We start from the raw sequence: 57,671 nt of genomic DNA, 5'->3' as shown, positions 1-57,671 counted from the left end.
ATTTTGTTGAGGCTAAAGGTACTCGTAAGAAACTATCAAACATGCCTAAACAAGCAGGCGAAATAAGAATAGTTTCTATGGATATAGCGTTAATGGGTTCTAACAAATCTGTTAAAAATGATACAACTGCATTCACTCTTATGAGACTACTACCAGAAGGTGACGAGTTTAGAAGAGATGTAGTTTATATGGAAAGCTTATCTGGACAGCACTCAGAATTACAGGCTATTCGCTTAAAGCAACTATACTATGATTTCGAAGGTGACTATGTAGCTATGGATACCAACGGAAATGGTATAGCAGTCTTTGATTCTTGTACAAAAATTCTCTACGACAAAGCTAGAGATGTAGAGTATCCTGCTTGGACAGTTATCAATGATGAGACTATGGATGATAGGAAAATGGATAAGAATGCTATTCCTCTAATCTACTCAATCAAAGCTAACTCAGAAATTAACCACAAGGTTGCTACTGGTCTAAAAAGCGCATTCGAGAAACAAAAAATCAGACTTCTTATGAATGATATTGAAGCAAAAGAAGATTTGATTGAATCAAAAGGCTATCTGAAAAAATCAGAAGAAGAAAAGGTTTACTTGCTTAAACCATATGTACAGGCTACTGCATTAACCAACGAACTCGTAAACCTTATTTACAGAGTTGTTAGTGGATATATCAAAATCGAAGAAGTGGGAACAACCACTAAAGATAGATATTCATCCATTGGATATGGTAACTATGTAGCTACATTATTGGAGCAAGACATTCTTCGTACAAACATGCATGATGACGAGATGTTGGGATTCTGCTTATTCTAAGACAAGGCGGTGAAGTAAGGTAGTGGCGAAACAAAAGAAACATCGTAATAGAAATAGCGATGTAAACAATGACTATGCATATAGAAACTTTGCATCAGCATCAGCTACAGTAAGTGGCTCTGGTTCTAGTGGAAACATTAGGGGTATTAACGAATCTCGTTTAAAACAGATGCTTCAAGACCCTGCCAAGAGTGCATCGCAGGTTGCAGGCTTGTCAAGTGGAATGAAGCAGGTCAATGGTATGTATAAGCGTATCATTAAGTATTTAAGTTCAATCTTAACATACGACCATCTCGTTTATCCTGTTATGGAAAACCCTATTGCATTTGCAGAAGACCCACAGGCTATGCAGATGGCATTCGCACAAACAGCTATCTATATGGACAGGCTGAATCCTAAATTCAACCTTCCTTTATTTACAGAGAAGATGTTCACAAAGGGAATCACATTCCAATACAAGTTGGAAGATTCAAAAGGTGTCGCTTATCAAGAGATGCCTATTAACCTGTGTCGAATTGCTTATATCGAGGATGGCGTTCATCGCTTCCAAATGGATATAACGAAAATTTCAGATACCGCAATTTTAACCTATCCAAAAGAAATACAGTCAGCACACGCATCTTACAAGAACGGTGGTTCTGACAAGTTAATTGATGGTAAATGGTATCAAGTATCTGACAAAGGCGTTGCCTTTACAATCGACCCAGAAGTCCTTTCACAAGGCGGTGTAGCGTTACCACCATTAGCTAACGCAATAGTCGATGCAATCAAAATTGAGAATGCAAAAGACCAAATGGAAGATACAGATAAGTTGGATAACTCTAAAATCATTCACTCTCAAATTCAGACTGATGATAAGGGTAGACCAATAATGGAACTTCCAGTTGTTTTAGAGTATCACAATGCTTTAAAACGAGCGCTTCCTGCAGGTAGCGTAGCCATTACAAATCCATTCGAGACAAAAGGTGTCTCATTAAATGGAACTGGTAAAGATGGTAAGTTTGCTCTGCTAGATAAGACTGTTGATAGTCTATATAAAGGAGCAGGTGTTTCTGGTCAGCTATTCGCTGATGACAACTCTAGCTCACAAGCCTTAGAGCGTTCTATTCAAGTAGATTGCCAATGGCTTTACAGCTTTGTTCTACCTATGTATGCTAACTACTACAACTACGAGTTGAAGAAGGTTGGTAAAAAGGGTGGAATCTGGAAGGCTAAATTCTTAGCAATCTCTTACTTTAATAGAGATGAGGCTATTAAGACAGCTAAAGACCAATTAACTTTTGGTGGTTCTCGCTTAGAATATCTAGCATATACAGGCATGACACCTATAGAAGTTGCTAACATGTTAATCTTTGAACAACGTGTTCTGTCAATTGATGACTTTATGGTTGCTAAACAAACCTCTAACACTCTTAGTGGTGACCCTATGGCAGAGGAAGCAGGAAGACCAGAATCAAAGAATCCCTCCGACACAACAGTTCGAATCAAAGATTCAGAATAGTGAAGGGAGGTGAAACTGGTGGATAAGGATATTTTAAGACTGCCAGTCAAATTTGAACAGGTGAGCAATGTACTGGACGACAGATTTGTTCGTACCAAAATCTACATTGCTCACGAAGGCGAAAATAGAAATCGCTGTATTTTTACTAAAGAGATTCTTGAATCCATGATTCCTTCTCTAGCGAATGTCCCAATTCTTGGCTACATCGCAGTTGACGAACTTGGAAATGATGATTTTAAAGGTCATGAAGAAGCTTTAATGGTAGAAAACAATGAGTTTAAGATTAAGTATCTGGGACATGCATATGGCGTGATTCCAGAAGATAACAACGCTCGTTTTGAGACTCGTTATGGAGAAGATGGGGTTGAACGTGAATATCTCGTTGCCGATGGTATTCTATGGAGAAAGTTCCCAGAGGTTGAAGAAATCTTTGATAGGGATGGTGGCTTTAAGTCACAGTCTATGGAATTACAACATTCAAGCGTTAAGGGATATCAAGATGAACATGGCTTGTTTGTATTTACACAAGCAAAATTCGAAGGATTATGTATCTTAGGTGAAGGCGTTACCCCTGCAATGATTAGCTCGACTATCGAAAAATTCTCATTCGCAGACAAGTTCCAAACTGAATTAAGCGCAATGTTAACTGAGTTTAACGCTCATTTCACAACAACAAGTAAAGAAGGTGAAAAAGTGACTAAAGTTATAGACAATCCAGAAAACACTGAACCTCAAGTTCAAGAACTAGAGGTAACAGAACCTGTAGCTCTTGAGCCAGAGACTGACTTTGCTAAGAAAGCAAAGAAAGATGAGGATGAAGACAAGGATAAAGGGAAAGACTCAGAGACTGACGATGAGACTTCTAATGAAGACCCAGAAGAGCCAGAAACTGAGGATGATGACGAAGATGAGGAAAAAGGCAAGAAAAAGCCTAAAAAATTCTCTCGTACATTCGAACTTTCTCACGATGACATTCGCAGTGGAATCTACAATGCTTTAAGTTCTCACAATGATTTCCAAGATTCTTGGATGTGGGTTTCTAAGGTTTATGATAACCATGCAATCGTTGAAGATGCTGATAGTGGAAAATACTTCAAAGTAAACTATGTGAAACATGAAAACGCTGTTTCTATTGGTGAACATGAAGAGCTATTCCCAATGTTCTTAAGTGCTTCTGAAAAGAATTCTATTGATGCAACTCGCAACAACTTTGAAGCTCTTGAAACAGAAGTAACTAGCTTACGAGAGTTCAAGTCTAATATTGAACTAGCTGAGAAAGAACAAAAGTTATCACAATACTCTGCTTCTCTATCGAAAGAAGAGTTCCAGACTATTAAGGACAATCTAACTAACTTCTCCATGGATGACATCGAGAAAGAAATTGGATTTATGCTTCTTAAGAAAAACCATTTCTCTGCTCAACCAGAGGAAACACACAATCGTGTGCCAGTAACAAACACTGAAAATAGCTTCCAATATGGTGGCTTATCAACTTATTTCTCAAAATAAAAAACTTTTAAAAATCGAAAGGGTGTAAATAATACGATGGCAACTTACGTTAATTTAGACAAAATTAAAGCAACTGCTCATATTGAATCAATCGTAGCAAACGTTGACCTACAAAATGGTCAATTCTTAGAACTAGGTGCATTACAAGCTGATGGAGAGGCTCGTTTAGCAACTCCAAGTGGAGATGTAACAAAAGGATTAGTGTTCCACGCTTCTGTACCATTAACTTATGAAGACCGCACAAACGAATTAGACTTCGTTTTAAAGGCAGGAAAAGAAGGACGTGCTTATGTTTTAGAGACAGGTAATACTATCTCAATCTCTGAATCTGCTGTATCTGGTGGCGCTAAAAAAGGCGACAAAGTAGTTCCTGCTCCAACAGGATTTGCTAAAGCTACTGAAGCTGTTACAGGATTACACGGCGATGTTATTGACATCGAAGTTAATGCTATTGCAGGCAAAATGGTAGTTATCCGTATCACTGCTTAATACCACTTGGTGTTAAGCAAAACCATTAAAAAATACTATAAACTATAAAACAGAAAAAGGTGAATATTTGTGAAAGCAAAAATGACTGACTTACAACGTCTTGTAAAAGATGTATATGAAGGCAAACAAGTAATGTTTAATGAAGTATCTGGTGAAGATGCTATTCGTAATATGATTAACGAGGCTTGCGGTGGAGAGTTCAACTTAAAGAGCTTCCGTGGAGAAAACATGTATCGTGTATTCGCAATCCTTGAAGAAGCTTTAGATGTAAACTTAGGTGTAGTAATCTCTACTCACTTTGACAACTTAGCAGAGGTTAAAAACGTACCATTAGGTGACCAAATCTCATTCAAAGTTGATGACCCATCTCTATTCCGTATCGCACGTATTGCAGGTGGAACGAACGATTTACGCCGTCAAAAATTACTTAACAAACGTTTCACAGTTGAGACTGAGAAATACGGAGTTAAAATCTTTGACGAGCTTGACATGTTCATTGCAGGTCGTATCGATTGGGCAGGTATGATTAACCGTGTAGCTGAGTCATTCGCTCACTTCATGGGAACTAAAATCTACCAAGCTATCGCTGAGTCTTACACTGCGTTAAATGCAACTTATGGTGTAACTGGTACTCTAGCTGACGATGCTTTATTCGATATGGTACAGCACGTTGAAGCTAAATCTGGTAAGAAAGCTGTAATCTTCGGCACTAAGAAAGCACTTCGTAAAGTATCTAAGACTCTTAACTTATCAGACGGCATGAAAGAGAAGATGAACCAAGTTGGTTACATCGACACTGTAAGCGGTACTGACATGTACTTACTTCCACAGGCTCACAAAATTGGCACTGACGAGTTCTTCGTTGATGACAACATGCTTTTAGTAATTCCAGAAGGAGATAAGATTGTAAAAATCCTTATTGAAGGCGAAGCGTACATGCTTGAAACAGCAGGAGCAGGCGACCGTAACGACCAACAAATGGAATACCAAATCCAAAAACAATTTGGTGTAGGTGTAATGCAATCTGCTATCTACGGAATCTACAAGATTTCTGCTTAATCTTTAAACAAAACCATTGAAATGACATTGTCATTGTGATACAATCTATATAAGGGAGGGGAGGAGTACCTAGACGACTCCTTCTTTCCTTTATTAAACAAAACCATTGCAAAAATAGTGGGAGAGTGCAAAAGATGGAAAAACATAACCATTCAAATCGAAGAAATAACAATAGAAATAATCGTCCAGAGTTAAATAAACGAGACGAGAAGCCTCAACGTAGAAAGCGTGTAAATATTGACCGCAATACAGAGGTAATCGTAGTGAATAATGAGCTGTGGCGCTTTGTCTATGACAATCCAAAAATGCAAACAGCATTAGATATGGAAAGTCGTGGGGATGAAGACTATATTACTGTTGGCGACCTTCGTGTAATTCTAAACTCTAACAGAAAGATTTTAGAAGGATTCAGCTTACTGATTACAGAGGTTGTTGGTGGAGAGTATGAATTAGAAGATGTACTTGTTTATCTTGGATTAGATAAGAAGTATGATGAGTATTTCGCTCTTAGTCCAGAGTGGAAACGTGGACAGGTAGACTCGTCTGATATTAAAGAATTCATTCTTAAATCAAATACACAAAAATTCAAGCACGTCATGGAAACTTCCGATTCGAAGCTAGTTAAGAAGATTATCGAAACTGCTGTAGGTCTATTTAAACTTGGTGAATTTGGTGACTACCAAAAGATGCAGGTTATTAGAAAGCATGTTGGTGACGAAATCTTCGAAGATGCTGAAGCGACAGAGGTTGACGAAGACTTAAGAATCTAGGAGGTGTTGCAATGGCGACATCTTTCATGTCTATTAACAGGAAGTTCCTAGGAATGATAGATGACTACACATTGAAACTTGTCTCTGACGAGGAATTGAATGAAGTCCTCTTTGGTTATCTTGATGAAGCTAGAAGCCTACACTTTCCACAGTGTACCAAGAATTTGGAATTAATCACTGAGGAAAATGGTGTAGGTGAGTTTCATGAAGACTTAACTACACAGGAACAGCACATCTTAGCATTAGGGATGAAGAAGGCATGGTTGTCTTCTAAGTTATATAATGCAGATTTAATGAGCAAAGAAATTGGTGACAGAGACTATAAAGCTGTGCAGGGTACAGGATATCTTAAAGAAATATCAAAGATTGATGAAAAGCTTAAAGATGAAATTCGTGAGTACGCTGTTTCTTACACTTACAAAGACTTCTCGTTAGAGGGGTGGTAAGAGTGAGTTACTCAACATTTAGAAGTCGAATGGATGCCAAAGGTGGAACTCGATATGAGAGAAATTTCAAGAAAATGTCGAGGTCTTTTGAATTATGGTTTGAGAATACTCTTGCAAAGGAAGAGGTTGAAATTGATGGCGTAAAACAATTCGCAGTAATCAATGACCAAAACCAAAACAACAATAAAGACTTGTCAGATGATAAGTATATGGTTGTAAAGAATGAGAGTAATTTAAAAGTTGGTTCAATTATGAAGTGGCGAGAAAGAGAATGGTTAATATTCTCTGATGAAGAAAAGTCTGTTCCAACTCATAAGCAAACCAAAATCAGACCATCAAATGGAAGAATCAAGTGGATGATTGATGGTAAGGTCAGTGGAAAAGATGGCGATGGTCATCCTGCTGTAATCAAGAACAATACATTATATACACTTGGTCTTAGTACATCTGGTCATCACTCATGGATTGTAAACGCTAAAATGTTAATGTACATGCAAGACAATCCACAGACGAGGTCAATTAAACTTGGTCAAAGGGTATTCATTAGTGGAGCTGTATATCAAGTCATGTTTAAGGAATGGATGTCTCGTAATGGGATGATTCAGTTCTTACTTGAGGAAGACTTTGTAGACCCAACTAGGGACAATGTCGAACTTGGTATTGCAGATTACTATATTAATGGAGAAAAGCCATCTACTGGTGAGGAAGAAAAGCCAAATCCTATAGAGAAAACGTTGGTTATCACTGGTTCTGATAAAGCCAAGATTGGTTCTACTGTGAAATATGAAGCTAGTGTCTATGAAAATGGTCAGCTCGTGCCAGAAGAAGGTGTTACTGAGTGGACTGTCATGGATGATAGCGCAATAGCAACGATTGTTGAACAAAGTACAAAAGGCATTTCTATTAGAATTGTATCCAACTTCCAAAAGGTTGGTTCGCAGATTACTATCGTTGGCAAAACAGCAGATGGTGTACTTGCTTCTAAGGCGGTAAAAATTATTAGTCCATATTAAGAGAGGGTGATTAGATGACAAAGTCTGTAAAGAATCGTGGAGAGTCTGCTATCCAAAAGATACCTCAGTATAAAATGATGATACTGAATAAGATTTTGGAATCTGAAACGCTCACAAAGCTATTACTGTTTAATGAAACAGATGCATTATTTAGGGATATATCTGAAGACCAGAGAATGTCTCTAATGTATGACAGGGTTTATCCATTTAGGTTTGTACCAGACCCTGTTGAAATGAAGAAATCATTTATTACTATAGGTCTTAGTGGATTCAGAAGACTCCAAGAAGGATTTAATATCTATGACGACTATCAAGCAGGGGAAGTATATTTTTATATTTTCACGCACACTGACTTAATGAAAACAGACAGTGGAATTCGTCAAGATTTAATGTTAGGTGAAATCGAGAAACTATTTGAAGGTGCAACAGATATTGGCAACATGGGTAAGTTGAAACTTCGATATGCCAACGAATTATGGTTTCACAATAACAAATTTGGTGGATATACAGTTAGCTTTACTGTATCAGACTTTAGTTAGTCTGGAGGTTATAAGAGATGACTGTAGATAAAATGAGAGTATTTATGGGCAGACCAATTCTGGTTGACGAAGATAGCCAGACATATGTCTATCAACCTTCGATGAAAGAGGTTGTAGATATGGGAGAGGACTTGTTCCAATCGTTGATAATGCCCTATATCCTTACGACAGATGCTGTCTTCACTGGCGCTGACAATGAGGAAGAACTTGTTAGAAAATGGAGTATCTTCGAACTGTTCTTCTTAAAAGGAGACGAAGGTACTACCATTCTAGACAAGGCAGTTTTCAATAGTGAAGGTGCATTAGAAGTGTTAAAACACAGCCTGTCCTATTTCCTTAGAGCAGATGATATTAAAGTCCTTGAAAAGAGACAGAAAATCGTTGTAAACAAATCTTATCTTATTGATAAGAATGAGTTTGAAAATCTAAGAAAGGTTATCCAAGGTGTCTTAGGTCGAAAGGACATTGAGGTTGAAAAGCCTCCTAAGAATATGACCAAGAGACAGAAAGATATCTGGGAGAAGCTACAAAAGGGTAGAAGAAGAAAGGCTGAAAAGGATGCTGTTCATTTGCAAGATATAGCAAACTATGTATCCTTTGGTGGGACATCATACATCGCTCCAAGAGAGATAGATGAGATGACTTACTTCCAATTCTACAATGCTTACAAAAGTATTATTGGAATGGACACTTATCGTACTGCAATGCAGTACAAACTTAGCGAGAAGTTTGATGTTAAAGATGATATCAAGCACTGGCTAGAAACACTTAAAATCGGAAATTAAAGGTAATCCCTTTAATCACAAATGCAATGTTAAACAAAACCATTGCAAAATAATACAAGAAGAGGTGCATCTATAAGATGGCAATTTACGGAATTAAAGACTGTGCAAACATCACATTGTTTGACAAAGCTACAAACGTACCAGATTTATTCTCTGACTACGCAAACGTTTCTACAAATGAATGGACTTCTGAGCGTACTTTCGCAAAGTCTAAAGGTACTAACGCAATCGCATGGGACTCTGACCGTCAGAGTACATTAAAAGTTGAGATGGAAGTATTCGACCTTAAGTGGATTGCTTTAGTTGCAGGTTCTGAAATCGTAACTGGAGAAACAAACGTTGCAAAACGTGAAATCGTTAAGGTTGGCTCTACTAAGAAAGCTAGTTTAGGTGGCGCACCATTAAAAGGCTCTGTAGCTGTAATTAAAGTTGGCGCTGACGAAGTAGAACATATTGGACAACCTTTAACAGAAGTTGAAACTGCTCCAACTGCTTCTCAATTCTCTGTAACTGGTTCTGACGTTACTTTCGGTACTGATGCTGTAGAAGGAGATGCTTACGCTGTTTACTTCTTAGTAAAAGATACTCAAGCAAAAGTAATCAATATCTCTGCTGATAAGTTCCCTAAAGCTGTTCGTATCGTTGCAGATGCGTTAATCCGTGAGAAAGAATCTGGTAAGGATGAATTCATCCAAATCGAGTACCCAATGGCTCGTCCACAATCTAATTTCACAATCACAATGTCTGCGACTGAACCAACTAAGTTAGAAATCACATTCGACTTGTTCCCAGACAAAAACAAAAACATGGCTACTTACAAAATCATTGGTGAGTAATTAGCTGACAAAAGGGGGCTGTTTTCTCACAAGAGGCGACAGTCTCCTTTTTTTTGTATCTAAAAAAAATAGTTATTAAAATCACGATTTTATTAGATAAGTAGGGTTGACCAATCCTACTTATAATAGTATAATTAACTAGAACAAAACCATTAAAATATATAAGAGATGAGTACTTCTCTTATATTGTTATTAAACAAAACCATTAAAAGGAGAGTGTGGATATATAATTAATGGCTAGAGTAATTAGATATTTAGAAGATGGAGTTTGGAAATATGCATCTGTTAAATCCGTTGGCGATTTAGAGAAACTATTGACAGCATCGAAAACAGACATTGTCTCAGCTATTAATGAGTTGATAGCTAATGGCAACGCACTAGAAGCCGATGTTGACAATCGCTTTGATGGTATTGAAGGTACGCAAAATGAACTAGTAACTATTACTGGTAATGTACAAACAGAACTAGGAAAGGTTCAAGGTGACCTCTTAGATAAAGTAGAGAAGATGTATGTTGACGAGCAAGTTAATAAACTTGTCGATAAAGAAGCTTATGAAGCAAACTATCAGAAGCTAGAAGGAGAACTCCTAGACAAGGTTAATATCGATAAGTACAACGAAGAGTACCAGTTGGTTACTGGAAGACTTAACGACAAAGCTGACTTAAGCGCTTTTGAAGGTGTTAAGGGAAGAGTAGAAACTGTTGAAACTGAGATTACCAATGTAAAAGGTGAATTAGGTTCTAAAATTACTAAAACAGAGTTTGACGGTGCTGTTGGCTTAAATCGATGGGTTGCTAGAAAGTATGACATCAACATAGGTTCTGCAGGGGCTATTCCTTCTTTTAATCATATTAAAGGAAAACAGCCAAGTGTAATTATTGATTACGATGATAACTCTATAATCAAACCATTTACAGGAGACTATTACATTGGTCACTATTTCACAAATGTATATATGAAGGTTGCCAAGACGGTTACACTAAATGTAACAAATGATGATGGTGCTGTTATATACATGAATGGTGCAAAGATGTATGAGAGAACTACAAGTTCTACTGGACTATCTGTTCCTTTAACATTCAGAGCAGGATGGAATACAGTTGAAATCCTTCATTATGAACATAGTGGAGCAGTGGAGCAGGTTTCTCTTGGAGTAAAACTTTCTTCACAAGTTGATAAGTTGACTAGTGTAATCGGTGTTGGTGACAAGAATGAAACTCGACTTGTAGAAGCTGAGACTCAAATCAAGCAGAATGCAGATGCCATTCTATTAAAGGCAGAAAGCACTACCGTTACCAACATGGGCAATAAGGTTACTGCCAACGAAGGCTCTATTAATGTCATGAAAGATGAGATTAAGTTACTGGTTAAGACTGAAGACTTTAATAAGTATACAGGTCGATTAGAGGTTGCTGAAAGTACAATCATTCAGCATTCAGACCAGATTAACCAAAAGGTAGAGAAGACTGAATACAATGCTTTAAATGATATTGTTAATGAGCAACAGACTAGTATTAATCAGTTAACTGATGAGATTGATTTAAAAGCTACTAAATCAGAATACGATGGCTTAAATGGTCGAGTTGCAGATGCTGAAACTCAAATTAATCTTAATACAGAAGCTATTAATTTAAGAGCAAAGCAGACTGAACTAGATAAGACGAATGGTAGATTACAAACGGCAGAATCTCAACTTACAGTTCAAGCAAACCAAATCTCAACTAAGGTAACTCAAGAGGATGTTAATAAGAGCATTGATGACGTCGCTCTTGGAGGAAGCAACATGCTGAATAGGTCTAGTCAGAAGTTATCTGCCTTGAATGGGAAAGACACTACTGTTAACTTCTCTGTATCAGATAAGTTGAAAGAGTTTGTAGGGAAGCAGATTACAATTAGCTACTCTATTAAAGCGACTAATTTAGCAAGTAATGGAACAGCAAGTTATTGGATTGGATTTGAAGTTGAAATAACTCATACTGACAATTCCAAAAGCTATCTTTCTATTAGAAACAATGTAGTTCAAGAAGGCACTTATGACTGGACAAGATTAGCGAAGACTCACACTGTCGCTAATAAGCCAATCGCAAGTGCAAAAGCATATGCAACAGCCAGAGCATTCACAGGATCAGTAGAAATAAAGGATATTATGCTTGAAGCAGGTAATAAAGCTAGTCAACACAATATCTCTCCAGAAGATTCAATTGAAGTAGAATCTAGGGTTTCTAATGCAGAGACTGAAATTATACAGCAAGCAGAAGAAATTAGCTTAAAAGCCAATAGTAATGATGTTTATAAAAAGACAGAGGCTGATGGCAAGGTTTCAACTGCTGTTACACAGGCTAAATCTGAAATCAAGCTTGAAACAGATAAGATTTCTCAGAATGTCACTAACTTAACAAATACAGTGACGAGTCAAGGAAACACTATCTCAAGCCATAACACATCTATTACACAGATGAAAGATAGTATTAACTTGAAAGCAGAGGCTGAAAATGTTTACACAAAAATAGAAGCTGATGGAAAGATAAGCAATGCTGTTACTCAAGCTAAGTCTGAGATTAAGATTGAAACAGATAAGATTACTCAAACTGTAACTAATATGCAGGGCAACTTAGATGACTTAGAGGATACTGTGGTTGCACAAGGTACTCAGATTCAACAGACTTCTGATGAAGTTGCAATCAATGTTGTTAAAAAAGGTAATGTTATGGCTTCTCTTAACGCAAGTCAAGAGGGTATTAAAATCCTTGGAGAACATTTGGATATCACAAGTTTAGTGACGTTTAACAGCTTGGACTCTAGTATGAAGGATAAAGTCAATGCAGGTACTGATGCCAAGAATAAGATTGATGGATTGAACATTAGTTCAAGAAACTTAATCTTGGATTCTGGTACAGACTATTCAACTACAGGTTATCTTGTAAGCACGTATACGCTTTCTGAAGACTGGATTGCAGGTCAAGAATATACATTTGTAATCAAAGGTACTATTTCTGCAGGACAGCAGTTTGGAGTTTGGATGAATGGCTCTGCAAATAGAGTTGGTTATGCAACTGAAACTTATGTAGATGGCGTAACTTATGTGACATTCAAAGCATTGGCTACAACAGCAGGGAACGAAAGAAAATTAAGCTTATATAATTACCCACAGAATACAACGTCAGCTACAGTTGATTGGGTGGCTCTGTATAAAGGTAATAAGCCATTAGACCATTCGCCTGCTCCAGAAGACATGGATAAAAGAATTAATGAATTCTCAGTAAGAAATAGAAACCATGTCTTAAACTCAACGTTTGCTCTTGGTAATACAGGATGGGAAGGAATTACAAATCTCACAACAACAAAGATTGTGGATGTCACAGGTCTTGAAGGGTTTGGGATTTTAAAAGGTCTTCAAGTTACAAGTCCATCAGCGTTTATCATTCAAAACTTAGCATTAGAACCATTTGAAAAAGCTAAAGGTTATGCTTCTGCTTTTATCAATGTAAAAACACTTGTTACTCCTAAAGAAAATCCTCGTGTCTACATGAGATTTATTTATGACCAAAATGGAACAGACAAGACCTTCTACGCAATAGGAGAACAGGCTACTGTTACAAATGGTAAATGGGTTCGTGTGTTCGTTAAATTTGATACAACAGGATATACAGGAACTCTTAAAGAGGCTAGAATCACCCTTGCTACAAATGGGGCTACAACAGTAGATGCGACATTTGCAGGTTCTTTAGTAAACTTTGGAGATGTTCTAGCTGATTGGTCTAATGCCAAAGAAGATATTGACAAAATGGTTTCCGATACCGATAAAAAGGCTCAAGATGTAACTAATAGAGTTGACGATATGTCGAGCGACAGTAAGTTAACTCCAGTTGAAAAAGTTCAATTGAAAAAAGAATGGGCGACAATGGTTAGTGAAAAACCTTCTTATGAAGCTTTGGCAAACAGCTACGCTGTTGCAACAGAGAAAACTGACTACATCAATGCTTACAATGCATTGAATACCGCTCTTAATGGAACTAATGGTTACTTAAAAGATATGCAAGTAACAAGCGCTATCAATGGAACAACCTTTAGAGGTGTCTTTGATGATTACTATGATAAAAAATCCAAGTTAATCAGAAAGGTAAATGAAACATCTAAATCTATTGGCGACAGTGCTAATAATAAGATTGATGGAATGGTTATCGGTGGAAATCAGTTAGTATCTGGTACAGAGTTCTTAAGTGCTAGTGGTTGGTCTCGTTGGGGAGCTTATGGCAAGGTTGGTGCTTATGGAATCATCGCTCCAATTGGAAGAAGTCTTTACGTAGAAACAAAAGATGATGCAGGCGCTCAACTGGCTGTTCCTAAAGGCGCTACTGTAGGTCTTCAAGGTAACGGAAGAAAGTTCTCTGTTAAAAAAGGACAAGAGTATACTCTATCTATGAATGTCGCTACAAGTGAGTTGGGAGATATCCTTGACTACATGTACCTCATGTACACAGTAGAAGGTGGCAATCGCAGACTTGGAGACATTAAAGTCACAGATTTCCCACAAGTAGCACCAGTTTATACTGGAGCAACGGTATACTATTATAAAGTGAAACTGACCTTTAAAGCAGATAGAGATGATGACAACGCTTATATCCTTATAGCAGGTGCGACAAAACGAGACTTAACAGGCTCAAATGGTTATGCTTGGATTCGTGTCAACAATTTAAAAATTGAGGAGGGGAACGTTGCAACATCTTGGGGATTATCTCAAGGGGATATTGACCAAATTATTTCTGATGTAGACAAAAAGGCAGAAGAGTCTAAGAAAGCTATCGCTGATATGTCTAACGATAATAAAGTCACTCCAGTAGAGAAATTCCAATTGAAAAAGGAATGGGCAACTATTACTGCTGAGAAACCTCAGTATGAATCACTGTCTACTACTTATGGAATTACTACTGAGAAAACAAACTATGTTAATGCCTATAATGCCTTGAATACAGCAGTTACTCCTATTATTTCTAATATGACTACCACAAGTGATATCAACGGAGCGACATTTAGAAGCACTTTTGATGACTACTATGATAAAAAGGCTCAGCTAATCAAAAAGATTAATGAGACTGCTAGAATATTAGCTAACGATGCTGACAAAAAGGCTCAAGAATCCAAAAATGCTATTGCTGACATGGCAAACGATAGTAAGCTTACTCCAATCGAAAAGCAACAGCTCAAGAAAGAGTGGGCAACGATTTCTGCTGAGAAGCCACAGTATGAGGCGCTTTCCACAACATATGGAGTAACGACAGAGAAGACAAATTATGTTAATGCTTACAATGCATTGAATACATTTATCTCTCCATTCCTTACTAATACAACAGTGACAAGCGATATTAATGGAACTACGTTCAGAAATACCTTTGACGACTATTATGACAAAAAGGCTCAATTAATCAAAAAGATTAATGAATTGTCTAGAACTATTGGTACTAACGCAGACACGAAGGCTCAAGAGGCTAAAAGTGCTATCGCAGATATGTCCTCTGATAGTAAAATTACTCCTGTAGAAAAAGTCCAATTGAAAAAGGAATGGGCTACAATGGTAGCTGAAAAGCCACAATACGAGGCTTTAGCTACGACATATGGGATTACAACAGAGAAGACAAACTACGTTAATGCTTATAACACTCTGAACACTGCTCTTAATGGAACTGGTGGAATACTTACAAATATGACCACTACTTCTACTGTTGTTGGTGCTACATTCCGTGCGCAGTTTGACGACTATTATGACAGACTGGCTCAGTTAATCAAAAAGATTAATGAAACAGCTAAGTCGTTAGCTAACAATGCTCAAAATAAGATTGACTCTGTTACAACTACAGAGAGCAATGTAACTGTTATTGACGGTGGCAAGATTAAGACAGACTCTGTTACTGCTAGACAAATTAATATTAACAACTTATTTGCAGATAGTGCTTTTATCGCCAAGTTCAAAGCTATGGAAATTGATGCTTCCAAGATAACTACTGGAGAATTAAGAGGTATTTATGTACGGACAGATGGGACTAACTCTTTCTCTTATATGAGTGGTGGCTCTATAGCTTCCAAGTCTAAGGTTGATAGCACTGAGACTTGGATAGATGAAGGTATTATAAGGGTAAGAAATGGAGTATATCAGAATACGATTACACCAGATTATTTATCAATATCTGCATTGGGTAAAAGTGGATATGGAAAGATTTCTTACTATAGCCACGCTACAGACCTTGCTCAAAACAATTTAAACGTATGGTCTGTTGGGAAGATAACGTTAGAGCCGAATGGAGGAGACTTAATTCTAAAGGGTCGCCCACATATCCAGAAGACAGATGCTAATGGTGTAGCATTAGACTTCCCAAATGCTGGCTCTGTAAAGTTTGACCAGTATGGTAATATCCTCACTGGTTCAAGCGCAGGCTCTGAAGCTACATGGTCTATCAAGGATGCAGATGGTCAAGTTAGATTATTAGTTCCTGTTGGAAAAGGTACAAGAGGAGTAATGGAATTAAAAGCGCCATATGGCGGTCTTGACTTGTTCTGGCAAGGATATCGCTTCATGTCATTCTGGGGCGACAGCGTGAACCGATTCATACGATTTGGAGATGGTGGCTCGATAAAATGGCAACATAACGTGGGTCGTTTTGAGTTCCGTAATTTTGCGGACACTGATTGGGCGCATCTTGCAGGAATCTGGGATACAGTTTCGTCTAGGGATTATAAGAAAGATATTGATAAGTTTGATGGTAGCGCACTTGATATCATTAACTCTGCCACTCCAAAGCAATATCGATACACTTCTCAGAGCGAAGATGAAAGAGTAAGTATTGGATTGATTGCGGAGGAAGCACCATTCTTAGTACAAGGAGCAGACAAGAAGACAGTTGATAACTATGGTATGACTACTCTTGCATGGAAGGCAATTCAAGAATTATCGGAACAAGTGAGATATCTAAAAAACCAATTAAATAACAGATAAGGAGATGATTAAGTGATTTTCGATTCTCAAATTGAAAAACTATTAGTAGACATTGGCTTCGACAGAATGACCATGGAACAAAAGAATGAACTTATTACGACATTGGCGAAAAGGGAGGGGGCAGTTCTCTCCCAAATCACAGAGGAGTATATTCTAGGTCACCATAAGAAACTGAAGAGCGATATGCTATCTGAGAAATGTGACGAGGTTATTGTTACAGGATTTAAATCTACCAATGGTCATATTTATAGAATGAAACTAGATGACCAAGTCAATTTTTATGGGCAGGCTCTTGAACTGCTGTTCTTTGATAAAGAATCACAAACAGTACAATGGAAAACTGAAGATGTAGATTATACCGAGCATACAAGAGACGAATGGCTCAATCAAGTGTACAGAGAGGCTTTCAAGCATAAAAGAACTCAACTATTTAAGTACAGTTTATTAAAAAGAAAAATTGCAGATGCAAAGACTCATACGGAGATTGTTGCAGTAGATTGGGATAAGCCATTAGAGACTCCTAAAGAAGAAACTGAACAATCTTAAACAAAACCATTGCAATTTAATTGTTTGTGATTTATAATGTAATAAGGAAAATAGACTGAAAGGAGGCGCTTTCTTATTGGAAAATCAACAAAATATTAATGTCAGTGCAGATATAGTAATAAAGCAATACGAAGAAACCGTCCATAAGCTAACGTCAGAAAACATTATGCTTAAGTCGTTGTTAATGCAATCTGAAATAGAGAAACAACAGTTAATGCAGAGTCAACAACAGAGGTCAGAGTAATCTCCCAGAGGGGACTGGGGTAAATTGACATCGCAATTATTATGTCAAATTCATAATGAAAGGGTGTCAAAAGTATTGAAAACAGAAGCTTTGGCTCGTCATATTGAAGGGGTAGCGAAATACACAAATGAGTTCGCAATGTACTTCACAGCAGGAATGACAGGAATAACATATTGGTTAGGAGGATGGGATACTGCATTGCAGGTGTTAATCTGGTGTATCCTAATCGATATTGTCACAGGTGTTCTAAAAGGATTCTTTATTGACAAGAAGTTTTCTAGTCACAGATTAAGAAAAGGGTTTGGAACAAAACTAGGTTACTTAATCGTAATCTTATTATGTAACCTACTGGATATGGTATTTTTCAAAGAGAACCCTATTTTACGAACTGCATCTGTTTGGTTTTACATTTATGTTGAAGGAAGTTCAATTCTTGAGAACCTAGCAAACTTAGGAGTACCAGTCCCAAAGTTCTTAGTTGACCGCATGGAGCAGATTAACGACACTGTCGGTATTCGTGCTAAGTTTAAAGATGGTAAATTCGTAAAAGACGAAGAATCAAAATAATTATTAAAATATGGATTTTATTAAAAAAACCATTAAAAAAAGAGAGGCTAGTATTGACACTAGTCTCTCTTTATGTTAATCTAGTATTACCAATGATTGAACAAAACCATTGCAATTAAAAGTCGGTTTAAAACAAAACCATTAAAAAGGAGATTGGATATCTTGGCTATTAAATTATCAGAATTACATGTACCACAAGGAGAGAAGCGAAAGATTCGTGAGGTCTTCAAATCCCCACAGGGAATGATTGAAATATATGAACCTACTATGCAGGATGCAGATTTAATCCTTGACTTACAACGAGGAGAGAATCCTAACCTTGTAGACAGTCAAACATTACGACTTAGTGGAAAGGTAGTTTTAAAACATCTATTCCCTATGTTAACAAACATTAGTCTTGAAGGTATGTCAGATGAAGAATTAGAAGATGTTATTGAAAACCCATCTCTTCACTTCTTACTTGCACAGAAGTTTGTATCTCAAATCGTATCAGAAGTAAATAAGCTATATGTAGAACATATTAAAGATGAGATTGCTAAAGCAGACAGCATGCTTGCTCAAACTGAAATCATCAATTCAATTCCTACTATGATTGTAGAACAGGCAAAACGAAATCCAGAATTAGCTGATATTGCTAGAAAAGTAGAAGCTTCAACAGAAGAACTGGATAAACGAGTTGCAGTTGCAGTTGCAGATGTAGAGTCAAAGATTAGTGGAGTACAGTCTGAGATTACGGTGACAGCAACTGAGATTCCAACTGTAGTAACAAAGACTGAATATGAGTAAGATATTTAAAGATGTCTCTGCTCTGCAAGTTCAGCTAAAGAGAGATATTTATCAGTCCATCCAAGGAACAATAGCAGATTTGTGTACAAAGGTTGTTAAAGAGATGGTTGATAAAAAGGTCTATCAAGCATATATGCCAAAAGGTGATTATGCATATGAGAGAACCAACGAACTGATGAACAGTGTAACCATTGGCAACTTTAAATTGGGGACAAAGTATGCAACGTTTGAAATCTATATGGATACAGAAAAGATTGGCGCTTATGAAACAGAAGAGGACAACTGGAATCAACATGCTGATGTTGATTATGAAGAAGACGTGTCAGACTATATCCCAATGTGGGTTGAGGAAGGCACAAGCGGTTCTTTATGGGATAGAAATGGCGCTCACTATATGGAACAATCTACTACTGAATTGGATAAAAGCTTGTATCAAGCGCTCGCACAAGAGTTGCGCAGACAAGGTTGGGAAGTAAAGGTTATTTAATTAAGGAGGCTACTGTGACATCTTAAAATAAGAGGTGAATATAAGTGGCAGAACAACTAAAGAGGGTTTATAAGCGATATTTTACAAAAGAAAAGAAAGCTAGAATTAACCCTAAGAATATAAAGGCTTACGACAAGTATCTGAAGTCGAACATCATTAAAAATAAAGATGTAAAAGATACAACGTACAAAGTGTATCAAAACTACTTTAATCAATTTCTTGTTTACTTAGAAGAAGAATGGGAGAACATCTTCATTCATGACGATGAGTTAATGGAGAATGGCGTAGATATCATGGAAGGGTTCATTGGATTCTGTCAAGATACGCTTGGAAATAACAAGAAGGTTATTAACACAAAGCTTTCTGCTGTTTCTACATACTATGTATGGGCAGTTAAGAGGGGAATTATTGACATTCATCCTTTTGACAAGAAACTAGATAGAATGAAGGGTGCTAATGACGAGCGCCTTATTAACCACTATTTCTTAACCCAAGAGCAAGTTGATGTTATCTCCAAGGTTCTTGTAGAAGATATTCAGAAACCAAAGGGTAGAAAGTTTGACTTCCAAGACCTATTGATTTGGAATATCGCTATTGAATCAGCAAATAGAAATGGAGCAATTTCTAAGTTAACTATATCTTCCCTAGACTTAGAGGAAATGATGTTTGTAGACATCCGTGAGAAACGTGGTAAACGAGTAGAGGTTACCTTTGAGGAAGGCACAAAGAAACTGATTGAGCAGTGGTTAGAGATGCGCAAGAGCATGGATAACCTTGAGTGTGATGCTTTCTTCGTCATTAAATACAATGGAGAGTATAGAAAGATGTCTCAGACTTCAATCTATATGCGAGTAAGAAAGATGGGTACAATTCTGGGATTAACAGATTTACATCCTCACTGTTTACGAAAAACAAAAGGTAATCTTATTGTTGAAGAAACTGGTGATTTAACAATGGCTCAAGAGTTCTTGAATCACAGTGATGTTTCTACTACTCAGAAACACTATGTTAAGCCTAAATCTAAAGCTGAAATTCGTGAGAAGATGAAGAAGCTTAGAGAGAAAAAGAATCAAAACAAAGAAGGTTAAACAAAACCATTGCAAAGAGAGGTGTTAGATTAAGTGTCTAGAAATAAGATTGGTATTGAGGTACAAGTTGAATTTCCTACAGTAAGAGAACTGCAACAGCAGTTAGCTGAACGATGGAAAGGTGTAAAGAATAGTTTTGATGCTAAAATCAATATCGATATTGATGGCAATAGTCTACGCTCTGCAAAAGCTAAGATTAAGAGCGCCTTGGGGGAAGAGGCGTTCAAGGTCAAGCTTGATGTAGAATATAAGCAGGCTTTACTAGGAATTGAAAAGCTACAGGATAAAATCAGTCAGCTTGATGCAGACTTGAAAAAGGTTCGTGAAGTTAAGGTTGGGTTCAATCTTGATGAAATGAACAAGACAATGAAAGACCTTATTGACGGTGCTAAAAAGGCTGAGCAAGCCATGGATGGCAATAAGAATGCTGTCAAGGATACGAATGCTGAACTTAACACTACAATTGCAAAGTACAGTAAGATTCAAGAAATCTCCAAACAATTAAAAGATGGTAGCTATGCTGTTACAAAGAAAACAACTAGCACTAATGACAATGGAGATACAGTTGTTAGAACTGAACGACCAGATGGTGGCATTGACACAAGTGTTACCAATAACAGACTGGCTGATTTAAAAGAGATTGAAAATGTAATGAAGCGAATTCATCAGCTTGAAATACAACTGATGGGAGCAGATGAAAAGCAATCTCAAATAATGAATCAAGAGTTACAGATTCAAAGACAGCAAAGAGACGTGCTTTCACAGATGTATAATGAAAAGCATAAAATGAATGCTCTTGAAGATAATAGTATCCAAGAATTACAACGTGTTCAAGAAGTGAATAGAGCTATGAAAGAACAGGCTTTAAATGCTCAAAAGGTAAAAGAAGAGCAGAAAGAGATTGAACAGGCTATATCAAGGGTTGCTCAATTGGAGAATAAAAAGCAACAGCTTCAAACTAAGATGCTTAGTGCTACAGAAGCTGAGAAAGAAGCATTGCAATCTCAGCTAACTCATCATGAAAGAATTCAAAATTCAATTCAAGAGAAGTACAATTTAAGTGAAAGAATGAATTCTACTCAGCAAGAAGAGTTAGAAAACATTAGACGAATTGGACAACTTGAGAGACAGAGAATTGAAGCAAAACAGCAAGCCACTGAGGCACAAAGGGTAGAAGCAGAGGCTCTACGTGATATGCAGGACAACCTTAGAAAAGTCCATGCTCTAGAAATGCAAATCTTGCAGATTAAAGAGAGAATGGATAACGGTGGCAATGTATCTAATGCTGACAGAGCAAAGCTTGAAATCTTAGAAAATCAATTAACTGCTATGAGGCAGATGCAACGTGAGACTGAATTAGTTTATACGTTCGAAGGTCGAGTAACAGATGCAATGAGAGACCAGTTACGAACTCAAGAGCAGGTTAATCAAGCTGAAAGAGAACGTGTTCAAGAGGCATCTCGAATCCAAGCTGAGCATGACCAGATTAATGAAAAGCTACAAAGACAAGAAGCGCTCCAACGTAGTATTGCTCAACTTCAACGTGACCTAATTTATGCAGGGCAACGTGAAGCAGGTGTAATTCAAGATGCAATTCGAGATGAAGAAAGAAAGCTTAATGCATTACGACAAGAACTTGAAACGGCAGGCGCACTTACTCAAGAGAGAAGACAAGAAATTGCTCAGATTGAAAGAGCGCAACAAGAACAACAGCGACTGAATCGTTTACGTCAAGAGGCTCGTGAAAAAGACCAAGCATTTGGTGGCGCTCAAGCAGGTGGCTTAGTTGACCCTTATTCAGCATTTATGGCAGGGGAGCAAGCAGGTCGAGAAATCCTTGAGCAAATGGTGTTAATTGATGAAGCTTATATGCGTGTAGCAAAAGTTGCTGATGCATCTGCAGATTCACTTAAGTCATTCAAAAAAGAATCTTATGATACTGCTTCTGAACTAGGTGTAACTGCTGATAACTATATGAAAGCAGTGGAAACTTGGGTAACAGCAGGGGAAACATTCGCTGAATCTCAAGAATTAGCTAAAACATCTCTTATCGGTTCTTTCGTAGGTAACATTGACCCAGACTTAATGGTTAAATGGATGTCTGTTCCTTTAAAGGCATTTGAAACAGATGGTCTTAAAGCTAACGACATCATCAACGTAATGAACGAAACTGCCAACAATAACGCTGTTGAGATGGAAGAACTAGGTAAAGCCTACATGCGTTCTGCTACTACAGTAAAAACTGCAGGGGTTTCATTCGAAGAGTTAACAGGTTTAATCACTGGTGCGCAAGAAGCTACACGTCAAGGTGGGGAAAGAATTGGTACAGCATTAAAGACTGTATCATTAAACTACAATTTAATTCAGTCTCAGATGACGAAAGACCAGAAGAAAAAGTTTGCCTTCTTCGATAACATTGGGATTAACTTGAAAGACACGTCAAGTCTGACAGATGCTTTAGATAAGCTAAAAGGCAAATGGGGAGAATTAAGTCAAGAAGACCAAGCAACATCTCTATTCTACCTAGCAGGTAAAGAGCATTCCAATATTGTCACTGGTATCCTTGACCAATGGGGTACAGTTAAGAAATCTATCTCAGAGGCTAATGCAGAGATGGGTAAGGGTACAGAAGGTTCAGCTTACGAAGAATTTGGGAAACAGAAAGAATCTGTTCGATTCCAAGTAGCAGAAGTGAAGAACGCTTGGATGGAATTGATGAATACCATTGGCGAATCTGATGGTATGATGTCTAAAATCCTTGGTGGTCTTTCTAGTGCTTTACAAGGCATCAGCAGTATGTTACAAAATGATGAAGTAATGAGTGCTGTTAAACTCGTTGCATTAGGTGTAGCATTCCACGCTTTAACAAATGGTGCGCTCCGATTTGGAGATGCTGTAATGACTAGCTTTGGAAGAGCAATACAAAATGCAAAAGATGTAGGTAACGCTCTTAGAGGACTGAGAAGAGATACAGATGATTTAACCGAGTCTCAACGTAGACAGCAGACTGCAAACTCAGCAAGTAACCTTGGTGGCAATCGTGGCAGTGTTGACGTTGATATCGACCGTGACCGCAATAGAAACCCTAATGATGTTGGAGGCGAAACAAGAAGTAGCCGAAGAAACAGAGGAGCAGATATCGCTGATACTGCAGGGGATTTAGCATCGAACTTAGACCGAGGCTCAGAAGCTGCGGATAGAGCAGATGGCAAGTTGAAAGGTTTTGCAAAAACTTTAGGGAAAGCTATCTCATTAGTTCCTTTACTTGGAGATGCCTTAATCTTATTAGACATCATGGGAGTTCCTGTGTTCGAGAAGATGGGTTCATTCTTTGATGGACTGGTTGAAACTCAACAAGAGGCAATCGATAAGCAGGATGAATTGAATAAAAAATTCAATGACAAAAACCTTCTTATGAATGGCGACATGGAAAAAGGTCAAAGCACTATGAGTGGACTTCATAAGAAGTTTGAAGCAACAGATACTGATGCAAACACAGAAGGTATTCAAGGATACATGTCTCCAGAAGAATTTAAGGCATTCGCAGACGAGGTTAATGCTCAAGTAGAGAAATTCAAACTTGGAGCAGACCTTAAGATTAGTATGAATGATACTGGTCATATCCAAGGACAACTTAAAGCTATTGATGAAGCGATGGAGAAACTTAAAGCAAAAGAAGCTGTTAATATCACTGAAAAAATTGTTGGAGATGTTTCAAAGGCTCAAAAGGCTCAAGAGCAAATTGCAGGTTTAAGATTTGAGCAAGACCAATTATCAGCATCGGCTGATAGAGCGAAACAAGAAATTGAAAAGCTGAAAGATGCGAATGGCAACATTAAGCCAGAGAACATGCAACAATATCAATATTGGGCAAGCCAACTTTCATATGTTGAAGGTAGAGGTAAAGATGTAGAGGCTACTCTTAAAAACCAAGAGAAGGCATATAAGCAATCTCAAACTGCAATCCAGAAGCAAGGTGCAGAGTTGTTAAAACTAGGAGACAACATGGCTAACGTTAAAGTTAAGCAACAAGACCAAGTCTCTACGTTAACAGCAATGTATGTTGAACATAACAGATTGAAGGATGCTCTTGGCAGGACAAGTTCAGCACAAACTACCTTAACAGGAAATACTAAGCTTACAAATGACCAGTTCCAAGAGATTCTTAAGAATGTTCCAGAGGCTCAAAAGAAATATGGTAACTACAGTGTTCAGCACGTCAACGACAGTGGCAAGATTCGTAATGGGTTAAATGAGTTAGTTAAGAAGGAAAATGAAAAGGCTCAAGCTTCTGTAGATTCTGGACAAAAAGCTGTAAATGCTATGGAAGGTCAGATTCGTAAAACTGGTGAAGGTAAAGGCGCAATGGAAGCCAATGAGAAAGCCATTAAAAAAGCTAGTGATGCCGCTAAAGAATTAGGAACTAAAGTTAAAGACATTCCTGCTAGTAAGAAAACGAATGTTGATGTAGAAGTTACTGGTATCAAATGGTTAGATAAGGTCATTAACTTCTTTAGTAGAAGTTGGAGTAAAACTGTTAACGTTGATGTAGCGGGCAAGGATGGAACTGCTAAGAGTGTATCTAAGGGTAATGCTTCTATCAGTAAATCCTTTAAATCCATGAATACAAGTGCAAGCCCTGCCAACACTAATGGAGTTATAAATAAGTCTGAGTCTACCAATAATACTCCTCCTGCAAAGGTAAATGAGAATGTATGGAGATACTGGAATACAGATGATAATGTTGCTGTATTAGATAACTCAATCAAAGACCTTGATAGAACTCTTAAGTCAGTTAAAGATGACTATGAGAAAATGATTAGCCTATATAGTCAACAAATTCAACTCCTAAAGCAAGAACAGGGTGAACTTCGAACTCTTAAAGGTCAGAAGGAAAGCCATATAGATGAGGTTTTAAACAAGCTGAGAGGATATGGTTTTAGTACCAATACTAATACCAATACAATTGGCAATCTTGGTCATGCCAAGAGTCTTTCTGGAGACCAAGCTAAAGAGGCAGAAGAGTTATTAAACACTTGGAAATCTCTTAAGAATGAGTTACAGGGAATCGATGATAAGATGCAGGACATTGGCAATCAAGTATCTGATATTACTGATAAGATTGAACAGGCTAAAATCGCAGAAGAAATGAAGTCTTTCGAGGGAGTCCTTAAGAGAATAGATGCTCTATTAACTAGTGTTAATAACACAGACAACATTTACTCTAAGACACTTGGATTCATCTCTGGTAACGACACAGAACTGGCTCTTAATGCAAACGAACAAGCTATGAATAATGCTAAGAGTAGCATGTCTTCCCTAATCAATGAGTTTAACCAACTTTCTAAAGCTAACGTTGCTTATGATAAGAATGGTACATCATTGAAGTCTACACTAGACAAGCTAGGTAAAGAGATTTTATCTCAAGCTGATTCCATCATTAAATATCAAAAAGCGATTAATGATATCGAATTTAGTCGTGTAACACATGATATGGATGAATTTGGACGAGTTGTAGATACAAACCTAAGTAGACTTGATAACAATATCAAGAATCTAAAAGAAGGTTTAATGAGTGGGACTGACCTTTCAGACCTCGTATCATCAAATGGTGTTGGATTAGACTTTGGTCGAGACAATCAATTTGAACAGTCTGCCAAAGATAGAATCAGACTTGAAGAAGAAGTTCAGCAAGCTATGGATGCATTTGCTAAGAAGAACGTTGATAGACAAGCAGGGGTTGCTAATTTACAGCTTACTATTGAAGCTAATAAGTATAACCAGATGCTAAAGATGTCACAAAACTACACTGCAGGATTATCTACTAACTTTGAACAAATCCTAGGAGAATTCAATAATATATCTAATAGTAGTACTGACTTAGATAAGTTTGCAGGAAGACTTACTGAGGCTTTTGATTACTTACGTCTAGAGCAAGAGTTACTAGCAGAAAAGTATGACGCTTTTATGGATTTATTCCCAGAGAAAAGAGAAAGCCTAACAAATCAGTACATTATTGACAATCTTAAATTGCAAGAGAAATTTTACAAAGCATCCATTAAAGCGAACAATGATGCAATGCTTGAACTCAAGAATCAGTTAAAGGATTCAACGTTAACTGATGAACAAGAGGATAAGATAAAGCAACAAATCACCAATATGGAGAAGGAGAATATCGATTCTCAAAACAAGATTAAAGAAACTGTCAAAGAGAGATTTGAGTTCGAATTCAGCTTACTTGATAAGGCAATTAAAGAGTACGATAAGTATAGCAAGAGTCTAGATTACTCTATGAAGGTGCTTAAATCTTTAGGTGGAGATAAATTCGAAGCTAAAGGCGCTCTTATGGACAGCATGTTGAATGTTGAAAAATCTAGAAACTCAGAACTTCAAAATACGCTTGCCAACTTAAAGAAACAACTTGTTATGTATGAGGAAGGTGGCTTCGAGTGGAATCTTATCAATAAAGAGGTTGAAGAGTATAACAAACTGTTAGAAGATAGTAATTTACAGCTTATCGAAATGAATAAGAATATCATGTCTAATTCATTCGATACAACTATGGGCAAGCTTGAAAGAGGAATGTTCGAAGGTAAAACTATCAAACAGTTCAAGGACTATCATGACCTCTGGATAACTGGACTCGAAAGAGAGATTGCCCTTGAAGAGATGTACCAGAAGATATCTGATTTGAAAACTCAAGAGTTCGATGAGAAGATGGCACTCCTTGATAAACAAGAAAAGCTAAGTCGATTTGAAATGGACTACCTTAATAAGCAATTGGATATTATCGAACTTCAACAGAAGTTAGAGAACTTGAACAAAGAAAAGAATATCCAAGCCCTTAAGAAGCAAGCTGATGGTACTTGGGATTGGGAGTACACAGCAGATGCTGATAAAATTAAGGAAACAGAGCAAGAGATTGCTGATGCTGAACTTAAACTTCAAGAGGCAGAGCAAAAGGCTCGTGAGGAATACATTAACAAGCTTGACAAAATCCTTGAAGATGCTGAGAAAGGGCAGTTCGAAAACATCGAAGACTTCAAAGAAGCTATTGATGATTTAACAGGTGCTTATGATTCTATGTTAGGTGACTTCCCTAAAATCAAAGAGGAGTACCTAAACGAACTGGTTGATGCTTATAGCAAGTACATCAAAGAGAATGGTGACATCCTAGAGAACATCATTTCTCCAGAGACTCCAGTAGGTGGCAAGGTTGAAGATTTGAATAAAGAACTAGCAAAAGCGTTTGAGGGAATTGGTGATAGCATGGCTAAAGCCTTCGCTGAAATACTGATTGCCAAGATTCCGAGTTTTGGTCAAGCCAATAATAGTAGTCAAAGTAAATCAGTTAGCATTCACCTTGGCAAACTTGAGTTCCCTAACGTCAAGAATGCCAATGGACTTGAAGAAGCTATCTTGTCTCTTCCAAAAATTGCTCTTCAAAAGAGCAAGGAAAAGTAAATGGAAAGGTTTAAGAGGAGTCTATAAAACTCCTCTTAAACAAAACCATTGCAATTATAATGTTTAAATGATAAAATGTAATAAGAAATGAGGTGTTCTAGTGGTAGTAGATATTAAACCAAGTCTTTTGGTTATTCAACCGTTTGATGCCACTAAAGGAGCAAGTATCTATTATACTTACACAGGTAGTAAACAGTCTCTAAAGAATCAACTGGTTGTCACAGATACTAAGACAAATGAGATTGTATACAGCTTTGAATATTCTTCGTATGAGAAGGTTCATCATGTTCCACCTAATATCCTTCTGAATGGGAAGTCATATAAAGCCAAGATACGAGCAATCTCTTCTGATGGAGACCAGTCTCCTTATTCAAACGAAGTGCAGTTTAAAACTTTTAGTAATCCTGTATTAGACATTGATAATATTGATGGTCAAGGATATGTTTACAACTCAGATGTAACATTCATCGCCATCTATTCTCAGAGTGAAGGAGAGTCAGTTAAGACTTATCGATTTAGTCTTTTCGATGAGAATGAAGATTTAATTGAGAACTATCCAATCAGAGTTCCTAGCGCACCAAACTCCTTAACTGAGGTTGTAAGAGGGTTAGAGAAGGGGAAGGGTTACTTTATTGAGTGTTCAATTGAAACTGTCAATGGAGTAGTGTGGACTCACAGAGAAAGGTTTATCCCTTTATATATCGTTCCTAGTGTCAACGGTGTTATCAATACCAGAAATGATTCAGATGAAGGAGTAGTTAAAGTAACAGCTAACTTAAAGCAGTTATTAGGTACTCAAGTAACTAGTGGCGCACGGACAGAAAAATCAGAAGGTCAAATCAAGGAAGATTATAAATACGAAGGGGATGAATGGGTTATTGTTCCCAAAGGGAAGCCTGTTATCTTCAAAGGTTTAGGGATGAATAGAGCATCAGACTTTGTAATGAAAGTATGGTGCAAGAAGATTCCAAACGGTACAAAATTCTTGGATTTAAGCCCTGTAGATAATACAGGAATTGCAATTGAATTCTGGAAGTATTCAAACAAAGTAATTGCAGTTAAGAAGTATGGTCGAGTTGTATCTAGACATTGCTCTAATGTCGTTACCATTCCATACGATTCACCGTTTATGCTATATGCAAAAGCGATTGAACATCGAATAGACTTGTCTATAAAAATCCTATAAGAGAGGTGATAACGTGATTATAGACTACAATTTCTTTGGCTATGCAGAAGGGTGTGTCTGGGATACTCCTATTTGTACAGACCATATGGATGAATTACAGTTAAACGAGGGTATATACGATGAAGCGTTCGTTACATTAGATACTAATGTTGTTGACAGCACAGCTAAGCCTACTAACTGGACATTGCAAACGCTTATGGATGCCAAGTTCACAGGTGATTTAGATGCAGGTTCGATTGGCGCTGATGGATTTAAAGTGACGAAGATTCTTCTATATCGCTCTGTTGTAGGGACATTTAAGTGGGAGGCTGTAGCAGAATTCGACTATGACCCAGAATACAATGTGTATGACTATGTAGATAGATACACAGAGAATGGCGCTTTATATCAGTATGCAATCGTTCCAGTGGCAAATGAAGTGCTAGGAGATAAGCTTATCTCTGACGAAGTTAAATCAGAGTATGAGGGGATTTTTTTAACAGATAAGTATGAGAACAAGCGATTTGAATATGACATTCAACTTGGCGATATCACATACAATCAATCATCAAGTGTAAACCAACCAATCGATGGTCAGTTCCCTATTGTTGTCTTTGGCAATAGTAATTACAGAAGTGGAAACTTATCTGTATTACCTTTATCTAATAATACAGTGGCACTGGCAGGAGGAGCAATTGATAAGCTTGCTGAACAAGTCAATCGTCAAGATTGGGTGGACTTCTTAAATAATGGCAAAGCAAAAGTCCTTCGTATGGATAGTGGTGTACTGATGTTAGTTGTAACACAGAATGCAAACGTACAGCATAAAGAAGGAGACCTGTTAAGAGACTTGGCAAACATCTCATTCGACTTCCTTGAGATTGGTAAACTTGACTTTGGAGCAATGATTAAGAATGACCTTATCGCTCCTGCTCATATGCAGAAAATGACATTCGATGATGATGGAGGGGTAATTAGTGGCTGATAATTATATTAAAGGTAACATCGTTATGTCTGGTAAGAATATACCAAACATCGCTAACTACGCAGACCTCCATCTTCAGTCAATTAGAAAGCTGTATATCACTGTAGAGGTATTAGATGAAGAAATGAATACTATTGAAACCATTCAAGGTCTCTCTACAGGTGGAGATATAAGTATCTCAAATAGTAGCTTAATCAGAAGGACAGGCAATCTGTCCTTTGTGCTACTTGATTCTTTGAGACCAACAGAGGGAAGCCTACTATGGATGACCAATAGAATTAGAGTGTATGCAGGGATTGAAGACTTAACATCATCAGATGGAACGATAACACACTTCTGTTTGGGAACATTCTATATTACTGAACCTAGTGTAGATATATCCCCAGAGAATCGTACTACAACCATTGCACTACAGGATAATATGATGAGATGGGAAATGGAGCAATTAGAGAATAAGATTGTAATTGATGCAGATACGCCAATCCATACAGCTATAACAGAAATCTTACATCTGTATGGGGAATGGAAGGCAGACATACAGTTCACTACACTAACAGTTCCATATAAGCTAGAGTTTAATGAAGGAGACACTGTCTTAGATATAATCGAGACTCTAAGAGATTTGTATATGGATTGGGAAGCATACTACGATGTAGATGGCACTTTCGTATTCAGAAAGATGCAAATACAGAGAGAAGATGGAGAACCTGTTTCTTGGGTATTTAATGGTGAATCAAATCACATCACTACCTTTGGTGAGAACTACACTTATAAGAATGTTAAGAATAAGGTAGTTGTTATTGGTAGAATGGATGACAAAACAGGTCTTACTCCAAAAGCAGAGGTTAGTCTAGCAAAAGAAGACTCTCCATTCCATGAGTCAAAGATTAAGGTTAGAAAGAAAGTTGTTGTAGATACAAAGTTAACTACTCTTTCTCAATGTGAATCTAGTGCCAGATATGAGTTGTTTAAAGCAAGCAATTTCCAAGAGCAGTTAGCTATCACTTCTGTTCCAGTTTACTTCCTAGATGGAAATGACATTATAGAAGTTTATAACTTCGTTTCCAAAAAGGTAGAACGATACATTATAGATTCTATCTCTACAGGTCTAGGAGTTAAGGATAATATGACCATTAATGCTCATAAGATGTACTATGACACTATTGAAGTGGACAGTTCACTTACAGAGGCAAGAGAGATTGCTACTATAGTAGAAGATGGGATTATGAATAAAGGATGGCTGTCGCTATCTGAGCAACGCATAAAGAACTACTATGGCTTAGTTGGTTCTGGTGCAGATGTAACTGTTAGATTCGAAAATGGAGAAAAGCATGGAGTAACAGCCTATGTTGCAGGATATATGGGAACTAAGAGACAGGTGTTAACCATTGACCTAGCAGACTTTAAATCAAATGGGGACGACAATGGTAATACTGGAGCAGGAAAAGAAGAGTACAGCGACCGCATCTTAGGTCACGAAGTAGTCCATTTACTTATGAACGATGTGTTTGGGGTAGAGAAGACAAGACTTATGCCTACTTGGTTTACAGAGGGTAGTGCAGAATTACTTCATGGTGCTGATGAACGATTAAAGTTTTCTATAGTAGACAATGGAGTAATCAACAATACAAAGTTAAACAATCTCATTAGCCTTGCAACAAGAATGCTAAAAGATAATTATTGGGAAGATACTAGTGATAGTTACAGTGCAGGATATGTTATCATGAAGTACCTTGATAAGAAGATTGTTGATGGGAAAGATATGAAGTCTGTAATGAACTCTATTAAATCCTCTACTAAGAGTGGAGGAGAGGCAGTGAAAGATGCTATCATTGCTAACACAGCGTTCACAACTTATGATGCGTTCATAAATGATTTTACAGCCAATGCAGTCAACTACGTAAAGTCCATTAGATTAAATCTTACTGGAGACGAGATTGATACTGGTTCTATCGCAGGATACGACCATAGAGGTACAACGGCATTAAATGCAGAGGCTATCTTCGATAACTCTAAAGCCGTACAAGGAAAAGCATTGGAAAGTTTTAATGTAAATTTTGATAGAATTTAGTAAAACAAATTCATTAAAATTTATTGACACCGTTTTTTAAATGTGGTAGAATAGGGTAGTAGAGTTGATTAAGGAGATATTAAACAAAACCATTGCAATGAGAAAGGAAGGGTAGCTTTGGCAAATCGAAGCACATTCCCAGAGCAAATCGATAGTTTCGTTGAACTCTTTGATTTACCTCCAAGTAAAGTTGCACAAGCAAAACGATTCCAAGAGTTGAAGATGAAGCCTACTCTGAATGCTACAGAGCAAACAGAATTGAATAACCTAGTGATTTCATTAGGAAACTATATCATCACACCAGAAACTTGGAATAAATTTGCTGATGCTCTAGTAAATGTAGAGACATTCTTTACGCAAGAAGTAATGGAGTTCATTGAAGCTAAGCAAGCTTTATGGGCAACTTATGTCAACGACTTCGTTCATAAGGGAGTTTATAACACTTCAACGCAGTACAAGTTTCAAAACATGGTAACGTACAATGGAGACCTTTATCTTTGTACAAAAGATGCAAAAGGCATTGTACCTACTAACACGGCAAACTGGCAGAAAATCTCCACAAAAGGAGATAAGGGTGACGTTGGATTAAATACCCATTATAGAGGGTTATACGGTGCAACAACAGCATATGTAATGGGAGATGCAGTTAGTTACAATGGGAATATATTCTATTGTGCAAAGGATACTACTGCAGGAACAGCGCCAACAAATGCAACATACTGGTTCTTATTTGATAAGACCATTGTTAGTGCAACTGCTCCAACAACGCCACAACAAGGCTTATTATGGATTGAGTTACTTGACTAAGGCGGTGTAGAGGATGAAGAAGAGTGTTCAAGACAGCTTACTTGAAGCCATCGACATTATTGTTGGTGAGAAACTCAGCAAGACCTCTTACACCTCCTCCCATGTTGGGAAGGTTAAGAAAGTGAATGGATTTGATTGTACTGTAGAAGTTTATGGTAGTGACACAGAGTGCAAGCTACTTGAACATATGCATACACAGATTAAGGTTGGAGACATTGTAGTTGTACAGGATTTATACAATGACAATACACATAAGTTTGTTCAGTGTAAAATTGGTGAAACTACATGAATGATGTTCAACAAAGTCTTATAGAATCTATTCAGATATTAGCAGGCGAGAGGCTAAAAAATATAAACTTCACAAAGTCATTTACTGGAATAGTAATAGAGGTCAATGGTCTTCAAGCGATTGTCGAGATTAATGGAAGTAATTCTGATTGTATTATACCTCAGAACTTATCTTCTTACATCGGGAAAAATGATATCGTAATCGTTCAAGATATTTCTAATACAAAGTCTCAAAAGATTGTTCAAGGAGTAATCTCTTCTACTAATAGAGATATGTTCCATATCTATGACACTGTAGAGGATAGAATCGTAAGTTCTATTGAACAGTTATGGGATGAGGAATTGCAACAAGAAATTCATGTTGTATTTGAAATAGAATAGAAGACTAAACAAAAGGAGATGACTTTGCCTTGGCAATCAAGAAAACAAGAGCAAATTTTCATAATGGAACAGACTATGATACTTTCCACTATGAAACGCAAGCAGGACAAGTTAAAATCATGGGTGCTAGTGGCATCGTATCAGATTTTGATGAAATGTTCCTTAAAGGTAAACTGTTACAAGGTATTAATCTAAACACGATTAAAGACAATGGCTTATATCGTGTTAAAGGATGTACAAATGCTCCATCTGGTATGGTAGCTACGACAGTATATCTTATGAAAGTAGATACTGTTGACACAGTTGTTCTACAAACTTTCTATGACCACACAGGAAACGATACTCATCAAAGGGCAATCGTAGGTTCTACAATTGGTACATGGAGTGCAGGCGGCAAAGCAACAAATGATGCAATTGCTGATATCAACAAGAATGTTGGTTCATTGACAAGCTTAAAAACTACTGTAAAAACTAGCATTGTAAATGCAGTGAATGAGGTTCAAACAGAAGTAGATGGTCTTCAGACTCAAGTAACTTCTAATGATGCAGATATCGCTAAGCTTAAATCAGATATGACTAGTCATAATCATGATAGTTCTTATCTTAAGTTGTCTGGTGGCTCATTAACAGGTAGTGTTTCTGTAGCAAACAACAAGTCATTCTTTGGTAAAAATACTGGTGGAACTGACTTGAACATTGGTAAAGTTACTACAAGCAATGATGTTGTTCTTGGTGACACAAAGGCAAAAACAATTATCCACACCAACACAAAGAAGATGCTGATTTTTAATGATGGAGAATATAACCATTCAGTATGGCACACAGGAAACGTTGGTGCAGAAAGTGGATTAGATGCTGATAAATTAGATGGACTTCAAGCTAGTTCATTTGCTAGAGTCGATGTAGAACCTAACTTTAAAGAAAATCTTATCATGACACAAGGTAAAGATATTATCCTTCGTGCGCCTGCAGGTTCTATGAACTCTGGAGACCTTGTATTCGCAGAAGGTGGAAATGGTGAAATTGGTCGTGTATTCGTTAACGAGAGTGGTAGCTTGGTTATGCGCTCACAATACTATGGAGATATGAAAGTTCGATACGATGGAGTAATCACTTCTGAACATGGAATGGAGTTCAATAGTAAAACAAAAGAGACTGACCTTAAGTTTAGAGCGGATGATAACGACAGAGGTATGGGCTTTTATATGAATAACAATACAAGACAAATGGGACTATATGACTGGCACAATGATAGATTCTTCTTTGCAACCGATAGAAATGAATCTTCTGTTCACTTCTTTAATCAAATCAAAATCCAAGGAAAGAGACTTCACATTCGTTCAGATGCTCCTTCTGGTGCTTCCGTTGGGGATGTTTGGATTCAAGTGTAGGAAGGGGCATTAGATGGGAAAAGTAAAGAAATGGAATGGTTCTAACTGGATAGATGCCAGTGTAAAAAAATACAATGGTTCGAGTTGGATTAACGCAGATGTTAAGACATCCAATGGTCAAGGATGGAATAATATAAGTAATCAACAGCAATCTAAGACTTGGGACTGTTCATTCACTCAAACTTATCGTGAAGCAGGCACACGAAGAACTGACTATCGTGCCGATAAGATTTGCCAAGGTCGATATGTTTATGAACCTTGGGGAATTATGAGGTCTTTAATTGGATTCGATAATGGTTCTAGAATCAAAGATGAACTTCAAGGTGCTAGAATCGATAGAGTAGAGTTATTCCTTCATAATGAACACTGGTATTATTACGCAGGCGGTACGCTGTATGTCGGCTATCATAATCACGCAAATGAACCAGACTTATTTAGTCATTCTGAGTATGGGGCTAAAACACAGAAGTTTACATCTCGTGGACAGTCCCAATGGATTACACTACCTAACTCATTAGGAGCAGGTATAAGAGATGGATATTACAAAGGTGTCTCTGTCTTTGCTAATAGTGGAGCAGGAGAATACTATGGAATATTTAGTGGTATGTGGGATGGAAGCTTAGCCCCAAAACTACGCATCACTTATACAAAATAACATTAAACAAAACCATTGCAATGATTGATATTAATGAGGGTTCTCCAATCGAGTTTCTTCCATTATATATATAAAAATAAAAGCTTGCCAGAAGGCAAGAGAAGGAGATTTTATGACAAACAATTTAGTAGCTTTAGATGCAGGACATGGTGGCAAAGATTCTGGTGCAGTTGGTAATGGATTGCTAGAAAAAGAACGTGCATTAAAACTTACTCTAATGATGGACGAAGAACTACGAGCAAATGGTGTTTCAACACTTTTAATTCGTAATTCAGACTTCTTCGTAGAATTATCTGCTCGTGCTGATAAAGCTGATGCTCATGGAGCGAAAGTGTTTATTTCAAATCACTTGAACTCTGGTGGCGGTACAGGTTACGAGACATTCGTATACAACCGTAACGATGCAAGTACAAATCGATTACAAGATTTAGTTCATGCTGAAGGTATGAAAGTGTTAAAACCTCTAGGATTCAAAGACCGAGGAATTAAAACAGCTAACTATGCTGTACTTCGTGAAACTGGAATGCCTGCGGTATTAACAGAGAATGGATTCATTGATAATGCAACAGATATGACTCACATTCGTAAGGATGAAGTGTTGCGATTACTAGCTAAGGCTTACACAAAAGCTATTTGCGCTTACTTGGGAGTTAACTACAGCGGTGGAACTTCTGGCGGTGGAACAGTAGGTGGCGGAACGGTAACTCCTCCAGTAGACAATGGTGATGCAGGAACTCAAGGATTAGGTATTGCTTATATCACTGGAACTGGTGTTAACCTTCGCAAGACTCCAAGCACAAGTGGCGAAATCATTCGTCAACTAAATAAACCAGATTCTTATGTAGTGTGGGCAGAGCAAGATGGTTGGCTGAACCTAGGTAACTCTTGGGTTAAGAATGACTCTTCATTCCTTCGTTTTGCTCGTAGACAGCTTAGCAATGTAGGTCGATTAGTTGTGGTAACTACACCAGAATTATGGGTATACTCTGCTCCAGACTGGAACGCTAAAGAGAAGATTGTTAAACAAGGTGATGCATTTACAATCCTTGAAGAGTTAACTGTTAATGGTTCTAAGATGTACAAATGTGCATACTTCTACATCACTGCTAACCCAGAGTTCGTAACTGTAAAGTAATAAGAAATAAACTTATATGAGTGTGGCTAAAGCCATGCTCATACCCATTCATCATGATATAGCAGAGGAGAATTAATTTGACAGAACTATTCAACATTTTACAGCTAATCGGAGGACTAATCCTAAGTTTTGGATATATTCCTCAAATCATTAAATTCATTAAAACAAAATCAGTAGATGATTTCAGTGTCATGTACTTAGGTTCTATCTGCCTTGGAGTAGCGTTCATGGAATCTTATGCTATCTATATGTGGTTCGTGCTACACACAGCAGGAGCATTTATGATTACAAATACGATTGCATTAAGCCTATGTACAACTGAATTCATGCTATTGCTAAAGTATCGTAAGCGCAAATAATAAAACGAAACCATTGAAATGGAGAGGTGAATGCGCCTCTCCATTTATTTGTATAGAAGGGAGATATCCAAGTGAAACAAGGTGACGTAGTATTTTTACAAGGTAAAAGCTTTATATCAAAAGCTGTTAGATTATTTGACAAGGGAACATTCAGTCATGTGGCAATTGCTATGTCTGGAACTCATATTTTAGAAGCTGACTTTGATACAAGAGTAGCTATCGTTCCATTTGATAAGACTCAGTTTAATATAATAGAAGTAATTGACTTAGGTCTCAATAAGGAAGAGAGAAGCAAGGTAGTTGCTATGGGTTCAAAGATGGTAGGTAAGAAGTATGATTACATGCAAATCATCTGGTACATGATTAGCAAGTTATTGAGATTGAAAGGGAAGAATAGATTTAATAATCCTAATAACTATATATGCTCTGAACTGGTCTTTGCTGTTCTGGAAGAAGCAGGAGTTCTAGAAGAGTTATGTATCAAAGGTGGTTCTTATGGAATCGATATGACTCCTAACCAATTGTATGATCTCCTAAAGTATATATCTTCCAAATAGACCTCTGAAAATTTACGACACGAGACAAATAAAGCCACTCTTAGTATTAAGAGTGGCTTTAGGGCTATCAACCGCCATGGTCTCCGTGTTCCATTCTCATAACAGTAGTTATGTTCTGAGTGCCATCTGTTGAGCTATAAGCGCTAACTGTGATAGTTAAAACTGTTAGAATGCCCATTAAGCCTAATGCTATTTTCTTCATTTTAAAGCCTCCCTTTCCTTAGACTTGTGCCGTGCCTGTGAACTTAGGTAGAAGTATTTGCTTGCTTTAAGGTGATTATCTTCCTTGTAAAACTTAGTAGCTAAATATTCTTGGTTTTCTTGGATATAATCATATAATTCTTCGTCTTTGAAATAAGAAACTCCTTCCAAAACTACAGTCTCTAACTCTTCTGCAGATGTATCTTTAATAAGATTTCTGAGAATAGAGAAATGATGTCTATACTCTATGTTTCCTAATTCACAACAAATACTATGCCCTTTATTGGCAAGTTCTTCTGCAATGTTTAATTCATTTAATTTGTAGCGTTCTTTGGATTCAAGGTACAGGGCTTTAATATGTCTAGGATTTTGACTTGTTACCTCAGACAAATATCTAATAGCTAATTCCGAAAGGTTTTGACTTGAATACATAAATCCTAGGTTGTGGCGAACCATCAAGATATACGTATCCTCTTTAAGCTTCTGGAATATATCCATTGCTTTAACAAGATGTTCCTCTGCCAACGCCCATTCATTCAATCTAACGCATGACATTCCTAAAAGATTCTCGCAGAAACCAATATTACGCTCATAGTTTCCTTGTTGTAAGAACATCTCTTTCGCTTTAGTTGTGTACTTAAATGATTGAAGAGATTCGCAGATGTCAAAATGAAACGCTCCTAATTTATAATAAAACTCAGCTTTTTCTACTTCATCTGGTATAGTTTCTAAAAGTAACTCAGCCTTATCAAAATGCTCTCTCGCAATCATGTAGTTGCCAATTCCACTAGCATGAATTGCTTTAAAGAAATGATAATAATAGGATAGAAAGCTATCTGTAGGAATTTCAAAGGATTCAATTTTATCAAAGCTATTTTCAGAGACACCTAGGTTGTCAATTACATATTGATATCTAAAATCTAATAAAGAGTAATATAATAGTAGATACTGGTCATTTTCTACATCATCAATCTTTTTGTCGATTTCTAACTTTAAGCGGTGAGCACTGTTAATATTCCTTGAACGAATTTCTACATACCAGTCGTTTAACAAATTAGTAATCTGTTCATTCCCTTTGACTGAAACGTTCATAGTATCCTCCTCATCCATATATGTTTTTCTTCAATTATATAATAGAATTTAGATATGAAGAGGAGGAGTTTTATTTTTCAAGATATTTCTGAATATTATGTAAATTCAAGAGCATCCTTGACTCAAAAGGATGCTCTTGTGTAGAACTAAATCTAAATGACGAATCGTTACTATTGTACCATACGCTTAAATGTCTTGGAATATCTAGTACGTCTTAGTATATTATGGTATAATTAATTAACAACTTTTGGCAGGGTGGAAGGATTATCTACCTTTTCTTGTAATTTAAGAGAAGGGAGGTGACCTATATGGATTTCTTTAACTGGATTATCGAAGGAATAACTAGAGGTGTGACACAATTCATCACAGTGAAGTTCCTAGAAAAACAGGAAAAGAAAAAGAACCACTCTGCCGACCAAGCCGATGGTTCTTCTTCTGATTCCAAATAATTATTAGATGAACTAACCACTCTGCTATGATTAGTTGTAAGAAGGCTCGATGTTAGCGCATCGAGTTCTTTTTATTATATGCTAATTGTAACATGTCTATTCTGAACATTGCAAGAAATATCACACTCCACCACTGGAAGATTAATACAGTAAAAAGGGGATTGTATACTCCTCTCATAAATGATATAATGTTTGGGAATCGATTCACCAGAGGACGCTCTGGTTGCGCAAGGTTAGGGATAGTTAGATAATTGAACAATTAATAGAATATGCATATTATAAAAACAGTCTCCTGTTAACGCAGGAGGCTTTTACTTTGTTTTAGAACTTACTTTTAATTAGTTTACATAAGCTTTATTATCGGCAGTTGTAAAATGTAAGAAAATCCCATCTCAATTACTTAACATTACTCATAATTATGAGATGAAATGGATTTTTATAAATGTTGTTGAGCTTGAATGCTTCAAGTATCATGTCTCTTTATGAAAAGTATTCTTGTCTTTTGAGATGTGATGGAAAATGTTGTCAATGATGTGTGACTAAAATCACATTAATTGTGAACGCATTTTCTATAACGATTGAAAAAAGTTCACAAATATGAAAAACATATTTACATTGGTAATAGTTAAATGTTACAATCCTTATCAGAGATACTGGTAATCGGTGTCACTAAACACACAATCTATTGGGTACAATCGATGCGGAAACTTCGATTGTACGAATGCCAAAAAAGAGAAGTCTTAATGACTCCTCTTCTTTTTATTTTTATATTAAGAACACATGAATAGGTTTTGTCCTCTACCCCATTCTTGTGCTTCCTTGTCTTTCTCTCTTAGAGACATGTAAAGCGCAGGCTCTCTATCTTCTTTTCCTATAAGGTCTAGATACTCATCTACATCTAGTAATGCAAATGAGATATACTTCCTATCTTCATATCCAGATGACAGTGTTGGAGCAGTTGGGTCAATAGCATCTCCAGTTTCAGTCACCACAATGAAAGCATGTCTTGCCATGATGTTTTCAATTACAGTGTAATAACCATATGCTACTTTCCACTCACCACTTCTAAACTTATCCATGAAATAACCCATGACATTGAACACATTGTTGTAACACATCTTAGTCTGTATCGCATGGGAACAAGTCTCATATACTTCTTCTGTTAGTTCAATGTTTATTTTGTGTTCAGTTATCATGACTTGCTCCTTTACTAACTTCTATTTGTAATATTTTCCTAATATCTTGTTCTGTTCATCTATGTTCTTGGTTAACTTATCCAAATCTTCGTTTAATTTATCCCATAATAAATGAGAGTTTTCATTTTTGTAGAAGGTGTTTACATCCTTTAAAGCTGACTCTGTTAAGGACAGTGTGTTTAGAACATTCTTCTTCAATTCAAGTGCATCTTTATTCTCAATATCTTTGTTTATAATTTTATCTCTTATCTCTTTTATTCTCGTATTGTATTTGAGGTTTTCAGTCATTCCATCCCCTGTAATATACCAACTCTCCAATCCATGAGACTCGCCTTTTTTGATTACAATTTCAAAGTACGTATGAGTATCCTCTATTAATGGAAAGAAGTCCTTATCCAACTCTTCTCTAAAGCTTGTAAATTCATTCTTCATATTGCTTGCTTTGTTCACTAAGAACCCAAGGGTAACCCCTATGACAGCGATTACAATTAAAATCCCTATCAGTATCTTTTTCTTCATATATATCCTCCGTGTATGGTATAAGTCTTATGTAACCATTATACAGTGTTACAGTAAATAAGTAAATAATAAAAAGGAAGCTATAGACGAACTATACCTTCCTTTTCTCACAAGTCTGGAACATATTCTCTTGTTTCAATTCAGTCTGTATACGACCTTCCTTTGCCTTCTTTAGAATCGTACACTTCTCATGATTCTTCTTACATTGCATACAGTTATCTGCAAAGAATTTAGAATAGTGTTCCTCATCTTTCCATACGCCTCTATAGTCAACTTGCCTCAATACAGCAACGAATTTTGGCTGTTTCGAATCGTAGAATATTCGTTGTGTTCGAACCAAGATATTCTTGTCATCTTCTATTGCAATGCCACTAAGAGCATCACATAGAATTTTATAATAGTTATTATTATCTTGATTGGTTCTAGCTTGATAGAATACGCAGTCTAGATACCAATGTCCTTTTGATGTTGAATCCTTATCCCATTTCTGCTTAACTACTTCTCGCTTTAAATAAGCTTGGAATCTCTTTTTCCAATCCTTGCTCTCTCTTGTTTCGTACATATGCACGATTGCCTTACCGCCTATAACACTTGCACTCGGTTTAATATAGTTATTTACTGAAATGGGTAATTCATCATAGTTGATTAAGAATCGACTCACGAACTACCCATCCTTTCTTATTTTGTTGAATCCATAATTGTTATTAGATTCATTACTTTCTTAGTAGCGCTCTCTAAGTTCTTGTCAACCGCCATATTTGAAGCGCTTTGTTTAATAAGAGCATTGAACATAGATGTTAACTCTTCTCTAGTAAATTCTGTTTTCAACCCATCCACCACCCAAATATCACTATGAATAAGAAGTCCCATACTCCTTCGAACATTCCTAGGATAAAATCTCTCTTTCGTGCTTTCATTCTTCTCTTTCTCATAGGCATCTCCTATCGTTTCAATTTAACTTGAATATCGTGATAAGTCTTACCATAAGCACAATCAACAATCTGAACATGCTTAGCATGCTTTAATTGCAGGTTTTCATTGTAAACGTCATTAATGTATTCTTGTTTGTAATCGAATACTTTGCTACTGAAGATAATAGCCTCTTCTGTTGGCAATACTATTATTCCAGCGTAACTTGCATTAACCTTTCTAGCCTCTTCAAATACTTTATTAAGGTCTTGTAGTTTCAACGTATCACCTCCTTTTAATGGATTTGTTTAATTATCCTTTTCGTCAATTCCTAAGTAAATTTGCAGATACTTAATATCACTTTTAATGTTTTCCTTTTGCGTATCCATGATTTTTTGAGCAAGTTCAAAATCAATCAATCCTTGGTGAGCCATTTCAGAAGCATTGTTTACAAGTTGAGCCTTGTCATAAATCACTCTTGCATAGTCAGTAATATAACGCATTTCATATTTGCTTGGAGATAGCTTTTCATCAATCTCTCTTTGCTTAGCAAGCATATCGTCTATTGGACTCCCCATCGTCATACTCCTACCCTTCTGTAATAGTTATTAAAACTTAACTTTTATTAGTTGTCACTTTAATCCTAATTGTAGTTTGCTTGCAGGAATGACACTCAAGATTTCGCATTTAAGACTCTTAGTAACATATGTTACAACGTCACTCGTTCTCCCAGAAGAAAAGGTAGCCATTATAAAAGATGAGTCTACATTTAGAAGTCTATACTTAGGCATTAACTCATCTCTCTCCTTGATAACTAAATAGTTTAGAATATGTCCTTTGATATGCTTTGCAATAATTAAATCACCTGCTTCAATCGTATAATTACTCTTCGCCTCACAAATCGCTACTTTCATCTTTAGCCCTCCTTAGTCTCTAACACACCAACTTGATATAAATAACAGCATTCCTATAATAGTCATAACAATAAATTTCATAATCAGTAACCCACTCCTTAGTACAGCATAGCTAAAAGCTTGCTACGTTTAGATAACTCATCAAATGCGCTCACATACAGTGACTTCAATCGCATTGCATTCTGTGGGTTTGTTTTAAGAACTCTATTGTATGTGTTTAAAAACTCCATCAACTCTGTAGTTGTCCATTCTTTAGTTACGTTCATCTTCATTCTCCTTTTGTTATTTACACATCATCCTCCTCACTCAAAATTTCAATGGTTTTGTTTTAGAGTGAAGTAAAAAGATTCCTACCTCACTCTAAATGATACCATTATTTAGTGAACATGTCAACCAATTTTCGAACTTTTGAAAGCGCTCCAATGCCGAAGATTAACTTAAACATATGTTTCTGAAGAGATACTTCAAACTCGCTACCAGAGGCTTTTACATGACCGCCTCCACCAAATGTCTTAGCTAGTGCAGATACATTTACATGGTCGTGAATTGTTCTGTAAGAGACCTTCTTACTACCCATATCAACGATTGCAATAAGGTCTAAGTCCTTATGTCGCTCATTTAAGATGTTGCCTAATTCAGAGATATATTGCTCTGCGAATACTACCCCTACTTTATGTCCTAATAGATTAGCAGTAAACATTTGCTTCTCTTTCTTATCGAAGTATGCTTTAGCTTTCTCTCTATCCACTTCAAGAACAGCTTTATCAGCACTATCGAACATCTCAGTCCAATCACCACTCATGTAAACAAATCGAGATGAGTACATGAACTTATTATAGAACTTATTTGCAAATGACTTTCTACCAATTAGATACAACAGATTGTTTAATAACAATGCATCTGTGTCATTGTAGGCTGTCTTCCATTCCCAACAATCGTATCTACGAACCTTTTCAACGAAGATTGATAGAGCATCGTAATACTTCTCATTGCGGAACATACCATAGTGCATTGATAGATGTTCGAATAATAGGTTTGTTCCAGAATCCTTGCCTTTACGACCCTCTACTCTAACGTTAGCCCACTCATACTTGTGATTCATCCATTTAGCTGTCTCATGATGGTCTAGAAGAACAACCTTCTCAGCAATTGTAGATTGAATCATATCTGCAACTGGCTCTTTAACTGAGATATCAGTGATAATAACCATATCGTAACGTTTATGCTCACCAGTTGTTAAGAAGTTCTTAACCTTGTCATCTACGTTATGATAGTCACAATGCTCTACATCAATTTGCTTAAATGCTAAACGACCTACTACTTCACAACCAATACCATCTAAATCTGTGTGAGTGAATAACTTTACCTTAATTGAATCTAATACCTTAACTGTTCTGTTTGTCATAATAAATTGCCTCCTGATTTGTATGTTTTAGTTTCTGATTAATTCTTTTAGTTCTTTTTTGTTCTTTGGGAACTTATTGTATAGAAGTCTAAAGTTAAGAACAGGTTGGAAAGCTGTATTCATCTTAGGCTCAAATACTCTAATCCACTGCTTCTCATCGCTTAACATCATTACACTTCCATCTTTTGCAACTCTTCCCCAATAAGCCTTGCCAAAGGTAAAAGTGCCATTCTTTCTTACACGGATACCCTCTATGCATCTACACTTCATTAATTTAATCAATGTAAATCCTCCTTTAGATTGCTTCTCTTTTATGAAGAATGGATGCTCTCATGGCAAACTCTCTTCCCTTGCGCTTCTCGATGATTTCCTCACTTGGCAAGAAGCGACCATCCTCTTGAATTAATTGACGTTGTCTACGAATAGACTCTGCCATAGTTCCCTTTTGGACAAACTCTGCTTCAAAGTTATTGAAGTTAATGCCATCGATTTCTTTCCAATAAGCTACTAATAGGGCTTTGTCATCCCCTCTTGCACGTTCATTCCTGCTTAAAATTGACTCTACGTTTTGTCGAATTGTTCTTCTTGCCATGATTGGTAATCCTCCTTGTTTGTTATGTACAAGGGGAGATAAGCTCCCCTATTTTAATGGTTTTGTTTTATATTAAGCCACGTTGAACAAGGATTGCTTTAACTCCAGTTTGACCTACACCTTTATAGCGAGCAATCTCTTTACCATTGTCGTCTTCAATTAGAAGAACTGGAGTCTTCTCAATACCATGCTTACTTGCCAACATGAAGTCTTCCATTTCTGTAGCAGTTGTAAGGTTAACTACTTTGTCAGCCTCAACTCCTAATCCTTCCATAAACTCTTTTAACATCTTACAAGGTGTGCAGTCTGATTGTTCAAATTTAATTAATTTCATCGTATTCTCCATTCTGTTTGTTTAGTTTTAAATGTCGTCCTCTTCATCTAACCAAGGGAATGCAAAGTCATCATCTGTTAATGGGCGGTGTTTCGCCTTCTGATAACCACTACCTTTTGTAGAGAAGAAATCGTGTGTTCCAGATTCAGTATTCAAGCCATTTAATACGATAGGGTTAATCTTCTTATCTTCGTATTTAGGTGACTTGCCTAAGTTCATTAATGCTTTGTTTGCATTATAGTGCAAGAAGGCTTTAACCTCATGAGCAAGACCAATCTCAGTATAAATGCTTTCTGTATACTTGAACTCATTTTCCATAAGTTCTTCTAAAAGCATATCAGCTTCGTAGTCAGCTTCTTCTTTCTCTTGAGGTGTTAATGCTTCATATGCTTCTTGAGCAAGTAATCCAATGTATACCCCATGGATTGATTCATCTTGGATGATTTTGTTGATAATCTCACCAGAAGCAACCATTTTACCTTGCCCTGCTAACCATAGTGGTAAGAAGAATCCACTGTAGAATAAGAAGCTTTCTAAGAATACAGATGCTACTAGAGCAAGATATAGGCTCTTATTGTCAGTGATGTTCTCATAGTAATAAGAGATATGTTCTGCTTTATACTGTAGATAAGGATTCTCTTCTACCCATACATCCAATAGATAATCAACTTCTGTTTCTGGAAGCAGTGTTGTAAAGATTGTACTATAACTTTTCGCATGCATGGATTCCATAAACTCCATAAATGAAAGCACTGCTCTACGTTGTAAGTCTGGGATATGAGCCTTGATAGCAGGGATACCTGTTTCATATTGCTTCGTATCTAATGTTGTTAATCCAGATAGTACAAACTTATAAGCATCCTGTACTTTAGGCGCCAACTTGTTCCAATCGTTGCGGTCTTTTGATGGTACAAATTCTGTATCTGTCCACATCTGCTGTATATTTTGATTCCAGAACGCCAGTGTATAACCATCAATTTGCTTATTCCAGTTTACTGCTCGATGAATTCGTGGTGTCATTGTCATGCTTGAGTGAACCTCCATTTACGATGTGTCTTCTGTTTGCCTTCAAGAACTGATTGTACAGCTTCTAAATCAAGCTTATTCACTTTGCAGAAGGCTTCAAGGTCTGTTACTTTAATCTCTTTACCCTTTGGGCTTGTAGCAATAGCAACGAACTCTTTTGGCTTAATAACATTGTCAACTAATGTTACAGAGTTTGAAAGGTTATCAGTTTTCAGTTCTAATGTCACAGGTTTTGAAGGTTCACCTTTATGCACTAGTGTAGTAGTAACAGGTTCTATATGCGTTGTAGATGAGCCAATAACTTGAGCATTTGACTTCTCTATAATCGGTAGAGTTATCATTGGTGCATCCTTTAAAAGTTCTCTAAAAGTGTCTGATTCTTCTTGAGAAAGTTCTGCCTTCAATACTTTTACAAGTGACAAGTCTTCAAACTCACCTGTTTCTACAATCTTGTGAGGAATTACTTGAGTGTTACCTGTCTGTAAGAATCGTACTCGACAATACTCAACTACCCCTTCTGCTTCCGTTAATCTAAATCTGCTGTCAATGACATAAGATTGACCTTTTTTATTATGATTCAATGGATATCCTCCTCTTAATGGTTTTGTTTAAGAGGGTTGAGCAATGAAACAACCCTCTCTTATAGTAACATACCATCTAAATTATTGCAATGATTTTGTTTAATCTTTTTAAACTGTACAAGACGTACAGAAGTCATCAGTTGAAGCCTTCTTAGTTCTTGTGTAGTAAAGTGTCTTTAAGCCTTTTTTATGGGCATAAATGTAGTAACGAGCCAAGTCACCGTCAGTGATTTCCTCTCCGTCTACAAATAGAGTTGTTGAAATTGATTGGTCAACGTGGCGCTGAATTACAGCCATAAGGTCGATTAGCTTAAACATATCCATGTTGTAAGCCTCTTTCAAGAACCAGTAAGTCTGGTTAGATAGATATGGCATTGGATAAATAGTTGTCGAGTTACCATATGTTCTTTTCTCAATACGCTGTGTGATTGGCATTACACTTGGTGTAGCCCCTTGAACATATGAGATTGAACCAGTAGGAGCGATTGCTAATTGGTAAGCTGAATAGATACCATGTTCCATGATAGACTCGTTTAGTCGCTTCCAGTCTTCTTGTGTAGGTATATAAATACCACTGAATAACTCTTTAACTTTTTCTGTTTTAGGAGCAAATGATTTATCTACATACATTTGCAATGCTGTACCTTTTTCATACTCTGACTTCTCAAAGTGCTTGAATGCTCCATGTTCCATAGCAATCTCATTTGAACGCTCTAATGCATAGAATCGCATCATCATGAAGAATACATTTGCAAAGTCTCTAGCCTCTTTACTTTCATAAGGAATATGATTCTTAGCTAAGTATCCATGAAGGTTCATTGCACCTAATCCAACACTGTGGAACTCATCGTTTGCTTTCTTGACTGTAGGGACTTCATCAATAGCTGTCTTACGAGCAACTGTCGTTAAAGCATCCATAGCAACCTTTACAGATTCTTTGATATCTTTGTTCTCCATTACATTAACGATGTTTAAAGAACCTAAGTTACATGAGATATCATTTCCGAATGTATCAGTACCCTTGTAAGATTGAATGTCTGACTCGGTCTGCAATTGTAGTATTTCCACACATAAATTCGACATTTTGATGTCGCCAATATCCTTTAACATGTGTACTTTGTTAGCTACATCACGATTTAGAAGGTATGGATAACCAGATTCAATTTGTGTACGACCAATTTCTTCAAAGAATGCACGAGCAGAACCCATAGGCTTCTTACGAACATTAGGATTGTTTAGTAACTCATCGTACATTTCATCCATCTTCATGTCATCTAAATGTTTACCATACTCTTTATAAACACTATGAGGATAGAAGCTAAACCACTCTTCATCTCTTTCAGCTAATTCATATAGCTTACTAGGAACAATGACACCAATAGATAGTGTTTTTAAACGTTCTTTCTCGTCAGCATTGATTTTCTTCGTATTTAACAGGTCTAAGATATCGCTGTGGAATACATTTAAGTAAACAGCCCCTGCACCACTTCGTTGTCCAAGCTGATTGAATTTTGAGAATATGCCTTCTAGAATCTTAGCGATACCAACAATTGATGTTGATGCTCCGTCAATGCCTTTAATTGATTCATCCCCTGCTCGTAATAGAGACAAGTTAATTGCTACGCCACCACCAAATCGTGATAACTGTGCGCAAGCTTCAGTGATATACATAATACCTTCTGTGCTATCTGGCATTTGTAATAGGAAGCATGATACTAATCGCCCTGCTCTACTTCGTCCTGCATTCAAGAATGTAGGTGTTGCAGGTTGATAGTTTTGTTTAATTAGCTGTCTAGCAATTCGCTTAGCTAACTGGTAATCTCCATCTGCTAGGAACAATGCTGTGATAGCAATTCTGTCCTCATATCGCTCTAAAATGTTCTCACCATCGTTTGTTTTCAGTGCATAATCATTGTAGAACTTGAATGCACTCATAAATGATTTGAATCGGAACTTCTCACCATATACAAGCTTATAGACTTCTCTGATTTGTCGCATCTTGTACTTATCAAGAATAGACTTGTCGTAGTAATCATTCTCCACTAAATACTCTAACTGCTCTTCTAGGTCGTGGAAATACTGCATGTTCTTGTTGATATGGTCAACAAAGTATGAGCGAACAGCTTCCTTATCTTTGTGGTATTGAAATTGACCATCTTCATCTTTGACTGTAACTTCATTATTAAGTTCTATCCATCTTGCCAAAACTCAATCATCCTTTCGTATGTTTCTTATCTTTGATGTGACTGTTTCTACATCTTCTGGCAATCCACTTATTTCAAACTTATGAAGTAGTGGAATGTTATAGTTAGTTGCTATATCGACAGCGCCTTTACAGAACATCTTGCCCCAATTTCTGTTGCCACTGCCCACTACAGCAACCATATTCTTGCTGTTATGTTGTAGAAACTCTTTTACCTCCACAGGAACTTGACCAAAGCCAGTTGTGTAAGTAATGAGAACGAAAGGTTCATCTACTATTAAGTCTTGCCCTTTTACAATCTGTGCCTTAGGAAAGTCCAGATTAGCTACAAAGCGCTGTACATTTCCTGTCATTGATGCATAAACTACTCTCATTTCACACCTCTTTTTCAATGGTTTTGTTTAATGGTATAAAAGAAATTATCTACCAACAAGAACTATTATACCATAAACAGAAATCCGTTGCAATGGTTTTGTTTAATATATTTTTAGGCTACCATTTCCTTTAAATAACCTGCCAGATATGTTCGTTTCTTCGATACTACGTCCTTAGAAATTGCACTAGAGATTGTTTTCTTAGTTGCCACAACAACACAATGCTCTCTTGTACGAGTAATAGCAGTATAGAATAACTGACGACTATTAAGAGTGTAATGGTATGGTAGAGCCACAATAATAATCTTGCTTGAAGAACCCTGTGATTTATGGACTGTGATTGCATATGCTAATTCAATAGAGTTGTAGAATTCCTCGTATACTTTTACAAGACCAATTCCCTCAAAGTCTATTAACATGTACTCATCATCGTTCTCATCGATATCAAAGTCTATTAGCATACCAACGTTTCCATTGAATACAGGACACTCTCTATCATTCTCATCTACAGCTTGATAGTTGTTTCTAACATTGATAACCTTGTCGCCTTTACGCAGAATGTATCCAGTGTCCTCTTTACCAATCTGAACATACTTCTTACCTTGTGCTTCTGGGTTATATATCTTCTGACATGACTTATTAAGAAGTAAACAAGATGTCTTACCCTTCTCTCTTTGTTGAGTAAGTATTTGTACATCCATGATGTCATTATTCTGAATATGTTTATGAAACTCTTTCATTACTTCTAAGAAGATTTTGTCATCATCTAATACTAACTCATACTCTAAATCCTGCAGTTCACCATGAGTGACACGACCAAGTCGCTCTTTAACAACTTGTACACCTTGTCGAATGGCAATACTGTCTGTTACAACGGCAGACTTTTGAGCCTGTCTGTGGATTTGTGTAAGAGTCATTGTAGGAATGACACCAGATTGAATCATAGGCATCATAACTGGAACGCCAATTGACTCTAACTGCTGACTATCCCCTAGCATGATTAGCTTTGCTCCTGTGCGAATTGCTAATAGTAAACTAGCAAATAGCTTGGCATCTACCATGGAGACCTCGTCCAGAATGATGATGTCATATGGTAAAGGGTTGTTCTGATTATAGTAGAATCCTTTGAATGGGATATAGTTTAACAATCTATGAATTGTACTACCATCCTTCCCTGTTACCAGCGCTAGATTCGAAGAAGCTTTACCACTTAAGGCACATTGGGCATACAAGTACCCTTTCTGTTCAAGAACATCAGCTACTGCTTTTAGAGTGGTTGTTTTACCAGTACCACCATAACCTTGCAGGATAGAGATGTTATTCTCAAGCATCATAACCATGGCTTCATCACGTTGTTGCTCTGTGAATTTCCATCCTTGAGTATCTTCTATCGTATCTACAACATCTTCCCAACCCTTGTAATCAAAGGTGTTTTCTGCAGAAAGAATTCTCCCTAACTGCCCTGCTACTAATTTCTCAAGTAAAACAAATGCGGTAAGTGAAATTTTACCCTTATCCTCTGAAAAGTAAAATGTTTCTTTGTCTGCCAACATCATTCTTCCAACAAGAGCCTTGTCTACAGTAGGGATATACTCATTTGTTGCAATGATTAGGTTCATTGGAGTCATCCATGTGTGACCTTTACTAGCCTCTTCTTTCAGTACATATATTAAGAATTCCTTGATTCGAACCTCAGAGTTCTTATCTCCGCCCATATTAATGAATATCTCATCACACTTCTTAAATGCAAAGCCATCAATTTCAATTAATGAATATGGATTCTCTGAAATCTTCTCTACAGCCAGTTCTGGTGAGCCATAGTGGTCAACAATCTTCTTAATTGTCTTAGGCTTCAGTCCATGCTTTCCTAGTTCAATGTATGCATGTGAGTAATCCTTTTGTGATTCATAATGCTCAATGATTTTTCTAGCATAAGCAAGACCAATCCCCTTTGCTTTAGTAAGCTCTTGAACATCCTTTCTTTCAATGACCTCGATAGGGTTGTCAAATGCTTCATACAGGGCATTTACCTGTCTCTTGGTTAAGACAATTTCCAAGAACTCCTTTACTGATTCTGGGCTATTTACATCAAGATTTACATTCTGTCTGATGAAGATTAAATCATATCCTAATCCATACTGAGGATGACGTTGTCCTGCTTCCGCCTCAAAGTAATACTCTGCATCTTCAATCATGGCAGGCATGTTGCCTTTCATAGAGAAAGTGCCATACTTGGGATTAACCTCAACATCCCCTTCTACATCGATTGGTTTGAATCCTCCAATCACAAAATCTCCTTTTGAAAACGTTACTCTTTGTAATTTAGCTGTACCTTTAATTGTAGTCATCTTGCTCCTCCTATTTTAATGGTTTTGTTTAAGTAATATCAATAGTGTAGCATCATAGCCACACTATGTCAATCACACTTTCAATGTGAACTCAAAATCATATTTCACATACTCCACGCCTAATTTATAATTTTGAATCACAATATCCTTATAACCTTCATTAAATTCATCTTTTGTTTTAAAGGTAAATTCTTCTACAACTTCCTTTTCTAGCTTTGGTGAATTATAAGTTACAATCAGCTTATACATCCGTGTCGTCCTCCTTATATATTTTATCCAATGATATTAATCTCGTGTGTATCATATATTACAACCATATCTTCATGCTTAACTCCTATTTTGTCGTCAGACAACAAACAGTTTTTCAAGTATTTAACTTCAATATTCCCTGTTTTTTCATAAATATAGTTTTGAATCTGACCATAATTTTCAAACTCAATAATTTTGCTATCATCTATCTCCACCGTTACAATATCCTCTCCGTACTTTAACGCCATATCTTTTAAGTCTGTGAGGTAAATGCCATTTCCGATTGAGTGAGATGATTTGAGTTCTCCGATTATAAACCCTTGTCTTATGATATTATCTTTATTTTTAAGAGTTGTTCCATGATAGTAAATTCCCATAATTTCATCTCCTGCCCTTTAGCTTAATAGTTATTAAAATCTGAGTTTTATTAGCTTTTAATCCATTCATTGTATTCTCCAAGGCTCAAATTTCGATACTCATTCATGTATTGAATAAATAAATCAATGCTATAATTACCAGAGATAACCTTCATTTGAATTTCATCGGCTTTCTTTTTAAACTCATCTCTATCCCATTCATAAAGGTTCTCTTTATCTAGTTCATCGTTAACCCAGACCATCTCTTTTGCAAGAACCTTCAACTTGTTCTCCTTTGGCTCAATCTTAGTCAACTCATATCTTTCAACTTCTTCATCTGTTAATTCACGATTGTAAGCTACTGCTCCAAATCTACCATGCTCATGATTAACATCTACAAAGTCCTTTGGCTGACAGCCAAGGCTAAATCCTCTTAATCTGTATTCATACCAGTACATTAACGACACCCCTTATCTCTCATAATATCCATTGCTTCATCAACGCTCATTCTTAGATTGCTTAGTGTAGCATTTGTGCCATCAAACATGAAAGCATATTCTACTGCTATCCTTTTAGCACCTTTTAACCTTCATAACTTCCCTCTTTTATCCATTTACTGTAACACTTATATAGTAATACAGTAGATTTGATAAGTCAACAAATATATTGAAAAAGACTATGCCATTTCGACATAGTCTTTGAAGTTAATACTAGTTAGTAGAGCCGTAGCCACCCTTTCGTGTCTCGTTGATGCACTCGTCTTCATCTGCAACTAGATAGACAGTGAAGATGCCTTGGGCGATTCTATCGCCAGTTTTAATTACATATGGTTGAGAGCCATGATTCTCTAACATGATACCAATGTTACCATCGTTCTTTACATTTCCGTAGTAGTCAGAATCGATAACTCCAATCGTATTTGCCAGACGAATTCTTGGTTTACCTTGAGAAGAACGAACATCTATTAAAAGAACCTCATTCGACTGCATATAAGCCTTTACATCTAACCAAATCATCTTCTGTTCTCCGACCCCAATCGTAACATCTATAGGTGAGAAGAAGTCATATCCTGCACTGCGACTAGTTCCTCTTTTTGGCTTTTGAATCTCTACGCCTTTATTCTTACGATGCTCATCTTTCACTACTTCAAATCCACGAATCTTCTGTGACACTGCCTCTAATACTGCTTTCTCTCCGTGTTCCATAACTAACTCCTTAATTGATTTTCCTTTAATATCTGCTGTTGTAATTGTCATAGACTTACCTCTTTCTGGGTTATTTGATTTTCTACGGTATTTAACAATCTCAAATTCTACTTTATCGACTATGCTTTCAGAATCGTAATCTTCCCATATAGATTTATCTATATCTGGAAAGAATGTATCAGCATCAAAACTAGCTTTCATATGAGAGATAATTAATTCATCAACATGTGGCATAAATTGCTTATATACATTTGCTCCACCACATATAAACACATCAGTAGTCTTTGATAATTGAATTACTTCTTCAACGCTGTGAACTGTCTTGCATCCTATATGAGAGAAGTCCTTGTCTCTTGTTAGTACAACGTTCTTTCTATTTGGAAGTGGCTTGATAGGCAGTGATTCAAATGTTGTTCTACCAAAGATACATACTCTTCCAGTAGTTGTTTCTTTGAAATGCTTTAGGTCTTCTGGGAGATGGACAAGGAGTTCATTATCCTTGCCAATTCCCATATTGCTGTCTACACAAGCTATCATCTTAATCATCAGATAGCTACCTCCATTCTGATTGTCTCACCATGCTTGTAATCTATTACCTTCACATCATCTACAGTGAATTTATAGAAGCTTGTAACCTCTGGGTTAATCCAGATATCTGGGACTTCAAATGTAGGCATCTCTAATTGCCCTTCTAACGCTTCAAGGTGTCTGTCATAGATATGAGCATTGTCAATATTGAAGTGGATTGTACCAACCTTATAACCAGTTACTTGTGCAATCATTCGATGTAGAATTGCATATTGATAGATATTAAATGGATTGCCTAGAGCCATATCATTACTGCGAATATTGACTGTAAGATGTAACTTATCATCCCATAATTGCCAGTGAGTTTCATACACACAAGGCTCTAAAGCCATGTCATCTAAGTCTTCTACACACCATAGAGTAGTCTTAATTCTTCGTGAATAAGGATTCTTCTTAAGGATGTAAAGAAGATAGTCTACTTGGTCTAGCATTACATGAGTAAATGGTTTATCGTCTTTTTCAAAGATAGGAATAGCACTTGATATTTCGCCATTATTCCACATTTCAAAGAATAGTTCATCTGCCTTAACCTTTCTGCGCTTATTGGCTAATTGCCATCCGTACGCACGTCCGATTGTGCCATCTGGCTTCTCCCATTCATCCCAAATCGTTGAACCCATATCACGAAGATATTGGACAACATTGGACTTCTTAAGCCAAATCCAAAACATTTCAACCAGTGCTGATTTAACAGCGACTCTCTTTGAAGTAATTAATGGAATATCTGAACCATTATCAAATGTCATTGATACATTCAGAATGGACTTAGTGGGAGCAGGTGAGCCGTCAGCCCACTTTGCTCTCACATCCTTATCCCATTTGCCATTCTCTATAATCTCTTTAATAATGCCGTTGTACTGCAGGTCTGCTGTATTCATAACTATCCCCTTTGCAATGGTTTTGTTTAATATTATATCTTAATGGATTTGTTTAACCTTCGATAAATTCAATTTTATCTACTACTTGAAACTTACGAGTACGATTGGTGATTTTTCGAATAAGTTCTTGTAAAGAAGTGTTTTCACCATAGAATCGAGAACCACTCATAAAGCTTACTAAGTTGTACTTAGCCTCCACTCGCTCTTGTCTGAAATATGGTGTGCTTCTAATAGAACTTGGACTAAATAAAGCATCGTTGACAGGGTCTACGTTTTTAGCACCTTCAATTTCTGCTACGATAAACAAGTCATTTTCAAACTTTAATACTGTGCCTTTTTTGATTTCTTCAAATCTCTTCTCTGATAATGTAATTGTTTTAGTTGTCATACTAATCGTTCCTCCTGTAAAATAACTGATTCAATTTTGTCTAAAAATACTACTGGGTTATCTTCGGTATAGATATCCCAACCTTTATAGTAAAGGTCACCTTCAAAATGGTCTTTGTACATGTTTGCATATAGCATTTCAATGCCATCGTGCATTTTGATATTGCAGTCTTCAAAGCTAATTCTAACTTTCTCTGCAACTGTAAAGTTAGATGGGATAAACATAACAGGTCTCTTTTTACTCGCCACTACTATCTACTCCCTTTCTGATAAACGTGATTTCCTTGAGCCATACTTCCTTCTCTGTAGGAGATGGTTGCCAGTGACCATTGATTTTCTTATTCTTTGGTTTGACATCGGCATTTACAATCTGGATAACATCACGCTCTTCAAATGGTACTTGAGCATAGATTCTGCTACCCATTTTAAACTCTCTTGTCTCCCCTGTTGAGAACTGGTACGCCTTGGCACGAGTATATGTCTTATGCTTCAATACCTCTGTCATGATTAAGATATTCGCAGGCATCTCTGCATTGATTGTCTCAATATGACCAAGGAACTCTAATTCTGATGTACACTGTTCTACCAGTGATAAGCTTTCATCAATCGTATCTTGCTCAAATTGCAATGTTTTTGTATAACGCTCTCTCTTAGTCTTTAGCTTATGTTTAGGGCTATAAGTCTTCTCAAAGAATTCAAATATCTTAAGAAGTTTTCTATTGCCACCAAACTCACTAAAGAAGTTAAGTGCTATTAAGATTTGCATTTGACGTGAGTTGATTGCTACTGGTGTTCCAACATATCTAACTCCACCATGCTTCTCTAACTTGTTCAATTCCTTCAGTTCTTCCTTGGACAAGTCTTGTAAAAGAAACTCTTTGTAGCCAATTGATTTAGCATTGCCAAAGTCTACATGATGTACTGTTATAGTTGGAGGCTCTTCACCTGTTGCATAAACATCCCAATCATCTGCAGTAACTTCTTCTTCTGTTAAAGATGCCAAGTCTACAGTTCTTGTACCATCCTTGATATCAATAAGCAGGTCAATGAAGCTTTCATACTCTCTGTCTCTTAACTCATATAGCCCATCAGCCATAGCAGAGTTGAGGTACTTAATCGGCTCAATACCTTGGTAGATTGAGTTTGTATCTTTATCAAACATGTATCCAGAACGAGAGTATCTGAACTTGATACCATTCAATGCTATACCTTTTGACTTCGCAAACTCTACTAGCTTAGTAGTCTTATCTTGCTTACCAATGTTTACATTTAGGTTTGCTGTGATGAACTCTAATGGATAGTAGTATCGTAACCATGCCATAACATATCCCATTGCTGAGTAAGCATCTGAGTGATTGATAGAGAATCCATAGTTGGAAGCATCTAAGATTACTTGAATGAATGGCTCAGAGATTTGTTCAGCTACCACATTACGAGTCTGATATCTCTTAATCATACTAGATATGAATCTTGCCTTGATTTCTGGAATCAATGTGTCTAGCAATGCCTTGTCCTTCTTACCAATACCACGTCTTACTAAGTCAGCCTCACCACCGCTATAGCCACAGAACTGAACTAAGAAGTCGATGATTTGCTCTTGATATGCAAGTCGCCCTAGTGTTGGAGCAAGGAATTTATTCAATGCTTCATGACCATTGTCATAGAACTCACCTTGTACCACAGAATCACGATACGAAGCGCCTGCAGGACGAAGGATTGCATTCCCTAGTGAGAATAAGTCCATGTATGAGAACTTAGGATGCACCGCTTTGATTTTTGCAATGGTTTCGTTTGAGAACAAATCTTTATAGATTTGATGAGCAAAGTCTGACTCCCACTGGAAGATACCAATGTTATCGTCAATAACGCTGTTCCAAACCTTTTCATCTTCTGTATCGATGTTCTCTGGAAGGATATCTTCCCATTTTAACCCTGCTAAATCAACTGTGTTACTGATTGTCTCTACTGTATCAAGACCAAGGATATCAAGCTTTACGAAGTTCTGAGCATCGATTTCCTTCATATTGATTTGAGTAAGTGTAACAGGCTCTTTTGTTTTATTATCGATTACTGTGATTAACCCCATGTTCTCATCTAGAGGAATTGGAGATACAGCAATACCACAGGCATGCGCTCCT

Annotated in this window: 57 protein-coding genes and 2 pseudogenes (1 of these 59 running past the window's edge); 31 read left to right on the top strand and 28 right to left on the bottom strand. The window is 36.9% G+C overall.

Translation table 11 applies throughout. The annotated features are described in order from the left end of the window. The 30 genes from AZF08_RS07515 to AZF08_RS07375 form a co-directional block, all read left to right on the top strand. A protein-coding gene (locus AZF08_RS07515) for a terminase large subunit domain-containing protein (RefSeq protein ID WP_033675060.1) crosses the window boundary here: on the top strand, positions 1 to 815 show its final stretch. Its footprint begins 913 nt before the window's first position; 815 of the gene's 1,728 nt are visible here — the last part of the coding sequence; its start codon lies off the left edge, out of view; its stop codon occupies positions 813 to 815. 241 nt (positions 816 to 1,056) lie between these two features. Then, the gene (locus tag AZF08_RS07510) at positions 1,057 to 2,316 is read left to right on the top strand and encodes a hypothetical protein (protein WP_235190056.1); all 1,260 of its coding nucleotides are present in this window, start codon (positions 1,057 to 1,059) and stop codon (positions 2,314 to 2,316) included. An 18-nt stretch (positions 2,317 to 2,334) separates the two neighbouring features. Further along, positions 2,335 to 3,825 carry a hypothetical protein gene (locus AZF08_RS07505; RefSeq protein ID WP_051725781.1) on the top strand — a complete coding sequence of 497 codons (1,491 nt, stop codon included), beginning with the start codon at positions 2,335 to 2,337 and terminating at the stop codon, positions 3,823 to 3,825. A 36-nt stretch (positions 3,826 to 3,861) separates the two neighbouring features. After that, complete coding sequence (locus AZF08_RS07500; RefSeq protein WP_033675058.1) at positions 3,862 to 4,314, top strand: hypothetical protein; 453 nt, start codon at positions 3,862 to 3,864, stop codon at positions 4,312 to 4,314. Positions 4,315 to 4,383: 69 nt separating this feature from the next. Then, positions 4,384 to 5,373, top strand: a complete 990-nt coding sequence (locus AZF08_RS07495; RefSeq protein WP_033675056.1) for a hypothetical protein — start codon at positions 4,384 to 4,386, stop codon at positions 5,371 to 5,373. Positions 5,374 to 5,507: 134 nt separating this feature from the next. Then, entirely contained in the window at positions 5,508 to 6,143 is a 636-nt protein-coding gene (locus AZF08_RS07490) for a hypothetical protein (RefSeq protein ID WP_033675054.1), read from the top strand. An 11-nt stretch (positions 6,144 to 6,154) separates the two neighbouring features. Further along, a complete protein-coding gene (locus AZF08_RS07485) occupies positions 6,155 to 6,589 on the top strand; it encodes a hypothetical protein (RefSeq protein ID WP_033675052.1) in 435 nt (144 codons plus the stop codon). A 2-nt stretch (positions 6,590 to 6,591) separates the two neighbouring features. After that, positions 6,592 to 7,602 carry a hypothetical protein gene (locus AZF08_RS07480; protein WP_033675050.1) on the top strand — a complete coding sequence of 337 codons (1,011 nt, stop codon included), beginning with the start codon at positions 6,592 to 6,594 and terminating at the stop codon, positions 7,600 to 7,602. Between the two features lie 14 nt (positions 7,603 to 7,616). Continuing rightward, on the top strand, positions 7,617 to 8,141 hold the full coding sequence (locus AZF08_RS07475) for a hypothetical protein (RefSeq protein WP_033675048.1): 525 nt from the start codon (positions 7,617 to 7,619) through the stop codon (positions 8,139 to 8,141). Positions 8,142 to 8,158: 17 nt separating this feature from the next. Beyond that, positions 8,159 to 8,926, top strand: coding sequence for a hypothetical protein (locus AZF08_RS07470; RefSeq protein ID WP_033675046.1), 768 nt, complete (start codon positions 8,159 to 8,161; stop codon positions 8,924 to 8,926). Between the two features lie 77 nt (positions 8,927 to 9,003). Continuing rightward, positions 9,004 to 9,762: a hypothetical protein gene (locus AZF08_RS07465; RefSeq protein ID WP_033675044.1), complete on the top strand. Its 759-nt coding sequence runs from the start codon at positions 9,004 to 9,006 to the stop codon at positions 9,760 to 9,762. Between the two features lie 233 nt (positions 9,763 to 9,995). Beyond that, the gene (locus tag AZF08_RS07460) at positions 9,996 to 16,751 is read left to right on the top strand and encodes a tail fiber domain-containing protein (RefSeq protein WP_033675042.1); all 6,756 of its coding nucleotides are present in this window, start codon (positions 9,996 to 9,998) and stop codon (positions 16,749 to 16,751) included. A 12-nt stretch (positions 16,752 to 16,763) separates the two neighbouring features. After that, complete coding sequence (locus AZF08_RS07455; protein ID WP_033675041.1) at positions 16,764 to 17,297, top strand: DUF4376 domain-containing protein; 534 nt, start codon at positions 16,764 to 16,766, stop codon at positions 17,295 to 17,297. Between the two features lie 76 nt (positions 17,298 to 17,373). Then, positions 17,374 to 17,541, top strand: a complete 168-nt coding sequence (locus AZF08_RS30415; RefSeq protein WP_156029117.1) for a hypothetical protein — start codon at positions 17,374 to 17,376, stop codon at positions 17,539 to 17,541. A gap of 24 nt (positions 17,542 to 17,565) precedes the next feature. Beyond that, complete coding sequence (locus AZF08_RS07450) at positions 17,566 to 18,108, top strand: phage holin family protein (RefSeq protein ID WP_235190055.1); 543 nt, start codon at positions 17,566 to 17,568, stop codon at positions 18,106 to 18,108. A 162-nt stretch (positions 18,109 to 18,270) separates the two neighbouring features. Beyond that, positions 18,271 to 18,894, top strand: coding sequence for a hypothetical protein (locus AZF08_RS07445; protein WP_051725780.1), 624 nt, complete (start codon positions 18,271 to 18,273; stop codon positions 18,892 to 18,894). Further along, on the top strand, positions 18,887 to 19,381 hold the full coding sequence (locus tag AZF08_RS07440) for a hypothetical protein (RefSeq protein ID WP_033675039.1): 495 nt from the start codon (positions 18,887 to 18,889) through the stop codon (positions 19,379 to 19,381). The genes AZF08_RS07445 and AZF08_RS07440 overlap by 8 nt, the downstream gene beginning before the upstream one ends. Positions 19,382 to 19,425: 44 nt before the next feature. Continuing rightward, complete coding sequence (locus AZF08_RS07435) at positions 19,426 to 20,469, top strand: tyrosine-type recombinase/integrase (protein WP_033675037.1); 1,044 nt, start codon at positions 19,426 to 19,428, stop codon at positions 20,467 to 20,469. Positions 20,470 to 20,502: 33 nt separating this feature from the next. Further along, positions 20,503 to 27,933: a phage tail tape measure protein gene (locus AZF08_RS07430; RefSeq protein ID WP_033675035.1), complete on the top strand. Its 7,431-nt coding sequence runs from the start codon at positions 20,503 to 20,505 to the stop codon at positions 27,931 to 27,933. Positions 27,934 to 28,033: 100 nt separating this feature from the next. Next, entirely contained in the window at positions 28,034 to 29,119 is a 1,086-nt protein-coding gene (locus tag AZF08_RS07425) for a hypothetical protein (protein ID WP_033675033.1), read from the top strand. A gap of 13 nt (positions 29,120 to 29,132) precedes the next feature. Continuing rightward, positions 29,133 to 30,083, top strand: coding sequence for a hypothetical protein (locus AZF08_RS07420; protein WP_033675031.1), 951 nt, complete (start codon positions 29,133 to 29,135; stop codon positions 30,081 to 30,083). Next, a complete protein-coding gene (locus tag AZF08_RS07415; RefSeq protein ID WP_033675030.1) occupies positions 30,076 to 32,154 on the top strand; it encodes a DUF5048 domain-containing protein in 2,079 nt (692 codons plus the stop codon). The genes AZF08_RS07420 and AZF08_RS07415 overlap by 8 nt, the downstream gene beginning before the upstream one ends. 117 nt (positions 32,155 to 32,271) lie before the next feature. Next, positions 32,272 to 32,961, top strand: a complete 690-nt coding sequence (locus AZF08_RS07410; RefSeq protein ID WP_033675029.1) for a hypothetical protein — start codon at positions 32,272 to 32,274, stop codon at positions 32,959 to 32,961. Between the two features lie 13 nt (positions 32,962 to 32,974). Beyond that, complete coding sequence (locus tag AZF08_RS07405; protein ID WP_033675028.1) at positions 32,975 to 33,250, top strand: hypothetical protein; 276 nt, start codon at positions 32,975 to 32,977, stop codon at positions 33,248 to 33,250. After that, positions 33,247 to 33,630 (top strand): hypothetical protein, encoded by a 384-nt coding sequence (locus AZF08_RS07400; protein WP_033675027.1) that lies wholly within the window; start codon positions 33,247 to 33,249, stop codon positions 33,628 to 33,630. The genes AZF08_RS07405 and AZF08_RS07400 overlap by 4 nt, the downstream gene beginning before the upstream one ends. A 29-nt stretch (positions 33,631 to 33,659) precedes the next feature. Continuing rightward, positions 33,660 to 35,021, top strand: a complete 1,362-nt coding sequence (locus tag AZF08_RS07395; RefSeq protein ID WP_033675026.1) for a pyocin knob domain-containing protein — start codon at positions 33,660 to 33,662, stop codon at positions 35,019 to 35,021. 13 nt (positions 35,022 to 35,034) lie between these two features. Beyond that, positions 35,035 to 35,676, top strand: coding sequence for a hypothetical protein (locus AZF08_RS07390; RefSeq protein WP_033675025.1), 642 nt, complete (start codon positions 35,035 to 35,037; stop codon positions 35,674 to 35,676). 112 nt (positions 35,677 to 35,788) lie between these two features. Further along, entirely contained in the window at positions 35,789 to 36,811 is a 1,023-nt protein-coding gene (locus tag AZF08_RS28475) for an N-acetylmuramoyl-L-alanine amidase (RefSeq protein ID WP_051725778.1), read from the top strand. A gap of 77 nt (positions 36,812 to 36,888) precedes the next feature. Continuing rightward, complete coding sequence (locus AZF08_RS07380; RefSeq protein ID WP_033675024.1) at positions 36,889 to 37,170, top strand: PQ-loop domain-containing transporter; 282 nt, start codon at positions 36,889 to 36,891, stop codon at positions 37,168 to 37,170. Between the two features lie 71 nt (positions 37,171 to 37,241). Continuing rightward, positions 37,242 to 37,727 carry a YiiX/YebB-like N1pC/P60 family cysteine hydrolase gene (locus tag AZF08_RS07375; RefSeq protein WP_033675023.1) on the top strand — a complete coding sequence of 162 codons (486 nt, stop codon included), beginning with the start codon at positions 37,242 to 37,244 and terminating at the stop codon, positions 37,725 to 37,727. 67 nt (positions 37,728 to 37,794) lie between these two features. Here the strand turns inward: AZF08_RS07375 and AZF08_RS31730 are convergent, their stop codons facing one another. Together AZF08_RS31730 and AZF08_RS07370 are read right to left on the bottom strand one after the other, a co-directional pair. Next, complete coding sequence (locus tag AZF08_RS31730) at positions 37,795 to 37,929, bottom strand: hypothetical protein (RefSeq protein ID WP_265182906.1); 135 nt, start codon at positions 37,927 to 37,929, stop codon at positions 37,795 to 37,797. Next, positions 37,926 to 39,020 carry a response regulator aspartate phosphatase gene (locus tag AZF08_RS07370; RefSeq protein WP_033675022.1) on the bottom strand — a complete coding sequence of 365 codons (1,095 nt, stop codon included), beginning with the start codon at positions 39,018 to 39,020 and terminating at the stop codon, positions 37,926 to 37,928. Before AZF08_RS07370 ends, AZF08_RS31730 begins: the two co-directional genes overlap by 4 nt. 308 nt (positions 39,021 to 39,328) lie before the next feature. Here AZF08_RS07370 and AZF08_RS30410 point away from each other — a divergent pair, with 308 nt between their 5' ends. Beyond that, positions 39,329 to 39,469 carry a hypothetical protein gene (locus AZF08_RS30410; RefSeq protein ID WP_156029114.1) on the top strand — a complete coding sequence of 47 codons (141 nt, stop codon included), beginning with the start codon at positions 39,329 to 39,331 and terminating at the stop codon, positions 39,467 to 39,469. 770 nt (positions 39,470 to 40,239) lie between these two features. Here the strand turns inward: AZF08_RS30410 and AZF08_RS07365 are convergent. From AZF08_RS07365 to AZF08_RS31150, 26 genes and pseudogenes are all read right to left on the bottom strand, one after another. Then, positions 40,240 to 40,665, bottom strand: a complete 426-nt coding sequence (locus tag AZF08_RS07365; RefSeq protein ID WP_033675021.1) for a hypothetical protein — start codon at positions 40,663 to 40,665, stop codon at positions 40,240 to 40,242. A gap of 21 nt (positions 40,666 to 40,686) precedes the next feature. Further along, on the bottom strand, positions 40,687 to 41,184 hold the full coding sequence (locus tag AZF08_RS07360; protein ID WP_033675020.1) for a hypothetical protein: 498 nt from the start codon (positions 41,182 to 41,184) through the stop codon (positions 40,687 to 40,689). A gap of 91 nt (positions 41,185 to 41,275) precedes the next feature. Continuing rightward, positions 41,276 to 41,845: a RusA family crossover junction endodeoxyribonuclease gene (locus AZF08_RS07355; RefSeq protein ID WP_235190053.1), complete on the bottom strand. Its 570-nt coding sequence runs from the start codon at positions 41,843 to 41,845 to the stop codon at positions 41,276 to 41,278. A 17-nt stretch (positions 41,846 to 41,862) separates the two neighbouring features. Further along, entirely contained in the window at positions 41,863 to 42,054 is a 192-nt protein-coding gene (locus AZF08_RS30405) for a hypothetical protein (RefSeq protein WP_235604052.1), read from the bottom strand. A gap of 71 nt (positions 42,055 to 42,125) precedes the next feature. Then, the gene (locus AZF08_RS07350; protein WP_033675019.1) at positions 42,126 to 42,374 is read right to left on the bottom strand and encodes a hypothetical protein; all 249 of its coding nucleotides are present in this window, start codon (positions 42,372 to 42,374) and stop codon (positions 42,126 to 42,128) included. A 27-nt stretch (positions 42,375 to 42,401) separates the two neighbouring features. After that, on the bottom strand, positions 42,402 to 42,671 hold the full coding sequence (locus AZF08_RS07345) for a hypothetical protein (RefSeq protein WP_033675018.1): 270 nt from the start codon (positions 42,669 to 42,671) through the stop codon (positions 42,402 to 42,404). Between the two features lie 54 nt (positions 42,672 to 42,725). Then, entirely contained in the window at positions 42,726 to 43,007 is a 282-nt protein-coding gene (locus tag AZF08_RS07340) for a hypothetical protein (RefSeq protein WP_033675017.1), read from the bottom strand. 98 nt (positions 43,008 to 43,105) lie between these two features. After that, a complete protein-coding gene (locus AZF08_RS30400) occupies positions 43,106 to 43,273 on the bottom strand; it encodes a hypothetical protein (protein WP_156029108.1) in 168 nt (55 codons plus the stop codon). A gap of 107 nt (positions 43,274 to 43,380) precedes the next feature. After that, positions 43,381 to 44,412, bottom strand: a complete 1,032-nt coding sequence (locus AZF08_RS07335) for a DHH family phosphoesterase (protein ID WP_051725777.1) — start codon at positions 44,410 to 44,412, stop codon at positions 43,381 to 43,383. Positions 44,413 to 44,439: 27 nt separating this feature from the next. Next, positions 44,440 to 44,694, bottom strand: a complete 255-nt coding sequence (locus AZF08_RS07330; RefSeq protein ID WP_033675016.1) for a hypothetical protein — start codon at positions 44,692 to 44,694, stop codon at positions 44,440 to 44,442. A 13-nt stretch (positions 44,695 to 44,707) separates the two neighbouring features. Next, on the bottom strand, positions 44,708 to 45,004 hold the full coding sequence (locus AZF08_RS07325; protein WP_033675015.1) for a hypothetical protein: 297 nt from the start codon (positions 45,002 to 45,004) through the stop codon (positions 44,708 to 44,710). A 67-nt stretch (positions 45,005 to 45,071) separates the two neighbouring features. Then, positions 45,072 to 45,350, bottom strand: coding sequence for a thioredoxin family protein (locus AZF08_RS07320; RefSeq protein ID WP_235190052.1), 279 nt, complete (start codon positions 45,348 to 45,350; stop codon positions 45,072 to 45,074). A gap of 15 nt (positions 45,351 to 45,365) precedes the next feature. Then, entirely contained in the window at positions 45,366 to 46,358 is a 993-nt protein-coding gene (gene nrdF / locus AZF08_RS07315) for a class 1b ribonucleoside-diphosphate reductase subunit beta (protein ID WP_082246078.1), read from the bottom strand. 2 nt (positions 46,359 to 46,360) lie between these two features. Beyond that, on the bottom strand, positions 46,361 to 46,945 hold the full coding sequence (locus AZF08_RS07310) for a hypothetical protein (RefSeq protein ID WP_033675013.1): 585 nt from the start codon (positions 46,943 to 46,945) through the stop codon (positions 46,361 to 46,363). Positions 46,946 to 47,053: 108 nt separating this feature from the next. After that, positions 47,054 to 49,150: a class 1b ribonucleoside-diphosphate reductase subunit alpha gene (gene nrdE, locus AZF08_RS07305; RefSeq protein ID WP_033675012.1), complete on the bottom strand. Its 2,097-nt coding sequence runs from the start codon at positions 49,148 to 49,150 to the stop codon at positions 47,054 to 47,056. 3 nt (positions 49,151 to 49,153) lie between these two features. Continuing rightward, positions 49,154 to 49,522, bottom strand: a complete 369-nt coding sequence (nrdI, locus tag AZF08_RS07300; RefSeq protein ID WP_033675010.1) for a class Ib ribonucleoside-diphosphate reductase assembly flavoprotein NrdI — start codon at positions 49,520 to 49,522, stop codon at positions 49,154 to 49,156. A gap of 113 nt (positions 49,523 to 49,635) precedes the next feature. Then, a complete protein-coding gene (locus AZF08_RS07295) occupies positions 49,636 to 51,870 on the bottom strand; it encodes an AAA family ATPase (protein WP_033675009.1) in 2,235 nt (744 codons plus the stop codon). A 72-nt stretch (positions 51,871 to 51,942) separates the two neighbouring features. After that, positions 51,943 to 52,119: a hypothetical protein gene (locus AZF08_RS30705; protein WP_167332920.1), complete on the bottom strand. Its 177-nt coding sequence runs from the start codon at positions 52,117 to 52,119 to the stop codon at positions 51,943 to 51,945. Positions 52,120 to 52,142: 23 nt separating this feature from the next. After that, entirely contained in the window at positions 52,143 to 52,496 is a 354-nt protein-coding gene (locus AZF08_RS07290; RefSeq protein ID WP_033675007.1) for a hypothetical protein, read from the bottom strand. A gap of 50 nt (positions 52,497 to 52,546) precedes the next feature. Further along, complete coding sequence (locus AZF08_RS31160; protein WP_235190051.1) at positions 52,547 to 52,933, bottom strand: defense against restriction DarA-related protein; 387 nt, start codon at positions 52,931 to 52,933, stop codon at positions 52,547 to 52,549. A 252-nt stretch (positions 52,934 to 53,185) separates the two neighbouring features. Further along, on the bottom strand, positions 53,186 to 53,680 hold the full coding sequence (locus AZF08_RS31970; protein ID WP_051725783.1) for a dCTP deaminase/dUTPase family protein: 495 nt from the start codon (positions 53,678 to 53,680) through the stop codon (positions 53,186 to 53,188). Positions 53,681 to 53,773: 93 nt separating this feature from the next. Continuing rightward, positions 53,774 to 54,217: pseudogene (locus AZF08_RS31965) on the bottom strand (dihydrofolate reductase); the annotation flags it as partial. 8 nt (positions 54,218 to 54,225) lie between these two features. Continuing rightward, positions 54,226 to 55,146, bottom strand: coding sequence for a thymidylate synthase (thyA, locus tag AZF08_RS07275; RefSeq protein ID WP_033675006.1), 921 nt, complete (start codon positions 55,144 to 55,146; stop codon positions 54,226 to 54,228). Positions 55,147 to 55,198: 52 nt separating this feature from the next. After that, positions 55,199 to 55,534 (bottom strand): hypothetical protein, encoded by a 336-nt coding sequence (locus tag AZF08_RS07270; protein ID WP_033675005.1) that lies wholly within the window; start codon positions 55,532 to 55,534, stop codon positions 55,199 to 55,201. Next, on the bottom strand, positions 55,531 to 55,782 hold the full coding sequence (locus AZF08_RS07265) for a hypothetical protein (protein ID WP_033675004.1): 252 nt from the start codon (positions 55,780 to 55,782) through the stop codon (positions 55,531 to 55,533). The genes AZF08_RS07270 and AZF08_RS07265 overlap by 4 nt, the downstream gene beginning before the upstream one ends. Further along, positions 55,772 to 57,671 (bottom strand): annotated as a pseudogene (locus AZF08_RS31150) (PHP domain-containing protein); the annotation flags it as partial. The pseudogene AZF08_RS31150 and the gene AZF08_RS07265, both read right to left, overlap by 11 nt.

Origin of the sequence: Bacillus gaemokensis (genome assembly GCF_001590835.1) — a bacterium.
In the GTDB taxonomy this organism is placed as follows: domain Bacteria; phylum Bacillota; class Bacilli; order Bacillales; family Bacillaceae_G; genus Bacillus_A; species Bacillus_A gaemokensis.
Note: the sequence above shows the minus strand (reverse complement) of the source record. Positions and strands in the feature narration are given on the sequence as shown.

Bases quoted from the DNA above. Each gene is read 5' to 3' on its own strand.
- AZF08_RS07500 (WP_033675058.1), top strand. From the start codon at position 3,862: ATGGCAACTTACGTTAATTTAGACAAAATTAAAGCAACTGCTCATATT.
- AZF08_RS07465 (WP_033675044.1), top strand. From the start codon at position 9,004: ATGGCAATTTACGGAATTAAAGACTGTGCAAACATCACATTGTTTGAC.
- AZF08_RS07270 (WP_033675005.1), bottom strand. From the start codon at position 55,534: ATGACAACTAAAACAATTACATTATCAGAGAAGAGATTTGAAGAAATC.
- AZF08_RS07340 (WP_033675017.1), bottom strand. From the start codon at position 43,007: ATGAAAGTAGCGATTTGTGAGGCGAAGAGTAATTATACGATTGAAGCA.
- AZF08_RS30705 (WP_167332920.1), bottom strand. From the start codon at position 52,119: ATGTATAAGCTGATTGTAACTTATAATTCACCAAAGCTAGAAAAGGAA.
- AZF08_RS31160 (WP_235190051.1), bottom strand. From the start codon at position 52,933: ATGTACTGGTATGAATACAGATTAAGAGGATTTAGCCTTGGCTGTCAG.
- AZF08_RS07295 (WP_033675009.1), bottom strand. From the start codon at position 51,870: ATGACTACAATTAAAGGTACAGCTAAATTACAAAGAGTAACGTTTTCA.
- nrdI (WP_033675010.1), bottom strand. From the start codon at position 49,522: ATGAGAGTAGTTTATGCATCAATGACAGGAAATGTACAGCGCTTTGTA.
- AZF08_RS07325 (WP_033675015.1), bottom strand. From the start codon at position 45,004: ATGGCAAGAAGAACAATTCGACAAAACGTAGAGTCAATTTTAAGCAGG.
- AZF08_RS30405 (WP_235604052.1), bottom strand. From the start codon at position 42,054: ATGGGACTTCTTATTCATAGTGATATTTGGGTGGTGGATGGGTTGAAA.
- AZF08_RS07390 (WP_033675025.1), top strand. From the start codon at position 35,035: ATGGGAAAAGTAAAGAAATGGAATGGTTCTAACTGGATAGATGCCAGT.
- AZF08_RS07440 (WP_033675039.1), top strand. From the start codon at position 18,887: ATGAGTAAGATATTTAAAGATGTCTCTGCTCTGCAAGTTCAGCTAAAG.
- AZF08_RS07290 (WP_033675007.1), bottom strand. From the start codon at position 52,496: ATGGGAATTTACTATCATGGAACAACTCTTAAAAATAAAGATAATATC.
- AZF08_RS07400 (WP_033675027.1), top strand. From the start codon at position 33,247: ATGAATGATGTTCAACAAAGTCTTATAGAATCTATTCAGATATTAGCA.
- AZF08_RS07470 (WP_033675046.1), top strand. From the start codon at position 8,159: ATGACTGTAGATAAAATGAGAGTATTTATGGGCAGACCAATTCTGGTT.
- thyA (WP_033675006.1), bottom strand. From the start codon at position 55,146: ATGAATACAGCAGACCTGCAGTACAACGGCATTATTAAAGAGATTATA.
- AZF08_RS07490 (WP_033675054.1), top strand. From the start codon at position 5,508: ATGGAAAAACATAACCATTCAAATCGAAGAAATAACAATAGAAATAAT.
- AZF08_RS07405 (WP_033675028.1), top strand. From the start codon at position 32,975: ATGAAGAAGAGTGTTCAAGACAGCTTACTTGAAGCCATCGACATTATT.
- AZF08_RS30400 (WP_156029108.1), bottom strand. From the start codon at position 43,273: ATGAACGTAACTAAAGAATGGACAACTACAGAGTTGATGGAGTTTTTA.
- AZF08_RS07335 (WP_051725777.1), bottom strand. From the start codon at position 44,412: ATGACAAACAGAACAGTTAAGGTATTAGATTCAATTAAGGTAAAGTTA.
- AZF08_RS31970 (WP_051725783.1), bottom strand. From the start codon at position 53,680: ATGGAACACGGAGAGAAAGCAGTATTAGAGGCAGTGTCACAGAAGATT.
- AZF08_RS07365 (WP_033675021.1), bottom strand. From the start codon at position 40,665: ATGATAACTGAACACAAAATAAACATTGAACTAACAGAAGAAGTATAT.
- AZF08_RS31730 (WP_265182906.1), bottom strand. From the start codon at position 37,929: ATGAAGAAAATAGCATTAGGCTTAATGGGCATTCTAACAGTTTTAACT.
- AZF08_RS07320 (WP_235190052.1), bottom strand. From the start codon at position 45,350: ATGGAGAATACGATGAAATTAATTAAATTTGAACAATCAGACTGCACA.
- AZF08_RS07475 (WP_033675048.1), top strand. From the start codon at position 7,617: ATGACAAAGTCTGTAAAGAATCGTGGAGAGTCTGCTATCCAAAAGATA.
- AZF08_RS07360 (WP_033675020.1), bottom strand. From the start codon at position 41,184: ATGAAGAAAAAGATACTGATAGGGATTTTAATTGTAATCGCTGTCATA.
- AZF08_RS28475 (WP_051725778.1), top strand. From the start codon at position 35,789: ATGACAAACAATTTAGTAGCTTTAGATGCAGGACATGGTGGCAAAGAT.
- AZF08_RS07370 (WP_033675022.1), bottom strand. From the start codon at position 39,020: ATGAACGTTTCAGTCAAAGGGAATGAACAGATTACTAATTTGTTAAAC.
- AZF08_RS07460 (WP_033675042.1), top strand. From the start codon at position 9,996: ATGGCTAGAGTAATTAGATATTTAGAAGATGGAGTTTGGAAATATGCA.
- nrdF (WP_082246078.1), bottom strand. From the start codon at position 46,358: ATGACACCACGAATTCATCGAGCAGTAAACTGGAATAAGCAAATTGAT.
- AZF08_RS07345 (WP_033675018.1), bottom strand. From the start codon at position 42,671: ATGGGGAGTCCAATAGACGATATGCTTGCTAAGCAAAGAGAGATTGAT.
- AZF08_RS30410 (WP_156029114.1), top strand. From the start codon at position 39,329: ATGGATTTCTTTAACTGGATTATCGAAGGAATAACTAGAGGTGTGACA.
- AZF08_RS07485 (WP_033675052.1), top strand. From the start codon at position 6,155: ATGGCGACATCTTTCATGTCTATTAACAGGAAGTTCCTAGGAATGATA.
- AZF08_RS07510 (WP_235190056.1), top strand. From the start codon at position 1,057: ATGTATAAGCGTATCATTAAGTATTTAAGTTCAATCTTAACATACGAC.